Source organism: Mycobacterium sp., assembly GCF_052144515.1.
GTDB lineage: Bacteria > Actinomycetota > Actinomycetes > Mycobacteriales > Mycobacteriaceae > Mycobacterium.
In genome coordinates, this window is record NZ_JBKQQD010000417.1 from 1 (window position 1) to 55,616 (window position 55,616).

General features: G+C 65.7%; 54 protein-coding genes, 1 tRNA gene and 4 pseudogenes (1 of these 59 running past the window's edge). 29 read left to right on the top strand and 30 right to left on the bottom strand.

Annotated features, from left to right (window positions below; translation table 11 throughout):
- Positions 1-972: 972 nt before the first annotated feature.
- Positions 973-1,044 (bottom strand) — tRNA-Thr (locus ACLP9N_RS27580).
- A gap of 28 nt (positions 1,045-1,072) precedes the next feature.
- On the bottom strand, positions 1,073-1,795 hold the full coding sequence (locus ACLP9N_RS27585; protein WP_442410348.1) for a hypothetical protein: 723 nt from the start codon (positions 1,793-1,795) through the stop codon (positions 1,073-1,075).
- Positions 1,796-1,956: 161 nt separating this feature from the next.
- Here ACLP9N_RS27585 and phoP point away from each other — a divergent pair, with 161 nt between their 5' ends.
- Entirely contained in the window at positions 1,957-2,676 is a 720-nt protein-coding gene (phoP, locus tag ACLP9N_RS27590) for a two-component system response regulator PhoP (protein WP_442410349.1), read from the top strand.
- Positions 2,677-2,707: 31 nt separating this feature from the next.
- Positions 2,708-4,166: pseudogene (locus tag ACLP9N_RS27595) on the top strand (sensor histidine kinase).
- Here the strand turns inward: ACLP9N_RS27595 and ACLP9N_RS27600 are convergent.
- The gene (locus tag ACLP9N_RS27600) at positions 4,138-4,542 is read right to left on the bottom strand and encodes an HIT family protein (RefSeq protein ID WP_442410350.1); all 405 of its coding nucleotides are present in this window, start codon (positions 4,540-4,542) and stop codon (positions 4,138-4,140) included. The pseudogene ACLP9N_RS27595 and the gene ACLP9N_RS27600 overlap by 29 nt on opposite strands.
- A 125-nt stretch (positions 4,543-4,667) precedes the next feature.
- Between ACLP9N_RS27600 and ACLP9N_RS27605 the strand changes: the two genes are divergently transcribed.
- Positions 4,668-6,128: a hypothetical protein gene (locus ACLP9N_RS27605; protein ID WP_442410351.1), complete on the top strand. Its 1,461-nt coding sequence runs from the start codon at positions 4,668-4,670 to the stop codon at positions 6,126-6,128.
- Positions 6,129-6,157: 29 nt separating this feature from the next.
- On the opposite strand, the gene ACLP9N_RS27610 is transcribed toward ACLP9N_RS27605, so the two are convergent.
- The 9 genes from ACLP9N_RS27610 to ACLP9N_RS27650 all read right to left on the bottom strand — a co-directional run bounded on the left by ACLP9N_RS27610 (position 6,158) and on the right by ACLP9N_RS27650 (position 14,743).
- Complete coding sequence (locus ACLP9N_RS27610; RefSeq protein ID WP_442410352.1) at positions 6,158-6,577, bottom strand: ketosteroid isomerase family protein; 420 nt, start codon at positions 6,575-6,577, stop codon at positions 6,158-6,160.
- A gap of 15 nt (positions 6,578-6,592) precedes the next feature.
- Positions 6,593-8,647, bottom strand: coding sequence for an oxidoreductase (locus ACLP9N_RS27615; RefSeq protein ID WP_442410353.1), 2,055 nt, complete (start codon positions 8,645-8,647; stop codon positions 6,593-6,595).
- A gap of 14 nt (positions 8,648-8,661) precedes the next feature.
- Positions 8,662-9,789 carry an NDMA-dependent alcohol dehydrogenase gene (locus ACLP9N_RS27620; protein WP_442410354.1) on the bottom strand — a complete coding sequence of 376 codons (1,128 nt, stop codon included), beginning with the start codon at positions 9,787-9,789 and terminating at the stop codon, positions 8,662-8,664.
- Positions 9,790-9,920: 131 nt separating this feature from the next.
- Positions 9,921-10,475, bottom strand: a complete 555-nt coding sequence (locus ACLP9N_RS27625) for a nuclear transport factor 2 family protein (protein ID WP_442410355.1) — start codon at positions 10,473-10,475, stop codon at positions 9,921-9,923.
- Between the two features lie 4 nt (positions 10,476-10,479).
- The gene (locus ACLP9N_RS27630) at positions 10,480-10,689 is read right to left on the bottom strand and encodes a ferredoxin (protein ID WP_442410356.1); all 210 of its coding nucleotides are present in this window, start codon (positions 10,687-10,689) and stop codon (positions 10,480-10,482) included.
- A gap of 12 nt (positions 10,690-10,701) precedes the next feature.
- A complete protein-coding gene (locus ACLP9N_RS27635) occupies positions 10,702-12,054 on the bottom strand; it encodes a cytochrome P450 (RefSeq protein WP_442410357.1) in 1,353 nt (450 codons plus the stop codon).
- Positions 12,051-12,875 carry an SDR family oxidoreductase gene (locus ACLP9N_RS27640; RefSeq protein WP_442410358.1) on the bottom strand — a complete coding sequence of 275 codons (825 nt, stop codon included), beginning with the start codon at positions 12,873-12,875 and terminating at the stop codon, positions 12,051-12,053. Before ACLP9N_RS27640 ends, ACLP9N_RS27635 begins: the two co-directional genes overlap by 4 nt.
- A complete protein-coding gene (locus tag ACLP9N_RS27645) occupies positions 12,876-14,093 on the bottom strand; it encodes a cytochrome P450 (protein WP_442410359.1) in 1,218 nt (405 codons plus the stop codon).
- A complete protein-coding gene (locus ACLP9N_RS27650) occupies positions 14,090-14,743 on the bottom strand; it encodes a TetR/AcrR family transcriptional regulator (protein ID WP_442410360.1) in 654 nt (217 codons plus the stop codon). Before ACLP9N_RS27650 ends, ACLP9N_RS27645 begins: the two co-directional genes overlap by 4 nt.
- Positions 14,744-14,926: 183 nt before the next feature.
- Here ACLP9N_RS27650 and ACLP9N_RS27655 point away from each other — a divergent pair, with 183 nt between their 5' ends.
- The 7 genes from ACLP9N_RS27655 (at position 14,927) to ACLP9N_RS27685 (ending at position 22,037) form a co-directional block, all read left to right on the top strand.
- Complete coding sequence (locus ACLP9N_RS27655) at positions 14,927-16,396, top strand: aldehyde dehydrogenase (protein WP_442410361.1); 1,470 nt, start codon at positions 14,927-14,929, stop codon at positions 16,394-16,396.
- A 24-nt stretch (positions 16,397-16,420) separates the two neighbouring features.
- The gene (locus tag ACLP9N_RS27660) at positions 16,421-17,170 is read left to right on the top strand and encodes an SDR family oxidoreductase (RefSeq protein ID WP_442410362.1); all 750 of its coding nucleotides are present in this window, start codon (positions 16,421-16,423) and stop codon (positions 17,168-17,170) included.
- The gene (locus tag ACLP9N_RS27665; RefSeq protein WP_442410363.1) at positions 17,167-18,066 is read left to right on the top strand and encodes an NAD(P)-dependent oxidoreductase; all 900 of its coding nucleotides are present in this window, start codon (positions 17,167-17,169) and stop codon (positions 18,064-18,066) included. The genes ACLP9N_RS27660 and ACLP9N_RS27665 overlap by 4 nt, the downstream gene beginning before the upstream one ends.
- 2 nt (positions 18,067-18,068) lie before the next feature.
- Positions 18,069-18,506 carry a carboxymuconolactone decarboxylase family protein gene (locus ACLP9N_RS27670; protein ID WP_442410364.1) on the top strand — a complete coding sequence of 146 codons (438 nt, stop codon included), beginning with the start codon at positions 18,069-18,071 and terminating at the stop codon, positions 18,504-18,506.
- A 73-nt stretch (positions 18,507-18,579) separates the two neighbouring features.
- Positions 18,580-19,848 carry a phosphoribosylamine--glycine ligase gene (gene purD / locus ACLP9N_RS27675; RefSeq protein WP_442410365.1) on the top strand — a complete coding sequence of 423 codons (1,269 nt, stop codon included), beginning with the start codon at positions 18,580-18,582 and terminating at the stop codon, positions 19,846-19,848.
- Between the two features lie 136 nt (positions 19,849-19,984).
- Positions 19,985-20,701, top strand: a complete 717-nt coding sequence (locus tag ACLP9N_RS27680) for a TetR/AcrR family transcriptional regulator (protein ID WP_442410366.1) — start codon at positions 19,985-19,987, stop codon at positions 20,699-20,701.
- A gap of 13 nt (positions 20,702-20,714) precedes the next feature.
- Positions 20,715-22,037, top strand: a complete 1,323-nt coding sequence (locus ACLP9N_RS27685) for an alpha/beta hydrolase family protein (protein WP_442410367.1) — start codon at positions 20,715-20,717, stop codon at positions 22,035-22,037.
- Between the two features lie 87 nt (positions 22,038-22,124).
- On the opposite strand, the gene ACLP9N_RS27690 is transcribed toward ACLP9N_RS27685, so the two are convergent.
- Together ACLP9N_RS27690 and ACLP9N_RS27695 are read right to left on the bottom strand one after the other, a co-directional pair.
- Positions 22,125-23,717, bottom strand: coding sequence for a gamma-glutamyltransferase family protein (locus ACLP9N_RS27690; RefSeq protein WP_442410368.1), 1,593 nt, complete (start codon positions 23,715-23,717; stop codon positions 22,125-22,127).
- A 110-nt stretch (positions 23,718-23,827) separates the two neighbouring features.
- On the bottom strand, positions 23,828-24,718 hold the full coding sequence (locus ACLP9N_RS27695) for an alpha/beta hydrolase-fold protein (protein ID WP_442410369.1): 891 nt from the start codon (positions 24,716-24,718) through the stop codon (positions 23,828-23,830).
- 72 nt (positions 24,719-24,790) lie between these two features.
- Between ACLP9N_RS27695 and ACLP9N_RS27700 the strand changes: the two genes are divergently transcribed.
- Complete coding sequence (locus ACLP9N_RS27700; protein WP_442410370.1) at positions 24,791-25,408, top strand: TetR/AcrR family transcriptional regulator; 618 nt, start codon at positions 24,791-24,793, stop codon at positions 25,406-25,408.
- Here ACLP9N_RS27700 and ACLP9N_RS27705 read toward each other — a convergent pair.
- A pseudogene (locus tag ACLP9N_RS27705) lies at positions 25,332-26,160 on the bottom strand (DUF429 domain-containing protein). The gene ACLP9N_RS27700 and the pseudogene ACLP9N_RS27705 sit on opposite strands and share 77 nt — an antisense overlap.
- 219 nt (positions 26,161-26,379) lie before the next feature.
- On the opposite strand from ACLP9N_RS27705, the gene purB reads away from it, so the two are divergent.
- The 3 genes from purB to ACLP9N_RS27720 are packed head-to-tail and all read left to right on the top strand — an operon-like array spanning position 26,380 to position 29,863.
- Entirely contained in the window at positions 26,380-27,798 is a 1,419-nt protein-coding gene (gene purB, locus ACLP9N_RS27710) for an adenylosuccinate lyase (protein WP_442410371.1), read from the top strand.
- A complete protein-coding gene (locus ACLP9N_RS27715) occupies positions 27,795-29,033 on the top strand; it encodes a cytochrome P450 (protein ID WP_442410372.1) in 1,239 nt (412 codons plus the stop codon). Before purB ends, ACLP9N_RS27715 begins: the two co-directional genes overlap by 4 nt.
- A gap of 59 nt (positions 29,034-29,092) precedes the next feature.
- Positions 29,093-29,863 carry a class I SAM-dependent methyltransferase gene (locus ACLP9N_RS27720; protein WP_442410373.1) on the top strand — a complete coding sequence of 257 codons (771 nt, stop codon included), beginning with the start codon at positions 29,093-29,095 and terminating at the stop codon, positions 29,861-29,863.
- Positions 29,864-29,868: 5 nt separating this feature from the next.
- Here the strand turns inward: ACLP9N_RS27720 and ACLP9N_RS27725 are convergent, their stop codons facing one another.
- A complete protein-coding gene (locus tag ACLP9N_RS27725; RefSeq protein ID WP_442410374.1) occupies positions 29,869-30,483 on the bottom strand; it encodes a hypothetical protein in 615 nt (204 codons plus the stop codon).
- A 51-nt stretch (positions 30,484-30,534) separates the two neighbouring features.
- On the opposite strand from ACLP9N_RS27725, the gene ACLP9N_RS27730 reads away from it, so the two are divergent.
- Both ACLP9N_RS27730 and ACLP9N_RS27735 read left to right on the top strand, forming a co-directional pair.
- The gene (locus tag ACLP9N_RS27730) at positions 30,535-31,428 is read left to right on the top strand and encodes a phosphoribosylaminoimidazolesuccinocarboxamide synthase (protein ID WP_442410375.1); all 894 of its coding nucleotides are present in this window, start codon (positions 30,535-30,537) and stop codon (positions 31,426-31,428) included.
- Positions 31,425-33,572 carry a S9 family peptidase gene (locus ACLP9N_RS27735; protein ID WP_442410376.1) on the top strand — a complete coding sequence of 716 codons (2,148 nt, stop codon included), beginning with the start codon at positions 31,425-31,427 and terminating at the stop codon, positions 33,570-33,572. Before ACLP9N_RS27730 ends, ACLP9N_RS27735 begins: the two co-directional genes overlap by 4 nt.
- Here the strand turns inward: ACLP9N_RS27735 and ACLP9N_RS27740 are convergent.
- On the bottom strand, positions 33,501-33,947 hold the full coding sequence (locus tag ACLP9N_RS27740) for a DoxX family protein (protein WP_442410377.1): 447 nt from the start codon (positions 33,945-33,947) through the stop codon (positions 33,501-33,503). The genes ACLP9N_RS27735 and ACLP9N_RS27740 overlap by 72 nt on opposite strands.
- Positions 33,948-34,033: 86 nt before the next feature.
- Between ACLP9N_RS27740 and ACLP9N_RS27745 the strand changes: the two genes are divergently transcribed.
- The gene (locus ACLP9N_RS27745) at positions 34,034-34,597 is read left to right on the top strand and encodes a TetR/AcrR family transcriptional regulator (RefSeq protein ID WP_442410378.1); all 564 of its coding nucleotides are present in this window, start codon (positions 34,034-34,036) and stop codon (positions 34,595-34,597) included.
- A gap of 5 nt (positions 34,598-34,602) precedes the next feature.
- On the opposite strand, the gene ACLP9N_RS27750 is transcribed toward ACLP9N_RS27745, so the two are convergent.
- Complete coding sequence (locus tag ACLP9N_RS27750; RefSeq protein ID WP_442410379.1) at positions 34,603-36,231, bottom strand: DHA2 family efflux MFS transporter permease subunit; 1,629 nt, start codon at positions 36,229-36,231, stop codon at positions 34,603-34,605.
- Positions 36,232-36,425: 194 nt separating this feature from the next.
- On the opposite strand from ACLP9N_RS27750, the gene ACLP9N_RS27755 reads away from it, so the two are divergent.
- Entirely contained in the window at positions 36,426-37,130 is a 705-nt protein-coding gene (locus ACLP9N_RS27755; RefSeq protein WP_442410380.1) for a DUF2334 domain-containing protein, read from the top strand.
- A gap of 32 nt (positions 37,131-37,162) precedes the next feature.
- Here ACLP9N_RS27755 and ACLP9N_RS27760 read toward each other — a convergent pair whose 3' ends face one another.
- Entirely contained in the window at positions 37,163-37,801 is a 639-nt protein-coding gene (locus tag ACLP9N_RS27760; RefSeq protein WP_442410381.1) for an MBL fold metallo-hydrolase, read from the bottom strand.
- A 139-nt stretch (positions 37,802-37,940) separates the two neighbouring features.
- Here ACLP9N_RS27760 and purS point away from each other — a divergent pair, with 139 nt between their 5' ends.
- Positions 37,941-38,180, top strand: a complete 240-nt coding sequence (gene purS / locus ACLP9N_RS27765) for a phosphoribosylformylglycinamidine synthase subunit PurS (RefSeq protein WP_442410382.1) — start codon at positions 37,941-37,943, stop codon at positions 38,178-38,180.
- Complete coding sequence (gene purQ, locus ACLP9N_RS27770) at positions 38,177-38,851, top strand: phosphoribosylformylglycinamidine synthase subunit PurQ (RefSeq protein WP_442410383.1); 675 nt, start codon at positions 38,177-38,179, stop codon at positions 38,849-38,851. Before purS ends, purQ begins: the two co-directional genes overlap by 4 nt.
- Here purQ and ACLP9N_RS27775 read toward each other — a convergent pair.
- The 3 genes from ACLP9N_RS27775 to ACLP9N_RS27785 form a co-directional block, all read right to left on the bottom strand.
- Positions 38,818-38,997: a WS/DGAT domain-containing protein gene (locus ACLP9N_RS27775; RefSeq protein ID WP_442410384.1), complete on the bottom strand. Its 180-nt coding sequence runs from the start codon at positions 38,995-38,997 to the stop codon at positions 38,818-38,820. The genes purQ and ACLP9N_RS27775 overlap by 34 nt on opposite strands.
- A complete protein-coding gene (locus tag ACLP9N_RS27780) occupies positions 38,994-39,629 on the bottom strand; it encodes a WS/DGAT domain-containing protein (protein ID WP_442410385.1) in 636 nt (211 codons plus the stop codon). The genes ACLP9N_RS27775 and ACLP9N_RS27780 overlap by 4 nt, the downstream gene beginning before the upstream one ends.
- 127 nt (positions 39,630-39,756) lie before the next feature.
- Positions 39,757-40,233: a hypothetical protein gene (locus ACLP9N_RS27785; protein WP_442410386.1), complete on the bottom strand. Its 477-nt coding sequence runs from the start codon at positions 40,231-40,233 to the stop codon at positions 39,757-39,759.
- Positions 40,234-40,338: 105 nt separating this feature from the next.
- On the opposite strand from ACLP9N_RS27785, the gene ACLP9N_RS27790 reads away from it, so the two are divergent.
- Positions 40,339-40,737, top strand: coding sequence for a VOC family protein (locus ACLP9N_RS27790; protein WP_442410387.1), 399 nt, complete (start codon positions 40,339-40,341; stop codon positions 40,735-40,737).
- 9 nt (positions 40,738-40,746) lie between these two features.
- Here the strand turns inward: ACLP9N_RS27790 and ACLP9N_RS27795 are convergent, their stop codons facing one another.
- From ACLP9N_RS27795 to ACLP9N_RS27810, 4 genes are all read right to left on the bottom strand, one after another.
- Entirely contained in the window at positions 40,747-41,202 is a 456-nt protein-coding gene (locus tag ACLP9N_RS27795; protein WP_442410388.1) for a cupin domain-containing protein, read from the bottom strand.
- A 128-nt stretch (positions 41,203-41,330) separates the two neighbouring features.
- Entirely contained in the window at positions 41,331-41,993 is a 663-nt protein-coding gene (locus tag ACLP9N_RS27800; RefSeq protein ID WP_442410389.1) for a TetR/AcrR family transcriptional regulator, read from the bottom strand.
- Complete coding sequence (locus ACLP9N_RS27805) at positions 41,993-42,691, bottom strand: TetR/AcrR family transcriptional regulator (RefSeq protein WP_442410390.1); 699 nt, start codon at positions 42,689-42,691, stop codon at positions 41,993-41,995. Before ACLP9N_RS27805 ends, ACLP9N_RS27800 begins: the two co-directional genes overlap by 1 nt.
- Before the next feature lie 90 nt (positions 42,692-42,781).
- Entirely contained in the window at positions 42,782-43,654 is an 873-nt protein-coding gene (locus ACLP9N_RS27810; protein WP_442410391.1) for an alpha/beta fold hydrolase, read from the bottom strand.
- Between the two features lie 199 nt (positions 43,655-43,853).
- On the opposite strand from ACLP9N_RS27810, the gene ACLP9N_RS27815 reads away from it, so the two are divergent.
- Both ACLP9N_RS27815 and ACLP9N_RS27820 read left to right on the top strand, forming a co-directional pair.
- Complete coding sequence (locus ACLP9N_RS27815; protein WP_442410392.1) at positions 43,854-44,570, top strand: SDR family oxidoreductase; 717 nt, start codon at positions 43,854-43,856, stop codon at positions 44,568-44,570.
- 15 nt (positions 44,571-44,585) lie between these two features.
- Positions 44,586-46,298, top strand: a complete 1,713-nt coding sequence (locus tag ACLP9N_RS27820; RefSeq protein ID WP_442404743.1) for an MOSC domain-containing protein — start codon at positions 44,586-44,588, stop codon at positions 46,296-46,298.
- Here the strand turns inward: ACLP9N_RS27820 and ACLP9N_RS27825 are convergent.
- From ACLP9N_RS27825 to ACLP9N_RS27835, 3 genes are all read right to left on the bottom strand, one after another.
- Complete coding sequence (locus ACLP9N_RS27825; RefSeq protein WP_442404742.1) at positions 46,218-47,054, bottom strand: SDR family NAD(P)-dependent oxidoreductase; 837 nt, start codon at positions 47,052-47,054, stop codon at positions 46,218-46,220. The two genes, ACLP9N_RS27820 and ACLP9N_RS27825, sit on opposite strands and share 81 nt — an antisense overlap.
- 64 nt (positions 47,055-47,118) lie before the next feature.
- Positions 47,119-47,919: a family 1 encapsulin nanocompartment shell protein gene (locus ACLP9N_RS27830; RefSeq protein ID WP_442410393.1), complete on the bottom strand. Its 801-nt coding sequence runs from the start codon at positions 47,917-47,919 to the stop codon at positions 47,119-47,121.
- Positions 47,916-48,935: a Dyp-type peroxidase gene (locus ACLP9N_RS27835; RefSeq protein WP_442410394.1), complete on the bottom strand. Its 1,020-nt coding sequence runs from the start codon at positions 48,933-48,935 to the stop codon at positions 47,916-47,918. The genes ACLP9N_RS27830 and ACLP9N_RS27835 overlap by 4 nt, the downstream gene beginning before the upstream one ends.
- 52 nt (positions 48,936-48,987) lie before the next feature.
- Between ACLP9N_RS27835 and ACLP9N_RS27840 the strand changes: the two genes are divergently transcribed.
- Both ACLP9N_RS27840 and ACLP9N_RS27845 read left to right on the top strand, forming a co-directional pair.
- Entirely contained in the window at positions 48,988-50,244 is a 1,257-nt protein-coding gene (locus ACLP9N_RS27840) for a M18 family aminopeptidase (protein ID WP_442410395.1), read from the top strand.
- A 37-nt stretch (positions 50,245-50,281) separates the two neighbouring features.
- A pseudogene (locus ACLP9N_RS27845) lies at positions 50,282-50,446 on the top strand (aminoglycoside phosphotransferase); the annotation flags it as partial.
- A 63-nt stretch (positions 50,447-50,509) separates the two neighbouring features.
- Here the strand turns inward: ACLP9N_RS27845 and ACLP9N_RS27850 are convergent.
- Positions 50,510-51,630 (bottom strand): annotated as a pseudogene (locus tag ACLP9N_RS27850) (PE family protein); the annotation flags it as partial.
- Between the two features lie 134 nt (positions 51,631-51,764).
- Here ACLP9N_RS27850 and ACLP9N_RS27855 point away from each other — a divergent pair.
- The 4 genes in view from ACLP9N_RS27855 to purL are tightly spaced (at most 59 nt apart) and all read left to right on the top strand, a layout consistent with a single transcriptional unit that may run on beyond the window.
- Positions 51,765-52,112 carry a VOC family protein gene (locus ACLP9N_RS27855; RefSeq protein WP_442410396.1) on the top strand — a complete coding sequence of 116 codons (348 nt, stop codon included), beginning with the start codon at positions 51,765-51,767 and terminating at the stop codon, positions 52,110-52,112.
- Between the two features lie 16 nt (positions 52,113-52,128).
- Positions 52,129-52,395, top strand: a complete 267-nt coding sequence (locus ACLP9N_RS27860) for an SDR family oxidoreductase (protein ID WP_442410397.1) — start codon at positions 52,129-52,131, stop codon at positions 52,393-52,395.
- The gene (locus ACLP9N_RS27865; protein WP_442410398.1) at positions 52,376-53,491 is read left to right on the top strand and encodes a hypothetical protein; all 1,116 of its coding nucleotides are present in this window, start codon (positions 52,376-52,378) and stop codon (positions 53,489-53,491) included. The genes ACLP9N_RS27860 and ACLP9N_RS27865 overlap by 20 nt, the downstream gene beginning before the upstream one ends.
- A 59-nt stretch (positions 53,492-53,550) precedes the next feature.
- Positions 53,551-55,616, top strand: the 5' portion of a protein-coding gene (gene purL, locus ACLP9N_RS27870) for a phosphoribosylformylglycinamidine synthase subunit PurL (protein WP_442410428.1). It continues 199 nt past the right edge of the window; the window shows 2,066 of its 2,265 coding nt (coding positions 1-2,066); it begins with the start codon at positions 53,551-53,553; the stop codon falls past the right edge of the window.

Sequence of the window (55,616 nt, forward strand, 5' to 3'; positions counted from 1 at the left end):
CGCCGCGCACAACAACGACCCCAAACCATTCGTATGGACCGCCACCGCCGAAGACATCCTCGCCAAAGTCGCCCGCGGGCGCGTCGCGCTCCAAGCGGTCAACCAATGACGAGACAGACCACTAGATGCCATGGCGTGAGGTTGTTGCTGGTGATCAGCCAGGTCACAGCCTCTACCGGGTTGGCGTCCGGCTCCACCGGCAGCGCCCGTCCCGACGAGCTTGACTGCGACACATTCACGATGGGTCGTCCGCGTTCACGGTGATTCCGACACAGAGTTTTGAGAGCCTCGTATTTCGCCTCTTTCGAGACGGAGTGAATGCAAATTCACCGCTGTCTGACGATCTCTGTTTTCTATATAAGGTGCGGTCGAGCAATGATCAGAACCTGTGGATGGCCCTCGGCCTCGCGACGTCAATGGGCGCACCTCCCCGAGAATGATCTGAAAGTCCAATTACGTCTGATCAAGAGCCGGCGCCAGGTTCGATAAGGGCACGCGCGTCGAATGACCCGACGAATCAGGAGGTAATCAGCAAGTCGCGTGACACGCCAATCCACAGATCTTGACTATTCCGTCGGGGACAAAGAAACACGACGAAAGATATGTTCAGCTGACGATTGGGTCAGCGAGTGCTTCCTGCACGCCGTGCGCGGCGAACACTTTCATAGATTCGGCGACGACTTGGGAGTCTTCGAGTTGGCGTCGATGTCGACGACTTTGCCCCAGCGCAGATGGCGCCCCACGGTGTGGGCGGTCCGAGCCGGATTCCCGGGCGGCAACCGCTGACCAGCAGGACCGATAGCAAGTTTTCCTGGCCCTAGTCGCTGCTGCGGGCGGACTGCTGGGCGGTTTGTTGAGTCAGGCTCAGAAGCGTGCTGTCGGTTGGGCAGAAATGTTGGCACGGCGGACGTAAGCACGTGGATATGCGACGTAAAAACGGCGTCTACCAGCGGATATTCCGCAGTGAGAGGGAGCCCCCTGTCAGGATTGAACTGACGACCTTTCGCTTACAAGGCGAGTGCTCTACCACTGAGCTAAGGAGGCGTGGTTAACCGGGTGCAAGCCTAACGGCTCACCCGTCGGCGTCGATGACGCGTTGCGGGCGCACCGGCCGCGACGACGAGCGGCGCGGAGAACGGAACCCGGGAAACGGAATGCGCGAAGCGATGTCGCTCAACGGGTTGACCACCAGGGTGAGCGCCGTGACGGCGTCTTGCAGGGTGGCGATGGCCGGTTCCAGCGCCTCCATCCCGGGCGCCAGCCGAGCCAGGGTGTCGGCGAGGTCGGTGAGTTGCTCGAGTGGTCCGTCCTTGGCCGTGATTTTGTCGACCAGTCCACCCTCGGCGAGCAGCCGCTCGGCTACCCCGTCTTCGGACAGCAGCCGTTCGATCATCCCGTCCTCTGCCAGCAGTCGATCGGCCAGCCCGCCGGGCTGCAGCGCGCGCTGCAACCCGCCGCCGTCGGCGGTCAGGCGGTCGAGCAAACCGCCGGGCGCTGTCACCAGATCGACCAACCCGCCCGGGCGCAGCAGCCGGTCCAGCGGCCCCTCCGGCGCGATCGCGCGTCCCAGCGGGGCATCATCATCCAGCAGCCTGGCTAGCCGGTTGGCGCGTGCGAGTGCATCATCGATCCCCAACATGTTGGCCATCGCGTTCGAGCCGCTGCCGCCCTCGCTCAACGTCTGCTTCGCCAGGCCAAGGCCCGCGGTTGCGAGGTTCAAGCTCACCTCCGTGGCGGCGAGTCCGATGCGCGCCGGGGCGGTCGCCAGGGCCACGATGCTTTTGCCGAGGTTCATACCGCGAGTCTATTCACGACGCGCACCCAAGACGCCTGAAGCGTCCTGGGCCAAAGCAACGATTGCTGGCAGACTATTATCAGACTGTTGGCAACCGGCTCTCAGGAACTACACAATGCTTGCGAAGCTAACGTACAACCAAGTGCGAGGGAACTGACCTCATGACAGCGGCAACCCCAACCGAAACGACACCCGAAGCGCGTGTCCTGGTCGTCGACGACGAGGCCAACATCGTCGAACTGCTCTCTGTGAGTCTCAAGTTCCAGGGCTTCGAGGTCCATACCGCGACCAACGGAGCCGCGGCGCTGGACCGGGCACGTGAAGCCCGACCGGACGCGGTGATCCTCGACGTGATGATGCCCGGTATGGACGGCTTCGGGGTGCTGCGCCGGCTGCGTGCCGACGGCATCGACGCCCCGGCGCTGTTTTTGACCGCCCGTGACTCGCTACAGGACAAGATCGCCGGCCTGACCCTGGGCGGCGACGACTATGTGACGAAGCCCTTCAGCCTGGAGGAGGTCGTCGCCCGGCTGCGGGTCATCCTGCGCCGCGCCGGCAAGGGTGGCGCGGAACCTCGCAGTGCCCGACTGACGTTCGCCGATATCGAACTCGACGAGGAGACCCACGAGGTGTGGAAGGCCGGCGAGCCGGTGTCGCTGTCACCCACCGAGTTCACCCTGCTGCGCTACTTCGTGATCAACGCGGGCACGGTGCTGAGCAAACCGAAGATCCTCGACCACGTCTGGCGCTACGACTTCGGCGGTGACGTGAATGTCGTGGAATCCTATGTGTCATATCTGCGCCGCAAGATCGACACCGGCGACAAGCGGCTGCTGCACACGTTGCGCGGCGTGGGCTATGTATTGCGGGAGCCGCGCTAAGCGTTAGTCGGCGAGAGCGAAGAGTACGGGTATGGCCAAACAATCTCGACGCGGATTGCCGCTGCGGATTGGCCTAGTGGCCGCCACCCTGTTGCTGGTGGCTTGCGGTCTGGTGACCTCGGGGGTCGCGGTTACCTCGATCCTGCGTCACAGCCTGATCAGCCGCATCGACTCGAACCTACTCGAGGCGTCGCGCAGCTGGGCGCAGGCGCCGCGTAGGCAATCAGCGCCCCCCTACGAGGGCCCAGACCCGGGTCGGCCGCCGTCGAAGTTCTACGTGCGGGGCATCGGTTCCGACGGCACCACCTTCACGGCCATCAACGACCGGAACGCCGAGCCGGCGCTACCGCCCGACAACGACGTCGGTCTCAATCCGGTGACGCTGCCCTCGGTCAACGGCTCGGACATTCTGTGGCGAGCTGTGTCGGTGCGCGGGCCGCACGGCCTGACCACGGTTGCGGTCGACCTGTCCGATGTCCAGCACACGGTCCGTTCGCTGGTCTGGCTGCAGTTCGGCATCGGGGTGGCGGTGCTGGTTGTGGTCGGAATCGTCAGCTTTGCCGTGGTGCAGCGCAGCCTGCGACCGCTGTCGGAGGTCGAGCAAACCGCTGCGGCGATCGCGTCGGGCCAGTTGGATCGCCGGGTGCCGGAACGCGACCCCCGTACCGAGGTGGGCCGACTTTCGTTGGCGCTCAACGGGATGCTCACCCAGATCCAGCAAGCGGTGGCGTCTTCGGAGTCTTCGGCGGAGACGGCCCGCGGTTCAGAGGACCGGATGCGACGGTTCATCACCGACGCCAGCCACGAACTGCGCACACCGCTGACCACCATTCGTGGGTTCGCCGAGTTGTATCGGCAGGGCGCTGCCCGCGACGTCGCGATGCTGCTGTCGCGGATCGAAAGTGAAGCAAGCCGGATGGGCTTGCTGGTGGACGATTTGCTGTTGCTGGCCCGGCTGGACGTGCAACGGCCGCTCGAACACAATCGGCTGGACTTGCTGGCGCTGGCCAGCGACGCCGTGCACGACGCGCAGGCGATCGACCCCCAGCGCACCATCACCATGGAGGTCCTCGACGGTCCGGGCACCCCGGAGGTGGTCGGTGATGAGCCGCGGATTCGCCAGGTGCTGAGCAACCTCGTCGTGAATGCTTTGCAGCACACCCCGACCAGTGCCGACGTCATCGTGCGGGTCGGCACCGACGGCGACGACGCGGTGCTCGAAGTGGCTGACAAAGGTCCGGGCATGAGTCAGGAGGATGCGTCCCGGGTGTTCGAGCGGTTCTATCGCACCGACTCGTCCCGGGCGCGGGCCAGCGGCGGTACCGGGCTCGGGCTGTCGATCGTCGACTCCTTGGTGCACGCCCACGGCGGTCTGGTCACGGTGACAACCGCGCCGGGGGAGGGCTGCTGCTTCCGCGTCACCCTGCCGCGCGTCAGCGACATGTCGGCACCCGAGCCGGTTCACGCCAGTTGAGCCAGCGCCGCCTTGATCTTGGCTTGGGCCTGGTCCAGCGATTCCGGTGAGGGGTTGCGGTCGACGTTGGCAAAGCCGAAGTCGCTCAGGCTGCGGGTGGGGAACACGTGCACGTGTAGGTGGGGCACTTCCAGCCCGGCGATGATCAGCCCCGCACGCTCGGCTCTGAAAGCTTTGCACACCGCCTTGCCGATCAGTTGGCTCACCCTCATGATGCGGTTGAATACCGCGGGTTCCACGCCCTGCCACTGATCGATCTCGGCGCGCGGCACCACCAGCGTGTGGCCTTGTGTCATCGGCTCAATCGTCAGGAACGCGACGTCGTCGTCGTCCTCATAGACGAAGCGGCCAGGTAGTTCACGGTTGATGATCTTGGTGAAGATCGACGCCATGCTCTCAAGCATAGGTTCAGCGCAACAGCAGGCGAATCGTTAACGAGTCGTTGCGTCGTCGTTCTGTGGTCGTTCTGCACGATCGCCAAAATCCACTGTGACCCAATCCTGGGAGGAGACCATTCGTGCGGTTTCCTGCCGCAGTGCTGGCCATTCCGGTGGCAGTACTGACCGCTTGCGCCCCAGCACTGATACCGATGGTCATTCCCGCGACCGCCCGGGCGGCCGCCGCGTGGGGGCCGCTGGCGCCACCCAACCCGTTCATGGCGCCGCAGGGCCTCGCGTCCTTGCACAATGACGCCGAATCGTCGGATGCGGGACCGCTGCCCGGGCCGGGCTCCAACCTGCCGACGGCGATCTTCGCGTACCCGCTGCTGGCGGCGTGTCCGACGATCATGCAGGGCACCGATGGCCTGGTGCTGGCGTTGTGCACCGCCGATGTCAACCAGGTGCCGACCATCTTCCTGATCGATCCCGGCGGTGTCGCCCCGCGCGTCGTCCCGCTGGCAAGCCTGCAGGTAGCCAAGGGCACCCTGCTTGGCGGTGTGTATGCCTACCTGGACAACGAGAACCGGGTGGTGATGATCGACGGAAGCAACCACCTACTGCGCGTCAGTCATGCCAGGGACGGTGCGCTGGGCCGCTGGAAGCTGACCGTCACCGAGTCCACCGACGTGTCCAGCGTGATACCGTCCGGCGACGGCTCGGTCGGCCTGGTTCCCGACTATGCGGGCAACGTCTGGTTCGCCACCGGTAACGGCGTGGTGGGAGTGGCCAAGCTGGGCGGCGGCGTTACCAGCCTGCAGCTGCCCGCCGGCGAGCAAGTGGCCAACAGCATCTCGTCGGCACCGAGCGGTCGCGTCGCCGTCGCGACCACCTTTGCCCTCTACGAGCTGAACCTCGACGGCGCCGGGAACCCGCAAATCCTCTGGCGCGCAGCGTATGATCGCGGCCCCGGCCGCAAGCCCGGACAACTCAGCTGGGGGACCGGCTCCACCCCCGTGTATTTCGGCCCCACCACCGGGGCCGATTACCTGACCATCGTCGACAACGCCAGCCCCCAGGTGCACGCGCTGATCTACCAGTCCGGGACGGGCCAACTGGCATGCGAGCAAACGGTTTTGACCCAGGGCGGCCCAGGCAGTGAGAACGCGCCGATCGGCATCGGACGATCGGTGTTCGTAACCAGCACCTACGGGTATCCGTACCCGACCGTCCCGGCGGGCGCTCCACCGGCGATGCCGCCGACGGCGCCGTTCGTCGGCGGGATGACCAGGGTCGACCTGGACAGCCCCGGCTGTCACACCGTGTGGGAGAACAAGGTTCGCAGTGCGGCGCTACCGCACCTGTCCATTCCGGACAGCCTGATCTACACCATCACCCGGATCGGGCCGGACAAAACCACACCGCTTGACCTCTTCGCCTACGCCGTCGTCGACCCCAACTCAGGGGGACTCATAATCCAGCAACCGAAATCGGCCAGCATCCTCAGCGACCCGATCGAAACCCCCACTATGGTCCTGATGGACAACAAGATCATGCAGGGCAACATCACCGGAATCGGACGTATCGGCCTGGGCCTATGACTAGGCCTTTGATGGGTCTTTGCCTCGGCTCATTCTTCCTTGCCGAATTTCATCATGTCCAGGTTCCAGTACCCGCGCATGTTTACGATCAGGCCGGCGTCGTTGACGCGGTAGGTGAACACCCCGCGCACCTCACTGGTGACGCCGCCCTCAAACTTGCTGTGCAGCACCAGGATATGGGCGATCTCGTCGGGCGAGCTGGACGGGAACGTCTCCTCGCACGTGATCGTCAGCTGGTTGGCCGCGATGTTGGTGTCATAAAAAACACCGACGGCCTCTTTGCCCCGCACCCCATTGCCATCCGGGTTGGTGACGGATTTGCCGATGGGGTCTTCGACGACGACGTCGTCGGCCATCAACGCCAGCCAGCCTTCGCGATCGTGGGCTTGCACGCAGCGCCACGACGCCTGCGAGGCGGCCAATGCGGGGGTTTGGACTGTTTGGGTCATTGCTGTTTCCCTTCTCTAGATGGCGCACGCGGCGCGGGCACCCTCTTCGGTGGCTTTACGGATAAGGCCAAGCCCGCTGCAGTCGCCGGCCGCGTGCACGGCGGCGTCGGGCAAGGCGGCGACCAGCGCATCGAACAATCCGGTGTCTGGTTCGACCGTTCCGGCCAGGATGACGCTATCGGTGGGCAGCTCCCGGCTGGTCCCGCCGGTGGGTGTGAAAACCACGCTGGCGGTGGTGATTCGCTCGACGGCGGCGCGGACGTGGACGGTGACACCGAGGCGGTCGAGCCGATCCATGTGTTCGGTCTTGCGCTTGTTGCCCACTTCCGGAGCGATGTCCTTGCCGGACTCGAGTATTGACACCAGCCGGCCGCGGCTCGCGAGAAACTCGGCGAGCTCGAGGGTCACCAGGTCACCGCCGATGATCGCGACTCGCCGGCCGAGCGGCATCCAGGCGCGGGTGGTCAACCGGATCGCGGCGGGGCGCATCAGCCGCTGCCGCCAGCCGCCCAGTACCTGAGCACCCAGGCGCTGCCAGGCCGGGAAGGCGGAATCAGCTTGTCCGCCAAGCAATTCGCGCAAACCTGGCCCCGTGAGCACGTGCGGCAGGTCGGCGCCCGGAATTGCTGGCACCGCCACATGACCTCCAGTGGCCACCACCACCGCGTCGGGCGCGGTGCGAACCACATCGTGGGCCGAAACATCCTGATGCAGAACCACGTTCACGGTGCTGGCCCGGATTTCGTCGCGCAGATAGCGCAGGAACGGCTGGTTTTCCGGGTGCAGAACGCACGCCCAACGCAGGGCGCCGCCCAGCTGGCCGCTGCGCTCGAAAAGCGTGACCCGGTGCCCGCGTTCGGCGGCGACGCGGGCTGCCTCCAGCCCAGCCGGGCCGCCGCCGATCACCGCCACACGCTTGGTGCGAATCGTGCGGGGTGCCGCCAGCTCGCGTTCCTTACCGGTGCGGGGATTGACGGCGCAGTCGACGGAGAAGCGTTGTTCCATTGCGTCGATGCAGTTTTCGCAGGAGATGCACTTGCGAACCCGGTGCGACTGCCCCGACTGCAGCTTGTGCGCCAGGTTGGGGTCCGCCAGCAGCGGCCGTCCCATGGCGATGAAATCTGCGCGCCCGTCGGCCAGGATCTTCTCGGCCCGTACGGGGTCGTGAATTCGGCCGACGGCGATCACCGGCACGTCGACCACCTGCTTGACCGCGGCCGCGGCGCCAACGTTGAGTTCATCGCCGTCGTCGGCGGCATTGACCATCCCGGTGACGAGCCGATCGATCACGCCTCCGCTGACGTGGAACGCGTCCACGCCGACGGCCACGAGTTCGGGTGCTAGCCGGGCGGTTTCGTAGATCGGCCGGCCTCCGGCGACCCGTTCGTACCCGGAGATGCGCAGCGTGATGGGCAGGGCGTCGCCGATCTCGGACCGAATTGCGGCCAGCGCCTCCAGTACCACCCGGACCCGACCGGGCGCCGAATCGCCTCGATAGTCGTCGATGCGCCGATTGCGTTGTGGGGCAAGGAAAGAGCCCAGCAACAGGTAGCCATGTGCGGCGTGTAGCTCGATGCCGTCGTATCCGGCCTGCACGGCGCGTCGCGCCGCGGCCTTGAACAAGTCGAACACCTCGGTCAGCTGCTCCTGCGTGATTTCGTGCGACGGCCGGCCGGTGAGGTAGGACGGAATCGCCGAGGGCCCCAACGAGTCAACGCCGAACATCTCCGGTCCCAGGCCGTCGGGCCCAGCGTGCACGATCTGCGGCTGGATCTTGGCGCCGTGTTCGTGTACCACCTCTACCAGTGCGCGGTGCGCGTCGACCGCGGCGTCGGTGCCCAGATGCAGGCCGCCGGGAGTCTCGGGGTGCTGATGGTCGATTCCGGTGGCACCCAACGTGATCAGGCCGACCCCGCCCTTGGCGCGTGCGGCGAAATAGTCACGCGTGTGCTCCGACGGCAGGCCATCGGGCGTGCCGTACATCGTCTCCATCGGAGACATGACCAGCCGGTTGCGCAGCGCCATGGCGCCGATTCGCCCCGGCGCCAACAGGTGCGGAAAGGCGGCCACTCAGGACCGGTCGGTTACCGGTCCGCGTCCGTGTAGCGGATGACGCCGCGAATGTTCTTGCCGTTCAGCATGTCCTGGTAGCCCTCGTTGATCTGCTCGAGGCGGTACTGGGTGGTGACCATGTCGTCCAGGTTCAGCTTGCCGGCCTTGTACATCGACAGTAGTTGCGGGATGTCGAACTGCGGGTTGCCGCCGCCGAAGATCGTGCCCTGCAGGTTCTTCTGCATCAGGGTCAACATCGCGAGGTTCAGGTTCACGTTGGTGTCCAGCAGGCTGCCGATGGCGGTCAGCACGCAGGTGCCGCCCTTTTGGGTGATGTTGAGGTAGTTGTCGATGTCGGCGCCGTGCAGCTCGCCGACGGTGACCACGACCTTGTGGGCCATCAATCCGTAGGTGACCTCGGCCATGCCCATCAGCGCAGCGTTGATGTCGGGGTAGACATGGGTGGCGCCGAACTTGAGGGCCTGATCGCGCTTCCACTCCACCGGGTCGATCGCGAAGATGTAGCGCGCGCCGGCGTTCGCGGCACCCTGCAGCGCGGCCATGCCGACGCCGCCGACGCCGACGATGGCGACGTCCTGACCCGGCCGGATGTCGGCGGTGCGGACCGCCGAGCCGTAGCCGGTGGTCACGCCGCAGCCGACCAGCGCGGCGACCTCGAACGGGATCGACGGGTCGATCTTCACCACGGAGGCGCGGTGCACGACCATGTACGGCGAGAACGTGCCCAGCAGCGTCATCGGGAAGACGTTCTGGCCGCGGGCCTGGATGCGGAACGTGCCGTCGGAGACCGCTTGGCCGCCCAGCAGCCCGGCACCCAGGTCGCACAGGTTACGCATGCCCGCCTGACATGTCGGACACGTCCCGCAGGACGGGATGAACGACAGCACCACGTGGTCGCCCGGGGCGAGGTCTTCCACGCCGGGGCCGACCTCGGTGACGATGCCCGCACCCTCGTGGCCGCCGAGAACCGGGAAGCCTGCCATCGGGATGCCACCGGTGACTAGATGGTGATCCGAATGGCACATCCCGGCCGCTTCCATCTGGATCTTGACTTCATCCTTGACCGGGTCACCGATCTCGATTTCCTCGATGGACCACGGCTGGTTGAATTCCCAGATCAGCGCGCCTTTTGTCTTCATGAAGGACCTCCACTAGCATCCCCTGACCCGAGTGTCGGTGAAAGGGGCCGGCCGGGGCCGGACGGCAATTAGAACGTGTTCTTATTCGCAGACCATTATGACGTGCGTCACCGCACAGTAAACAATGGGGATCACCAGATCGGAACCGGGGTCTGGCCCAGCGGGTAGTAGCCCGGGAGCTTTTCGCCGGCCATGCTGCGCTCGATCCTCTTCTGCATGCCGGCCGACAACTTCCCTTCCTTGATCAGCTGCATATAGAGCGCCGAGACGTGACCGAAGTCGAAGAAGTCGCGCTGCCACTCGATGAGCTTGTCGGCGTTGAGCCGGAACCAGCTGCCGCCGATGCCGTAGATCTCCTGCTGACCGCCTTCTCCGTCGAGCACGACCTGTTTCCAGAAACCGACGATCTCGCCCTGCTTGTCGTCGACGAGGACCTTCTGGTAGGGGTACTGCCAGTTTTCCAGCCCCTCCATCTCGAGGCCGAGCGCGATATCGCGGATCTCGTCGATACCGACGCACATCACGTCTTCTTTGGGGCCGATGTTCCAGCCGTAGGTGGCCTCGGGGGCGTAAAAGTCGGCCAACGGCTTCCAATCGCCCGCCTTTTCGCAGTCCTTGTTGGCCTGCAGCCAGTTCTGCACCCACTCGTCGAGTTCTGCGCGCGTGAATGACGCCTTGGATGACATGTCCTCAGTCTTCTTTCTCTTTGATGAATAGTGCTCGGGTAGGGCATGTTTCGACGGCCCGCTCGACCTCGTCGCGGGCGTCCTCTGGCGGTTCGGAGTCGATGATCTCGACCTTGCCCCGCTTGGGCACACGGAAGTAGTCCGGTGCCTCCAGTTCGCACATGGCGTGGCCCTGGCACAAATCTAGATCCGCTTCGATCCTGAATGAGCCCATGACCCGTACTCCTTACGCGTTGCGCTTGCGGTAGCGCACCTTGGCCGGCCGGGCCAGCTGCACGACCATCTTGGAGTGGTCGTTGTGGTAGCTGTCGGCGGGCTGCGCCATCTCGAACTCGTACTCGCGCAACAGAACCGAGAAGATCGCCTTGATCTGCATCTGCGCGAACGCGGCTCCGACGCAGCGGTGCCTGCCGGCGCCGAACGGTATCCAGGTCCAGCGGTTGACCAGATCCTCCTGCCGCGGCTTCTCGTAGCGGTCCGGATCGAAGGAATTCGGACTCGGGAAGTCTTCGGGAATCCGGTTGGAGATCGCCGGGGACGCCGCGACGAAGTCGCCTTTGTGGATCGGGTAGCCTCCGACCTCGAATTCGCCCTGGGCCACCCGCATCAGGATGATCAGCGGCGGATGCAGGCGCAGGGTCTCCTTGAGAACGTTGTCCAGTTTCGGAATCTGTCGCAGCGCATGGAAACTCACCGCCTGGCCATCGGCGTAGAGGTCGTCGAGCTCCTTGACCACTTCGGCGTAGACGTCGGGATGGCGGATCATTTCGATCAACGTCCACGACGAGGTGCCCGAACTGGTGTGGTGGCCGGCGAACATCAGCGAGATGAACATCCCGGTGATCTCGTCGGCGGAGAAGCGGGGATTTCCCTGCTCGTCCTTAATCGAAACGAGCACGTCGAGCATGTCGCGGTCGCTCTTGTCCTCGGGTGGGTTGGCGATGCGCTGGTTCATCACACCCTGTACCAATTCGACCAGGCCGATGCGGGCTTGATCCCGGACCCGGAAGCTCTCGATGTCCATGTATGGATCGACGTAGCACAGCGGATCGGTGCCGCGCTCCAACAGGTGGTAGTACTCAGCGAAGCGATGGTCGAGCTGATTGCGGAACTTCACCCCGATCAGACACGCCGTCGAGGTGTAGATGGTCAACTCGGCGAAGAAGTCGAGCAGTTCGATCTCGCCTTCGTCGCCCCAGTTGGCGATCATTCTTCGCACTTCGTTCTCGATGGTGACCGCATGACCCTTCATGTGCTCGCCACGCAGCGCGGTGTTGTGCAGCATCTCGCTCCGCCGCTCGGGGCTGGCGTCGAAGACCACACCCTTGCCGAAAATCGGCGTCATGAAGGGGTAGGCCTCGGCCTGGTCGAGATCCTCGTCGGCGGAACGGAAGAAGAACTCGTTGGCCTCGGCACCGGAGAGCAGGGTGACGTGCTTGTCGGCCAGCTGGAACCAGCCGATGTCACCACACTCGTCGCGGACCCGTTGCATCAGCCCGATCGGGTCGGTGCGGAACTCCTCGAGATGGCCGTGTTCTTCTTCTCCGCCGGAGACGCGCGGCACGATCGCTGTTGTCATGAGTCCAAGGCTTTCTCGTCCACTTTCAGGTGCTGACGTTCTTTTGTCGCGGCCAACGGCGCCTCGGGCTGAAGCTCCATGTTGACCACGAAGCCGCCCCTGGGCGTCTCCGCGACGAAGGCGATTGCTCGGGCCAGGTCGGCCGCCCGCAGGAAATAGTCGTGGCGCGCCTGACCCCACTTGGCCCAGTCCGCGAGCGCCGGGCCGATCAGCTCGACCGGCAGGCTCCAGCCCATGCCGGTCTTGGTTGGGCCCGGGTGCACGATCGACGCGCGTACGCCGGTGCCTTCGAGCTCCATCTGCAGGTTGGTCACCATCGCCACCAGCCCGGCCTTAGCGGCACCGTAGGCGCCCATGTGCGGACGCTGCCGCAGCGCGACATCGGAACCGACGAAGATCAGGTCGCCGCGCTGACGCTCGACCATGCCCGGCAGCACAGCGGTGGTCAGTCGATTGGCCCCGATCAGGTGGATCTGGATCTGCGATTCGAAGGCTGCCGTGTCGATTTCGTGCAGCTTGCCGAAATAGGTATCGCCCGCCCCGGTGACCAATACCTCGATGTCGCCGAGCTGCTCGGTGGCCTGGTGCACGAAACCCTTGACGGACTCGGGATCGGTGACGTCGAGGGGGAGGGCAACAGCCTCGCCCCCGTCGGCGCGGATCTTCTGGACGATCTCCTCGCACTTCTCGACGCGCCGTGCGCCGAGCGCCACCGGAAAGCCATGCGCGGCAAGCTCAACGGCGGTGGCCGCGCCGATGCCTGACGACGCTCCGGCGACGATCGCGGGCCGGCGGGCCGGATGGGGCTCGAAGCGGGGCATTTACCTGGCCTCCAAGGTGATTGGTAGGTGGGCGAACCCGCGGACATTACTAGAGTGGACGCGGACGGCGTTGGCCTCGTCGACCTGGTAGCCGCGGATTCGCTTGAACAGTTCGGTGAGCGCGACCCGGGCTTCCATCCGGGCCAGATGGGCACCCAGGCAGAAGTGCGCGCCACTACCGAAACTCAGCAGCTTGGGCCCGATTTCGCGCCCAATCAGATAATCGTCGGGGTTGTCGAATGCCCGCTCGTCGCGGTGGGCCGAACCGGGCAGTAGCAACAGGATGTCCCCTTCGGGGATGGTGGTGTCGTAGAGGTTGAGCTCGCCGGAGACGGTGCGGGCCAGAATCTGGCTGGATGTGTCGTAGCGCAAAGTCTCCTCGACCCACAGCGGCACCTGGGACAGGTCGGCGTACACCGGCGTCAGTTGGTCCGGGTTCTTGTGGCCCCAGAACGCGGCGTTGGCAAGGAGCTTGGTGGTGGTTTCGTTGCCGGCGATCACCATCAGGAACATGAACCCGAGGACTTCCTCGTCGGTGAGCCGGTCCCCGTCGATCTCCGCTTCCAGCAGCGCAGTGGTGAGGTCGTCGGTGGGCTTCTTGCGGCGCTCGGCGATCATGCCCTGGTAGTGGACGATCAGGTTGATCGACGCCTCGATCGCCGAAGGCGGTACGTCGGTGACGCCATCCTCGCGGTGCATGACGCTGTCCGCCCAGGCGCGCACCTGGGCGCGGTCCGGCTCGGGTACTCCCATCAGCTCGGAGATGACGTCCATGGGCAGCTTGCCGGCGAACTCGTCGATGTAGTCGACGGTTTTACCGCTGGCCTTTTCCAACATGGTGTCGAGGTGCTGTTCCGCGATCTCGGTGACGCGCGGCTCGAGCTCGCGAATCCGCCTGGGTGTGAATCCTTTTGATACCAGGGTGCGCAGCCGTAAGTGGTCGGGATCGTCCATCGCCAAAAATGACATGGTCTTGGAGGCGTGCGGTCCGCGCGATGCCGGGTCCAGTGAGACGCCGTCGCGGTTGGACAGTGTGGTGCTGTTGCGGAAGCCCTGGTGCACGTCGCGGTGCCGCGACAGCGCCCAGAAGCCGAGTTCCTCGTTGTGATACAGCGGAGCTTCGTCGCGCAGCCGCTTGTAGTACGGATACGGATCTTCGTGGAAGTCGTAGTCATAGGGATCGAGCACCAATTCGGGCCCGCCAACGTGAACTGTCATCCCTTACTCCCGGGCTCGTTCCCGCTTGAATTTTCGGCTCCGGCCAGGATGAGCCGCACCACGTCATCCAACCGGTCCGCGATCTTGCGATAGGTGAATTCCCCGCTGCCCGCCTGCACTAGTGCGCCGAAGAAGGCCATCTCGAGCGCCGACACTGTGCTGGGTTCCGCGCCGGGGCCGATGGCAGACGTGATGCGGCGGTGGATCTCCGCGCCGATCCGGTCGCGTGCGGCGCGTACCGCAGGGTCGGCGCCGCCGCCCAGCAGCGCCGTCGTACAGGCGGCGGCAACTTCGGGTTCGTCGGCGACCACCAGCGCCAGGTGGTGCAACACCCTCTTCACCCGGGTGGGCATGGGGTCGTTGACGTCGGTGAAGTAGGGAACCCGCAGGACCAGGTCGAGGTAGACCTCGGCGATCAGGTGGTTCTTCGACGAGAAGTAGGTGTAGGCGGTCGCCGGGGCCACTTTGGCTCGCGCCGCCACCATGCGCACCGTCAGGTCGGCGTACGAATTCTCTCGCAACGTCTCCAGGCCGGCCGCCAGCACCTTGCGGAAGGTTTCCTCCTGGCGGCGGTTGCGTGGCGGCGCGGTCTGAGGGGTGACCTCGGAGGCGGCCTCGGAGGTGGACACAGCCAGTGCATCGCTGGACACATGTCCAAGCTAGAGGATAGTCACGACGTGAAGCAAGCGTGTTCGGATAATTAGCAGGTAAAGACGCCATCTTCGACCGGTTAATGCGGCCTGGCGATATCGGGTCTTGCACCGCTGAGAACCCGGAGGCTATGGTTCGGGGAGGCAATATCGGACAAGTGTCCATTCGATTGGAGCGGCAAGATGGCGTTGATCGCCGACGGCGTGAGTGCACTGTTCATCGACGGCAAGCCGTGCCCCGGCAGCGCGGGCACCTTTCCGACCGTCAACCCGGCCACCGAGGAAGTGCTGGGCGTCGCCGCCGACGCCGACGCCGACGACATGGGCCGCGCCATCGACGCCGCGCGGCGTGCCTTCGACGAGACCGACTGGTCGCGCAACACCGAACTGCGCGTCCGGTGTGTTCGCCAACTGCGCGATGCGATGAAAGAGCATCTCGAAGAGCTGCGCGAGATCACCATCGCCGAGGTAGGCGCGCCGCGGATGCTTACCGCCATCGCCCAGCTGGAGTCCCCCGTCAATGACCTGGCGTTCGCGGCCGACACGGCCGAGTCCTACGTGTGGAATCAGGATCTCGGTGACGCGTCGCCGATGGGGATCCCCACCCGGCGCACGATCGCACGGGAAGCCGTCGGGGTTGTCGGCGCCATCACCCCGTGGAACTTCCCACATCAGATCAACCTCGCCAAGATCGGTCCCGCGCTGGCCGCCGGTAACACCGTCGTCCTGAAGCCCGCGCCCGACACGCCATGGTGTGCGGCGGTGCTCGGGGAACTCATCGCCGAACACACCGACTTTCCGCCCGGCGTAATCAACATCGTCACCTCCAGTGACCACGGCGTCGGCGCCATGCTGGCCAAAGACCCTCGGGTGGATATGGTTTCGTTCACCGGCTCAACGGCCACCGGTCGCAGCGTGATGGCTGACGGTGCCGCCACCATCAAGAAGGTGTTTCTGGAGTTGGGCGGCAAGTCGGCCTTCATTGTGCTCGATGACGCCGACTTAGGCGGTGCCGCCGGGGTGGCGGGGTTCTCGGTGTGCATGCATGCCGGGCAGGGGTGCGCGATCACCACCCGGCTGCTGGTGCCGCGGACCCGCTACGATGAAGCGGTCTCCATCGCGGCCGCCACCATGGGCGGGATCAAGCCGGGAGACCCCAACGACGCGAAAACCATTTGCGGGCCTTTGATTTCGGCGCGCCAGCGGGATCGGGTGCAGGGCTACCTCGACTCGGCGGTCGCCGAGGGCGGGACGTTCGCGTGCGGCGGCGGTCGCCCGGCGGACCGCGAGGTCGGTTTCTTCATCGAGCCCACCGTGATCGCCGGTCTGGGCAACGATGCCCGCGTAGCACAGGAGGAGATCTTCGGGCCGGTGCTCACGGTGATCCCCTACGACGGCGACGACGACGCGGTGCGCATCGCCAACGACTCGCCATACGGCTTGTCGGGCACCGTCTTTGGCGCTGACCCGGACCGGGCCGCCGGTATTGCCGCCCGGATCCGAGCGGGCACCATCAACGTCAACGGTGGCGTCTGGTACTCGGCCGACGCGCCGTTCGGCGGCTACAAGCAGTCCGGCAATGGCCGCGAGATGGGTCTGGCCGGCTTCGAGGAGTACTTGGAAACCAAAACTATTGCGACTTCAGCCAGCTAAAGGTCAACTAGAGGAGCTCGGAGAATGCGGTTCGAAAACAAAGTGGCCATTGTCACCGGATCAGGTGGCGGCATCGGCCAGGCCTACGCCGAGGCGCTGGCCCGTGAAGGCGCGGCCGTCGTCGTCGCCGACATCAACCTGCAGGGCGCCGAGAAGGTGGCCGACGGGATCAAGGGCGAGGGCGGTACGGCGCTGGCTCTGCCCGTCGACGTGTCGGATCCGGTCTCGGCCAAGGAGATGGCCGACCGCACGCTGGCCGAGTTCGGCGGCATCGACTACCTGGTGAACAACGCGGCGATCTTCGGCGGCATGAAGCTGGACTTCCTGGTCACCGTCGACCCCGAGTATTACAAGAGGTTCATGAGCGTGAACCTCGACGGCGCGCTGTGGTGCACCCGCGCGGTGTACAAGAAGATGGCCAAGCGGGGCGGCGGGGCGATCGTCAACCAGTCCTCCACAGCAGCATGGCTTTACGCGAACTTCTACGCGCTAGCCAAGGTCGGGATCAACGGCCTGACCCAGCAGTTGTCGCGTGAACTCGGCGGGCAGAACATTCGGATCAACGCCATAGCGCCGGGCCCCATCGATACCGAGGCCAACCGCACCACCACGCCGCAGGAAATGGTTGCCGACATCGTCAAGGGAATTCCGTTGTCGCGCATGGGACAGCCCGAGGACGTCGTCGGCATGTGCCTATTCCTGCTGTCCGATGAGGCCCGGTGGGTCACCGGGCAGATCTTCAACGTCGACGGCGGACAGATAATCCGGTCATGACCGCCGGCGACGATGCAGAGCGAAGCGATGAGGAGGAGCGGCGCATCGTGTCAGAGGACTTGAAGCTGGGGTATATCGGGCTTGGTAACCAGGGCGCGCCGATGGCCAAGCGCTACCTCGACTGGCCCGGCGGCCTGACGGTCTTCGACATCAGAGACGAGGCGATGACGCCGTTCGTCGAGGCCGGAGCCGCCGCGGCGGCGAGCGTGGCCGAGGTCGCCGATGCCGACATCATCAGCGTCACCGTGCTCAACGACGAGCAGGTGCGCGATGTGGTGGGGCAGTTGGCGGAGCGCGCCAAGCCGGGCACCGTCATCGCGATCCATTCGACCATCAGCGACACGACCGCGGTCGAACTGGCCGTTGCACTCAAGCCGCAGGGCATTCACATCGCCGACGCGCCGGTCAGCGGCGGGGCCGCGGTCGCGGCGAAGGGCGAACTCGCCACCATGGTGGGCGCCGAGCGTGAGGTGTACGAGCAGGTCAAGCCGGTGTTCAAGCAGTGGGCGTCGCTGATCATCCACGCCGGCGAGCCCGGCGCGGGGACGCGAATGAAGCTGGCGCGCAACATGTTGACGTTCACCTACTACGCCGCGGCCTGCGAGGCCCTGAGATTGGCCGAGGGGGCCGGGCTGGATCTGCAGGCCCTCGGTCGGGTGGTGCGGCACACCGAGGCCTCGACGGGTGGGGGCATGATCATGATCCGCGAGAACATGGCCCCGCTGGAGCCGGACCACTTCCTCTACCAGCCCTTCCTGCACACCCGGGGCCTCGGTGAGAAGGATCTGAACCTGGCGCTCGCACTGGGTGAAGCGGTCGGCGTCGAGCTACCGCTTGCCAAGCTGGCATTGCAGAACCTGGCCGATGGGCTCGGGGTTCCACACACGAAGGAGTGACGATGGACGAACTGCGCCGCAAAGGCCTCGAAAAGATGAACGAGGTCTACGGCTGGGAGATGCCCAACATCGAGGGCGATGCGTACTTCGACCTCACCGTCGATCACTTGTTCGGCACCATCTGGAGCCGGCCGGGATTGTCGATGCGCGACAAGCGCATCATGACGCTGACGGCAGTGACCGCGGTCGGAAATCGCGACCTGGCCGAGATCCAGATCAACGCGGCGCTGCTCAATGGGGAGCTCACCGAGAGCGAACTGAAGGAGATGGCCGTCTTCCTCACCCACTACCTCGGATTCCCGCTGGGTTCCGCGCTCAACGGCGCGGTCGGCGCCGTCGTGGCAAAGCGCAAGAAGGCCGCGGCCAAGGGCGCCGGAGAGGACAAGAAGGCCAACGTCGACGCCGCGTTGAAGATGAACGCCGGAGAGGCCCGCGGCTAGGGCCTGACCGGCGCACCGATGGGCCGAAACCTCACCCGGTCGGATGGTGCGGCGGCCCGCTAAAGTGGCCGTCGTGCGCGTCCTGGTGATCGGTTCCGGTGCCCGTGAACATGCTCTACTGCTGGCGCTCCGCAGAGACCCGCAGGTCACGGGGCTGATCGTCGCTCCGGGCAACGCCGGCACCGCCCGGCTGGCCGAGCAACACGACGTCGAGATCACCTCCGGCGATGACGTCGTCGCCCTTGCTCGTGGTGTCCGTGCCGACATGGTGGTCATCGGACCCGAGGTGCCGCTGGTGCTCGGAGTGGCCGACGCGGTGCGCGCTGCCGGCATCGTCTGCTTCGGGCCGAGCAAGGACGCCGCCCAGATCGAAGGTTCCAAGGCGTTCGCCAAGGAGGTCATGCTGGCCGCCGGTGTGCGCACCGCCAAAAGCGAAATCATCGACAACCCAGCGAATTTGGATGCTGCCCTGGACCGGTTCGGGCCGCCCGCCGGCGACCCCGCATGGGTGGTGAAAGACGATCAACTTGCCGCCGGCAAAGGCGTGGTGGTGACGGCGGACCGTGATGTCGCGCGCGCACACGCCGCCGGGCTGCTCGAGTCCGGGCACCCGGTGCTGCTGGAATCCTTCCTGGACGGCCCGGAGGTATCGCTGTTCTGCGTCGTCGACGGTGAAACCGTGCTGCCGTTGCTGCCGGCTCAGGACTTCAAGCGGGCCGGCGAGGGGGACACCGGACCCAACACCGGCGGCATGGGCGCTTATGCGCCGCTGCCGTGGCTTCCCGACGATGTCTGCCGAGAAATGGTGACCCAGATCGCCGAACCCGTTGCAGCCGAGATGGTTCGGCGTGGTAGTCGGTTCTGCGGGTTACTGTATGTCGGGCTCGCGATCACCGCCAACGGGCCGGCGGTTGTCGAATTTAATTGCCGCTTCGGCGATCCGGAAACGCAGGCCGTCCTAGCCCTGCTGGATTCGCCACTTGGACAGCTCCTGTACGCGGCAGGCACCGGTACGCTGTCCGACTTCGGCGAGTTGCGCTGGCGTGAAGGTACCGCGGTGACGGTGGTGCTGGCGGCTGAAAACTATCCAGGACGTCCTCGGGTCGGAGACGTCATCGTCGGCTCCGAAGCCGAGGGGGTGCTACACGCCGGGACGGCCCGCCGCGACGACGGCACGATCGTCTCGTCGGGCGGTCGGGTGCTGTCGGTGGTGGGCACCGGGGCCGACCTGGCCGCGGCACGCACGCACGCATACGATATCCTCGGTTCAATTCGGTTGCCTGGCAGTCATTTCCGACGCGATATCGGTTTGCAGGCAGCCGAGGGCAAGATTCGCGTCTAGCCGGCGACACCTTCCGTAGGAGCGGGGCCCGCTTGCCGCTGGTGGTCGCTGCAACCTGCGACGCCTTGACCACGGTGGTGAGATGAGCCAGAATCAATTAATAAACCAACCGTCGGTCTAAGTATTGGTGGAGTCGATGGCTCGGACCGTTAACGTTGCAGAACGCGCCGCGCGGCGCGACGCCATCCTGGATGCCGCGCAGCGGCTCGTCCTTTCAGAGGGCTACGAGCGGCTGACGGTTCAGGATCTTCTTGATGACCTGCAGATCTCCAAGGGCGCCTTCTACCATTATTTCGATTCCAAGCCGGCGGTGATCGAGGCCCTGACTGAGCGGCTTGTGAGCGAATCGGTGGAGGTGCTTGCTCCGATTGTTGCTAACCCCAAGCTGGGGGCCAGCAGCAAGTTGAAACGATTCTTCGCCGAGATCATCCGCTGGAAGTCCTTGCGCCAGGACCTGTTTGTGGCGATGCTGCCCGTTTGGTACGGGCCCGACAATATTGTCTTTCGACTGCAGGTTGACCGGGCCGTAGCGAAACGACTGGCGCCGCTGTTGACGGAGATCGTACGTCAGGGTGTCAATGAGCACCGATTCGTCACCGCCTATCCCGAGCAGGCTGGTGCGATCATCGTCGTCCTCGTTCAGGCGCTGCAGGACGCGCTTGCCCACCAGCTGATGGCCGTGGCATTTGGTTCACCGGGCGCCCCGCACGCGAAGGAGATAGCGGCCACCTATGGGGCGCACATCGAAGTGATTGAGCGCTACTTGGGCGTACCGTCTGGCACGCTGTATCGTGCCGACTCCCGTGTCGTGAACAGCTGGATCGATGCACTACGACGAGCCTTACAACGGTGACAGGAGAGGCGCGATGAAGGTCGATTTCGCCAACAAGACCGTGGGCGGGTTCAATTTCGAGTTCGTTCGCGGACTCTCGCTTCAGGCTGTTGGCGCCGCCGAATACGGCGAGTGTATGGACACCATGAGCCGCGTCAAAGACAACAGCTTCGACAGCTGGATCACCCAGTGGGCTGTCACCGCTGACCGGGTTGCGGGCTTCGCAGAGGGTGAAGATCGGATCGGCAACCGCGTCAGCGCTCGCGATGCCTTCCTTCGTGCCGCCAACTACTACCGGATGGCGGTGTTCTACGTCGCCCACACCGATGCGCGGCATACCGAACTGTGGCGGCGCAGCAAGGACTGCTTTCAGCGGATGATCGCTCTGATGGACGCTCCCCTCGAATGTATAGACATCGATTTCGAAGGGGCACGGCTGCCAGCCTATTTCGTCTCCGGAGGCGACGGTCAGCGTCCCACTCTCATCGCGCTGGGAGGCTTTGACTCCACTATGGAGGAGCTCTACTGCTGGATCGGCGCCGCAGCCCCGGCCTATGGCTGGAACTGCCTGATGTTCGAGGGCCCAGGGCAGTGGGCTGCTCTGAAGACCAACCCGGGCCTGACGTTTCGCCCCGACTACGAGAAGCCTGTGGGGGCCGCGGTGGACTACTTGCTCAGCCGCAGCGACGTCGATCCCGGCGCGGTGGCCATCATCGGGTACTCGATGGGTGGCTACCTTGCGACTCGTGGGGCGCTCGACCAACGAATCCGCGCCTGCATCCCCAACTCGTTGGTCGTCGACTGCGGCGCGGCCGCGCGAGCCGGGATGAACGGGCTACTGAAGAACACGACGTTTATGGATGCGGCGTTCAAGCTGGTGATGAAGGTCAATGGCCCGGTCCGGTGGGGATTCCAACATTCCGCTTGGAGTCTCGGCATCCGAAACGCCCATGAATGGGTGCAGGTGTACCAGCCCTACAGCATCAAGGATTTCGCCGATCGGTACCACAACCCGATGTTGTTCCTGTTCAGCGAGGATGATATCCGCGACGCCGCTGCGCCCTCGGCCGACATCATCGTCGACACGCTCGACTTTATGCTCGCCCTCAAATGCGAGCGCTACATCCGCCTGTTCACCCGAGCCGAAGGCGCGTCAAGCCATTGCCAGATGGGTGGATTGAGCTACGCCCAGGCGGCGATCTTCGACTGGCTTAACCATGTCTTCCTCGGCGGTCCGCCGCCAGCGCCGGCGAGCCCAGCCGCTGCCGATCTGTTCATCAGCCAATTCGCCAAATACGGAAAAGTGCAAGGCGAAGCCAAAGCCAAAGAGCTGCTCGACGTCGCTCAGCTCATATAAATCCTCTTCGCCCGTTGGGCACCCGCGATTGGGCTAAAGGCGTGCCCCGTTTCGGGGGCTCCGCGGTTCGGAACCGGCTGAGCCCAACTAGAACGCTGCGGCTTGGCCGTCGCGGCGTGGGTCGCTCGCCGCCAAATAGCCGTCATCGAGGCGCCAAATCGCCTGGCAGCTGCCGAACTGGTTGTAGTCGTCCACGGCGACCAGGTCGTGCCCGCGCTGTCGGAGCTCGTCGAGCGTTGAGTGCGGGAAACCCATCTCGCAGCTCACCTCCATGCCTTGGACCCACCGGAACCGGGGCCCGTCACACGCCGTCTGCGGATTCTGGCCGTGATCGGCGATGCGCACCAGCACCTGGACATGACCCTGGGGCTGCATGGTGCCGCCCATCACCCCGAAGCTCATCACCGGTGCGCCTTCTTTGCTGACAAAGCCCGGAATGATCGTGTGGTAAGGACGCTTGTTCGGCCCGACCTGGTTCGGATGCCCTTGAGCCACAACGAAATCCGCGCCGCGATTCTGCAGCGAAATTCCGGTGTCGCCCACCACCACACCGGAGCCGAATCCCATGTAGTTCGACTGGATCATCGACACCATCACCCCTGACGAGTCGGCGGCGGTGAGATACACGGTGCCCCCCTTCGGGGTGCCGGCGTCGGCCGGCGTTGCCCGCTTCCAGTCGATCAATCTGGCGCGATGCTTCAGGTATTCGTTGTTCAGCAGGTGTTCCGGGCGTAGCGGCATGTGGTCGATGTCGGCCACATAGGCCTGTGCGTCGGCGAAAGCGAGCTTCAGCGCTTCGATCTGCAGATGCACGCTATCGGCGGAATCGGCGGGCAGCGATGACATGTCGAACTGCTCCAGGATTCCCAGGGTGATCAGCGCCACGATCCCCTGGCCGTTGGGCGGTATCTCGTGGATGGTGTATCCGCGGTAGGTTCGGCTGATCGTTTCGACCCAGTCGGCGCGATGAGCCGCCAGGTCGCCGGCTTGCATGACTCCGCCGTTGGCCGTCGCATGCGCTTCGAGTTTGGCCGCCAGTTCTCCTCGGTAAAACGCTTCGCCGTTGGTTGTGGCGATCTGTTCGAGAGTGGCCGCGTGGTCGGGAAACCTGAACTGTTCCCCGGGTCTCGGCGCTCGCCCGCCGGGCATGAACGCTTCGGCGAACCCGGGCTGGGTTTTGAACAGCGGCACCTGCGCCGCCCACTGCTGCGCGACGGTCGGTGAGACCAGAAAGCCGTTGCGGCCATAGGAAATCGCAGACTCGAAGAGTCTTTCGAACGGTAGCCTGCCGAACTTGGCGTGCAATTCGACCCACGCCGACACCGCTCCGGGCACGGTCACCGAATTCCAGCCGCGTGCTGGAACACCCTTGCCGCCGAAGTACTCTGGCGTCCACGCCGCGGGCGAGCGACCGGACGCGTTCAGGCCGTGCAATTCCCGGCCGTCCCAGACGATGGCGAAGGCGTCCGAGCCGATTCCGTTGGACACCGGTTCCACCAACGTGAGGGTGATGGCGGTGGCGATGGCCGCGTCGACGGCGCCCCCGCCCTCGGCGAGCATCTGAAGGCCTGCTTGGGCGGCAAGCGGTTGGGATGTGCACACGACGTTTGCCGCCAGGATGGGCTTTCGCGGCCACGGGTACGGGAAGTCCCAACCGAAAGGCCCATAAGGCTTCGTCACTGTCGGATCGTCGCACGGGTGTCGCCGCGTGCTCAACGTTAGGTACCGCGAGCAGACGCAAAGGCCCCGAAGATCGGCTCGCATTAAGGGCTTTTGCGTCTGCTCGGCACTCAGGCCGTCAGCAATGGCGCCATCCAGGTCAGCTCGGCCGGCAGCTGCGAGCTCCAGAACCCCGGGTTGTGGCCGCCGGGCGAGAAACCGCCCGCGGGCGGATTGGGCAATTGAGCGACGAATTGCCTTGTCGCATCGTAGAACGGGTCGCTGTCGCCGCAGTCCACCCGGATCGGGATGGACGCCAGCGCCGGCATTCCGAATACGGAGTTAGCCGCAAAATCGTCGGGCCCGTCGAATGCGCCGGGTGCGGCCGCCCCGGAAGACAGCCACAGCGCCGGGCTCACCGCGCAGATCGCCGCGGTGCGTGCCGGCCCCAACCGGCCGCCGAGCAGCAGTGCGCCGTAGCCGCCCATCGACCAGCCCAAAAACGCTACCCGCGAGGTGTCGAGGTTTTGCTTGTCCAGCATCGGGATCAGCTCGTTGAGCACCATGGCACCGGCGTCCTCGCCCGAAGCCCTCTTATGCCAGTAAGTGCCGCCACCGTCGACGGCGACCACCGCAAACGGCGGCAATCCGGCGTTGACGGCCTGCGCCAGACCCTGCTCGACGCCGCCGGCCATGACGGTCGCCGCGTCACTGCCCTTTCCGTGCAGCGCGATCACAGGTCGCAGCGGCTTGGTTTGGCCCGGCGGACGCGCGATCGCCCAGTTGGTTGATATCCCGCCGCGTGCCGCGGACGCGAAGGAGCCCGTCGTCATGGTTGGCGCCGGGGCCGCCGGTTCGAGCGGGGGGGCCGGCGCCAACGGAACCTGAGTTCCGCCCGCAGATAGTGGCACGGCCTGCGACGGTCGCGGCTGAAGCAGCATGTCGAGCGCGTATCCGCCGGCCGCGCCGAGGGCCACGCCGGCGCCCAGGCGAAGCACCGCGCGACGGCTAAAGTCGGGCATCGAGCAATTATCCCATGGCCGTTTGGCCAAAATGGCATCGCAGTACCACTTTGGCTGGCACCATAGTCAACCGTGACTGCAGCAGTTACTCCCAAGGGAGAACGTCGACGGTATGCGTTGGTGAGTGCTGCCGCCGAGCTGCTCGGCGAGGGCGGATTCGAAGCGGTGCGTCACCGGGCGGTCGCCCGGCGCGCCGGCCTGCCATTGGCGTCAACCACGTACTACTTCTCATCGCTGGACGATTTGATCGCCCGGGCGGTCGAGCACATCGGGATGATCGAGATTGCCCAGCTACGCGCGCGGGTCACCGCGCTGTCTCGGCGGCGGCGGGGCCCCGAGACCACCGCTGAAATGCTGGTCGACCTGCTTGTGGGGGACATGTCGGGTCCGGGACTTGCCGAGCAGCTGATATCGCGATACGAGCGTCACATCGCCTGTACCCGCCTGCCCGCGCTGCGCGAAACAATGCGACGCAGCCTGCGGCAGCGCGCCGAGGCCGTTGCCGAAGCCATCGAAAAATCGGGCCGATCCGTGCATATCGAGCTGGTGTGCACGCTGATCTGTGCGGTCGACGGTTCGGTGGTCTCTGCGCTGGTCGAAGGGCGAGATCCCCTCACGGCTGCGCTCGGGACGGTCGTCGACCTGATCGACGTGCTCGCACCGATCGACCAGCGTCCGGTGCGGATCTGACCGCCCCCGTCAAGTCACGCCAAATCCGCGGGCAGCGTCGGCGTCACGATGCAGCCGGTGGCGAAGTCTCCGTAGATCGTCACGCCGTCCGGGCAGCGCACGGCATAGAGCGCCACATAGGCGCAGACGACGGCGTCGATCGGATCCTCGGCGCGGCGCAGGTCGCTCTTGCGCTGCGCGGTCAGCACCTGCCGGCGCAGCCCGGCCCATTCGGGACCGGCAACCTGTAGCGGCACCGGGGCGTGCGCAAGCCCCTCGATGCCGTCCATCATCAGCAGCAGCTCGGATTTGAGCTGGTCGAGACCGCGGCCGGGTTTGGCCTTGTACTTCAGCGTGCGTGGCAGCCGGAACAGCGCCACCGTCGCCGAATGGGGGTAGACCTCGATGGCGCGGCGCGCAGCGGATGACTGTGGATCCATGTCGAGCCCCAGCGTCTGAGCCAACCGCGCCCCGCGAGGACCGTTGGCGAACTCGGGTTTTCCGGTGTTGACCGGGTGCGCGCCGGCTTCGAACCTGCGGAAGTCGCGGTTGAACGCCGTCTCGGCGGGACGCTGGCCAGTCCGGTTGGTCACCACCAACGGCGCGTCGAAAGCGACCAGGCAGTCGTCTTGTACGTATGGGCGCACGGCGGCCAACACGTCGACGTCGTCGCGGACCGCGCCGACATGCACCAAACGGCCGTGTGAGTCGATCACCGCGACACCGGTCGGATTGCGTACGCCCCAGGCAAGGTCGACGCCGACGAAGTACATCCGATTTAGATTAGGCGGGGTTTCCCGGGGGGTACGTCACATTGCGCCACACCGGCCTCTCTGGGGAGCGGTGTTCGTTTTGCCCGCCTCCGAGCGACAACGCGAGTCGCTGCGAGGCGGGCAAATTGTGTGCCTGCCGGAGCAGAGACGCATGTGGCGAATGTGACCTGCGCGAGAACCCCGGCAACCTCGGCGCCGGGATCCGTAAGCTGTGTGTCTGTGAGCATCCCGAACGTGTTGGCCAATCGCTACGCCAGCGCGGACATGGTCGGGATTTGGGCGCCGGAGGCCAAGGTCATCGCGGAGCGACGGCTGTGGCTCGCCGTGCTGCGGGCACAGGCGGAATTGGGTGTGCCCGTTCCCCAAGGAGTGATTGCCGACTACGAGCGGGTGCTCGGCGATGTCGACCTGGCCTCCATCGCGGCCCGCGAACGGAAGCTCCGCCACGACGTCAAGGCCCGCATCGAGGAATTCAACGCGCTGGCCGGTCACCAGCACGTGCACAAGGGGATGACCAGTCGCGACCTGACCGAGAACGTGGAGCAGTTGCAGATCCGGCGATCGCTGGAATTGGTGCTTCTCCACGGGGTTGCGGTGGTGGCGCGCCTCGCCGAGCGGGCGGTGGCCTATCGCGACCTGGTGATGGCCGGACGCAGCCACAATGTCGCCGCGCAGGCCACCACGTTGGGCAAGCGGTTCGCGTCGGCGGCGGAGGAGACGCTGATCGCGCTGACCCGGCTGCGGGAATTGCTCGATCGCTACCCGCTGCGCGGCATCAAGGGACCGATGGGCACCGCGCAGGACATGCTCGACCTGCTTGGCGGTGATACGGGCAAGCTGGCCGAACTCGAACGTCGCATCGCCGAATTCCTGGGTTTTGCAACGGTTTTCACCAGCGTCGGGCAGGTGTATCCCCGTTCGCTGGACCACGACGTGACCTCCGCGCTGGTACAGCTTGGCGCCGGGCCTTCCTCGATGGCGCACACCATCCGGTTGATGGCCGGGCACGAGCTCGTCACCGAGGGCTTCGCGCCGGGACAGGTTGGGTCGTCGGCGATGCCGCACAAGATGAACACCCGCAGTTGCGAACGGGTCAACGGGCTGCAGGTGGTCCTGCGAGGCTACGCCTCGATGGCGTCCGAGCTGGCCGGCACCCAGTGGAACGAGGGGGACGTCTTCTGCTCAGTGGTGCGCCGGGTCGCGTTGCCGGACAGCTTCTTTGCTATCGACGGGCTGATCGAGACGTTCCTGACGGTGCTCGAGGAGTTCGGCGCCTACCCGGCCATCATCGGCCGCGAGCTGGACCGCTACTTGCCGTTCCTGGCCACCACCAAGGTGCTGATCGCGGCGGTGCGCGCGGGCATGGGCCGGGAGGCCGCGCATCACGTGATCTCCGAACATGCGGTGGCGACGGCGCTGGACATGCGGGAACGCGGCGCCGAGCCCGACCTGCTGGACCGGTTGGCCGCAGACGAGCGGCTGCCGCTGGACCGGGCGGCGCTGAATGCCGCACTGGCCGACAAGAAGTCGTTCACCGGTGCCGCCGGCGACCAGGTCGACGAGGTGGTTGCGCAGGTGGACGAACTGGTGGGCCGCTATCCGGACGCGGCCAAGTACACCCCGGGTGCGATCCTGTGACCCTTGCCGGCGCGCTCTCGGGCATCGACTTCACCGATCTGGACAATTTCGCCAACGGATTCCCGCACGAGTTGTTCGCCGTGCATCGGCGGGAGGCGCCGGTGTACTGGCACCAGCCGACCGACAACACTCCCGACGGCGAAGGCTTCTGGTCGGTCGCCACGCACGCGGAAACGCTTGAGGTACTGCGCGATCCGGTGACGTACTCGTCGGTCACCGGTGGTTCGCGGGCGTTCGGCGGCACGCTGTTGCAGGACCTGGCCATCGCGGGCCAGGTGCTCAACATGATGGACGACCCACGGCATTCGCAGATTCGTCGGCTCGTCAGTTCCGGGCTGACGCCGCGCATGATCCGTCGCGTCGAGGACAATCTGCGGGCCCGGGCACGCCGGCTGCAGGATGCGGTGGTGCCCGGCGAACCGTTCGACTTCCTCGTCGACATCGCCGCCGAACTGCCGATGCAGATGATCTGCACCCTGCTGGGAGTGCCTGAGGCCGAACGACATTGGCTCTTCGAGGCCATCGAGCCGCAGTTCGACTTCGGTGGCTCACGCAAGGCGTCCCTTTCGCAGCTGTCGGTTGAGGAAGCCGGGTCGCGGATGTACGCCTACGGCCAGGAGTTGATCGCGTCGAAGCGTGCGGAGCCGACCGACGACATGTTGTCGGTGGTCGCGAACGCCATGCTGGAAGACACCGAAGCGCCGGCCATGTCGGATCTCGAGCTCTACCTGTTCTTCAGCCTGCTGTTCAGCGCCGGCGCCGAGACAACGCGCAACGCGGTCGCCGGCGGCCTGCTGGCGCTGGCCGAGCACCCTGAGCAATTGCAGGCGCTGCGTACCGATCTCGACCTGTTGCCGACGGCGATCGAGGAGATGATCCGCTGGACGTCGCCGTCCCCGTCCAAGCGCCGTACCGCCACCCGCGACGTCGCGCTCGGCGGACACTCGATCGAGGCGGGGCAGAAGGTCCAGATCTGGGAGGGCTCGGCCAACCGCGACGCGGACGTGTTCGACCACCCCGACGAGTTCGATATCACACGTAAGCCCAACCCGCACTTGGGCTTCGGTCAGGGTGTGCACTATTGCCTGGGCGCCAACCTGGCCCGGCTGGAATTGCGGGTGCTATACGAGGAACTACTCTCGCGGTTCGGCGGTGTACGTGTTGTGCAGCCCGTCGAATGGACCCGCAGCAACCGGCACACCGGCATCCGGCACCTGGTCGTGGAACTGCGCTGATCCTTAACGGCACAGCCGGCACAGCCAACACATAGCTTGTCGGCCTACCGTTGGGTGTCGTGACGAACCGACAAGAGCGCGCCATGTCCTTCGGATCAATCGCTGAAAACTACGACGAACTGCGCCCGCAGGCCCCGCAGCAGGCGGTGGACTGGCTGGTACCGACCGGTTGCGAGGTGGCCGTCGACGTGGGTGCGGGCACCGGGCTGTTCACCCGCACGCTGGTGGGCAGGGCGGGACAGGTCATCGCTGTCGAACCCGACGCACGGATGCGCACGGTGCTGACGGCACGGTCCCCGGGAGTTCGTGTTGTCGAGGGCCGTGGCGAGTCGATTGCGCTTGCGGACGCTGCCGCGGACGCGGTGTTCGTCTCGTCGGCGTGGCACTGGATGGATCCCGAACGGGCCGTTCCAGAGATCGGTCGGGTGCTGCGCGACGGCGGTCGGTTCGGTCTGATCTGGACGAGCCGAGACCGTGAGGTGGATTGGGTGCGCAACCTGGACCGGCTGCCTGGCGGGGACAGGGTCGACGCGCAATTGGCAGACCGGTTCCGGCAGCGCCTGTACTTCGACCTCCCGGAACCGCAGATCTTCCACAACATCGCGCGTGAAGTGTTCCGATTCGTGCGGACCATGACAGTCGGGGACGCCGTTGCGATGCTCGGCACCTACAGCCGGGCGATCGTCGCGTCTGCGGATGACCGCGCGCGGGCGCTCGCCGAAGCACGCACTGCCTTGGAGGAGCGTTTCCCGGGGGCCGACACGATCGAGATCCCCATGCGGGCGTGGTGCTGGCGCGCCGATCGAATCGTCCGCGCCGGCGTGGATTAGGTGGCCTAGCGCGCGGGAATCGCGATCCCGGCCGCCCGCAGTTCGAGGGCGGCCAGCGCCCGAATGGTGACGGGATCTTCGCGGCGCCACGCGCCAACCGGATCCGGGCTGATCGCCACCAGTTTGCGCGGCGGCCGGTTCGTCAATGCCCGCAACGCCAGCAGCTGTTCGCCGGCCGGGGTGGCGGCCAAGGCGGTCACCACCCATTTGCGCCTGAAGAATCGGAGCCGCAGGAACAGCCACGGCACGACCGCTACGAGGATCGGCAGCGCGACGACCGCCATCGCCAGCAACACCGCGAGCCAGCTCGCCGTGGTGTCCAGGTCATGACCGGCGCCCGCGATGTCCAGCGCGGCCTCGCTGGCCGCGGTCAGTGGCTTGCTGACCGCATCGCCCAGCAACGGAATATGCTGTGCGCTATGGCCTGCCGATGCCAGGTTGTCGGCAACCCCCTTCGAGCCGCTTTCCACTTGCCGGCCGGCGCCGGCGATCGTCGAGATGGCGCTGTAGACAGCGAGACCGACGAACACCCATATCGTCGTCCACACCGAGACGGTGATATCGCTCATCAATTGGGCGAACAGTCGCAGCGGTTTGGTGGAGTACGGCATGAACCTCATAGCACTGATACCAGCACACTTTGCGATGTGCTTGCCGGATAGGCTGACCCGATGCGCCCCGCATTGTCCGACTACCAGCACCTGGCCAGCGGCAAGGTCCGCGAGATTTACCGCGTCGACGACGAGCACCTGTTGCTGGTGGCGTCCGACCGCATCTCGGCATACGACTATGTCTTGGACAGCACCATCCCGGACAAGGGCCGCATCCTGACCGCGATGAGCGTCTTCTTCTTCGGCCTCGTCGACCCCCCCAACCACCTGGCCGGGCCGCCGGATGACCCGCGAATTCCCGACGAGGTCCTGGGCCGCGCGCTGGTGGTTCGGCGGCTGGAGATGTTCCCGGTGGAGTGTGTGGCCCGCGGTTATCTGACCGGCTCGGGGCTGCTGGACTACCAGGCCACCGGAAAGGTTTGCGGCATCCCGTTGCCCCCGGGACTAGTCGAGGCCAGCAAGTTCGCCACACCGTTGTTCACGCCGGCGACCAAAGCCGCACTGGGAGACCACGACGAGAACATTTCGTTCGCGCGGGTGATCGAGCTGGTGGGCGCGGTGCACGCCAACCAGCTGCGCGACCGCACGCTACAGACTTACGTGCAGGCCGCCGATCATGCGCTGAGGAAGGGAATCATCATCGCCGACACCAAGTTCGAATTCGGTATCGACCCCGACGGCAATGTGCTGCTGGCCGACGAGATCTTCACGCCGGATTCGTCGCGTTACTGGCCGGCCGATGAATACCGGCCCGGCGTGGTGCAGACCAGCTTTGACAAACAGTTCGTCCGTAACTGGCTCACCAGTCCCGCCTCCGGCTGGGACCGCGGCGGCACCGCGCCGCCGCCACCGCTCCCCGACGACATCATCGACGCCACCCGAGGTCGTTATGTCAATGCCTACGAACGCATTTCCGGTCTCAGTTTCAGCGACTGGATCGGCCCGGACGCATGACTGGCGCACTACCGCCGGTGGCCAAACGCATCGACACCAGACGCGAGTATCACGGTGACGTCTTCGTCGACCCCTACGAATGGCTGCGCGACAAGGAGAACCCCGAAGTCATCGCCTACCTCGAGGCCGAGAACGAGTACGCCGACCAAACGACTGCTCATCTTGAACCGTTGCGGCAGAGCATCTTCGACGAGATCAAGGCGCGCACCAAGGAAACCGACCTGTCGGTGCCGGTTCGGCAAGGTGACTGGTGGTACTACGGCCGCACCTTCGAGGGAAAGCAGTACCGCGTCCAGTGCCGTTGCCCGGTAAAAGATTCCGGCGACTGGAGTCCGCCGGTTCTCGACGAGGACACCGAAATACCCGGTGAACAGATCCTGCTCGACTCGAACATCGAGGCCGAAGGCCATGACTTCTTTGCGCTGGGCGCCTGCCTGGTCAGCCTGGACGGTCACCTGCTGGCGTACTCCGTCGACGTCCTCGGCGACGAGCGATACACTTTGCGGTTCAAAGATTTACGCACCGGCGAGCTGTTCCCCGACGAGATCACACCGGTTGCTGCCGGAGTCACCTGGGCCGCCGACAACCGCACCGTGTACTACACCACCCTGGACGAGGCCCGGCGTCCCGACAAGGTGTGGCGCTACCGGCTCGGCTCCGGCGAGCCGTCCGAGCAGGTGTACCACGAGGCCGACGAACGCTACTGGCTCGGGGTGGGGCTCACCCGAAGCGAGGCCTACGTCGTCATTGCGGCGGGATCGGCCATCACCTCCGAGGTCCGCTACGCCGATTCGGCCGACCCCGACGCACAATTCGCGGTGGTGCTGCCACGGCGCGAGGGCGTCGAGTACTCGGTGGAGCACGCGCTCGTCGGGGGCGAAGACCGGTTCTTGATCCTGCACAACGACGGTGCGGTGAACTTCACGCTCGTCGAGGCGCCAGTGAGTGATCCGACCCAGCAACGTACCCTGATCGCGCATCGCGATGACGTGCGCCTGGACTTCGTGGATGCCTTCGCCCGTCATCTGGTGGTCAGCTACCGGCGTGAGGCGCTGCCCCGGATCCAGCTGTGGCCGATCGGCTCTGACGGCAACTACGGTGAGCCCGAGGAGATCTTGTTTGATTCCGAGTTGGTGTCGTCGGGACTGAGCGCCAACCCGAATTGGGACTCGCCCAAACTGCGGATCAGGGCCGGATCTTTCGTCATCCCGGCGCGGGTCTACGACCTCGACCTGGCCACCGGCGAGCGCACCCTGCTGCGCGAGCAACCCGTACTCGGCGACTACCGGCCCGAAGACTACGTCGAGCGGCGCGACTGGGCGCGCGCGGACGACGGCACCCTCGTTCCGCTGTCCTTCGTGCACCGCGCGGGTATCGAATTCCCGGCTCCGGCATTACTTTACGGCTACGGCGCCTATGAGATCTGCACGGATCCAGGCTTTTCCATCGCACGCTTGTCGCTGCTGGATCGCGGCATGGTGTTCGTCATCGCCCATGTCCGTGGTGGCGGTGAGATGGGCCGGTTGTGGTACGAGCAAGGCAAGTTGCTGGAGAAAAAGAATACCTTCACCGACTTCGTCGCGGTGGCAAGGCATCTGGTGGACACGGGGCTGACGCGGGCGCGGGAACTGGTGGCCTACGGCGGTAGCGCCGGTGGTTTGTTGGTGGGTGCGGTGGCCAACATGGCGCCCGACCTTTTCGCCGGGGTCCTCGCGCAGGTGCCCTTCGTCGACCCGCTGACCACCATCCTGGATCCCTCGTTGCCGCTGACCGTCACCGAGTGGGACGAATGGGGAAACCCGTTGATCGACAGCGATGTCTACTCCTACATGAAGTCCTACTCGCCCTACGAGAATGTCGAGGCCAAACACTATCCGGCCATTCTGGCCATGACGTCACTGAACGACACCAGGGTCTACTATGTGGAGCCGGCCAAGTGGGTTGCGGCGCTGCGTCACACCAAGACTGACGGAAATCCGGTGCTGCTCAAGACTCAGATGGCGGCGGGCCATGGGGGCGTCAGCGGTCGCTACAAAGCCTGGAAGGAAACCGCATACCAGTATGCCTGGCTGCTAGCTGCCGCCGATGGCGACCGCTACGGCGGCGCCAAGGAAGACGGCCTCGGTGGCGGTGCGCAGGGATAGCCTTGTCGTCATCGACTTGGGCGGATTGGCCATCCGGGAGGCGTAGACGTTGGCCGGGAACATGGCCAGCATCAGCGCCAGCAGGCACACCGCCGCCGCCACCCGGGTGACAGGCAGCAACAGGCCCGCGGCGCCCAGCAGCTCCAGCACGCCGGTGGCGGTGACGAGCAGACCGGGCGCGGGCAACCGCGGCGGCACGATCGCGATGAGGTCGCGACGCATCGGCGGCGCGAAGTGCGCTACCCCGGTCAGCACGAACATTGCCGCCAGCCCGACGGCGATCGCCGCGGTCCAGCTGTCGACATAGCCGACACCGAGCCAACCGGCGATCCGGGCGACGATGCTGCCCACCAGCAAGGCAATCAGCGGAGCCATTTCAACCTCCCTAATCTAGACAACGACAAGATAAACACTAAGCACTGAACTAGTCACTGTCAAGTTGGTGCTGATATGCTGCCGCTATGAGTCGTCCGACCTATCACCACGGCGACCTGCGGGCCGTCATTCTGACCGAGGCCGCGCGCCTGGTGGCCGAGCGGGGCGCCGACCGGGTGTCGCTTCGCGAGCTGGCCCGGGACGCGGGTGTGTCGCATGCCGCGCCCGCCCACCACTTCACCGATCGGCGGGGTCTGTTCACCGCCCTGGCCACACAGGGGTTTCAGCTGTTGGCCCAGGCGCTCATCGACGCCCGACCGCACTTCGCCGATGCGGCCCTGGCCTATGTGCGTTTTGCCATCGAGCACCCCGGCCACTACCAAGTGATGTTCAACAAGTCGCTACTCGACGCGTCAGACAGCGAATTGGTCGCCGCCGAGGCCGCTTCCGGCGCCGAACTGGCCCGCGGCGTGGCGACGCTGCGGGATCCCAACGCGCACGCCGACCCCGCTGGTGCCCAGCTGGCGGCATGGTCACTGGTGCACGGGTTTTCGATGCTGTGGCTCAATGGCGCGGTGAACGATCAAGTGCGGCAGACGGATCCGACGGATACCGTAATGCGGATAGCGACGATGCTGTTCGAGGGCTGAGCGCGCTATTCGCCGACTGTTTGGCTGGCCGGCTTCTTGGGCAGGAACGACGCCGGGATGACGGTGAACACGACCAACACGACGGCGACCGCGAACACTGCGGTGTAGGCGCGCGAAAGATCGTGCAGCAGATGGTCGGCGAAGTCAGGGGCAAGGGTCTGCCGCGGTATCGCCGCAGGGTTAACCGGCACACCTCTGCTGGCGGCGTTCTGTTGCAGTGTTGCGAGTGTCTTTGCCGCGGTGATGTTTCCACTTCGGTTGAACTGGTTGGTCAGGATCATCGACATCAGCGCGGTTCCCATCGAGCCGCCCACCTGGTGGCTGACGCTCATCAGCGTCGTGCCTCGGGCGATCTGGTGCAGCGCCAGCGCCTGCACCGAGGCGACCGAGAGCGGCATCATGGTGCAGCCCATGCCCAGCCCCATGATCGATAGCGCGATCAACAGCGTGGGCAGGTAGTGTGCCTGCCTGGCCACGCCGAAGGCGAAGGTGCCCAGGCCTGCGGTCATCAGGGCGATGCCGACCAGCACGATTTTGCCCGGTCCCTGCCTGTCCACCAGCGGTCCGGTCAGCCGCATGGTCAGCATCGCACCGAGCCCTTGGGGGATCATGTGTACCCCGGCCTGCATCGGCGTGTGGTGCAGTACCTGCTGGAAGTAGCTCGGCAGCAGCAGCCCGGCGCCGAAAAAGGCCGTGGCGAACACCAGCATCGTCACATTGGCCTGAGTGATCACCCTGTTCTGGAACAGCCGCAGATCGATGAGCGGGTGATTCGCGTGGTGCCACGCGTGCACGACGAAGGCAGCGATCAGCGTCAGCCCGATGGCCGCCGGTATCAACACGCGACGGTCGGCCACGGTCCCGAAGCGCGGGATGGACGACACCGCGAGCAGAAACGTGGCCAGGCCGGGCGAGAGCAGCAGCCCGCCAATCACGTCGAAGGTCTCCGACCGGGCCGGGTGATCCCGTGGGAAGACGATCGCCGCGAGGATTGCGGTGACGATCCCGATCGGCAAGTTGATCAGGAATATCCACCGCCAACTGGAGGTGGCGATCAGCCAGCCGCCCAGGATCGGCCCAGCGATCGGGGCGAGCAACATGGGGATGCTCATGATCGACATGAGGCGGCCGAGCCGCCCGGGGCCCGCCTCGCGGGTCATGATCATGAATCCCAGGGGCAACAGCATTCCGCCGCCGATGCCTTGGATGACCCGAAATACGATGAGCTGCAATATGCTTGATGCCACAGCGCACAACACCGAGCTCAGCGCGAACGCCACGACCGTACCCATGAACAGCCGTTTGGTGCCGAACCGGTCGGCTGCCCAGCCCGTCAGTGGGATCACGGTCGCCAGGGCGAGCGTGTAGCCGGTCATCGTCCAGGCGACGACGGCCTGGCTAGACCCGAATTCGGCGATGAAGGTGCGCTGCGCGACGCTGACGACGGTGACATCGATGATCAACATCACCGTGGCCAGGATGCAAACGCCGGAGATGCGTAAGAGGTGGGCGTCCAGTTTGTCGGGATAGACCCGCTCTTGGGCGCCAGGGGCGCCAACCTGCCCGGCGGGGGCGGTGGGCAGCGGGGTGTCGGCCGCTGCGGAACGGGCCTTCTCCATGGCGTTGCTTAGCATATCGAATCGATTGCCGGCTCCGACGCTGGTCCGCGTTTGCTGGCCGACAGTGAATTCGGTTGTCCGCTCGACCGACTAGCCCGCTCCGCAAGGCCTGGTCACGGCGCCTTGCCCGGTGCTGAGAGGATTGGATATACGCCTGCCGTCTGCGTGTCCTTCACCGTCCCGACATCTCGAATCGTCAAACTGCGAGTGTGTCTGGAAAACTGATCGTCTCGGTCTCGGGGATAGGGGAGCGGACCCTGGCCGACGTCGATGCGTTCTGCGCGCAGATGGATGCCCGCTCGGTACCGGTTTCGTTGCTGGTGGCTCCTCGGCTCAGTGGTGACTATCGGCTCGACCGCGATCCGCGCACCGTCGAGTGGCTGACCAATCGGCGGGCCGCCGGAGACGCCATCGTCCTGCATGGCTACGACGACGCGGCCACCAAGAAGCGGCGCAGCGAATTCGCGATGCTGCGCGCCCATGAGGCCAACCTGCGGCTGACTGCCGCGGACCGGGTGCTCGAGCACCTCGGGCTACGCACCCGGCTGTTCGCGGCTCCGGGCTGGGTGGTGTCACCCGGTGTTGTCAAGGCATTGCCGCGCAACGGCTTTCGACTGCTGGCCGATCTTCACGGGGTTACCGATCTTGTCCGGCACACCACCGTGCGTACCCGCGTGCTGGGCATCGGCGAAGGCTTCCTGACCGAGCCGTGGTGGTGCCGGATGGTGGTGCTGTCCGCGGAGCGAATCGCCCGCCGCGGTGGCGTAGTGCGCGTCGCGGTCGCCGCCCGCCAGTTGCGCAAGCCTGGGCCGTTGCAGGCGATGCTGGATGCCCTCGATCTGGCGGCGCTGCACGGTTGCACGCCTACGGTGTACAAGTGGCTGTCCGACAAGGCCGTTGTCGACGCCGCCTGACTGAATTCGCGCAAAGAAGATGACTGTCCGTCCTAGAAGGTGACCGCGCTCTCTTCGGGCAACACCTGGAAGTCGGTGCTGGTCATCTCGGTCAGCCGGCCGTAGTAGATGCCTCGCGCATCGGGAGCGATGATGCCTTGATGGATGGGTACCGCGCGTGCCGGCGCCACCGCCCGCAAGTAGTCGACGGCCTCGGAGATTCGCATCCAAGGCGCCGAGGCCGGAGCGGCCAGCACGTCCACCGGTTCGTCGGGCACGAACAGCGCGTCGCCGGGGTGCATCAACCGGGCCCGATGACCGCCGTCGTCCACCAGATACGAAAGGTTCTCTATCACAGGGATTTCCGGGTGTATCACCGCGTGGCGGCCGCCGAGTGCCCGGATCGTGAGTTCCCCGACTGACAGCTCGTCGCCGACGTGCACCACCTGGAAGGGTGCGTCCAGTTGCGCCGCGGTTTGCGAGTCGGTGTACAGGGCTGCGTCCGGGTTGGCCTCGATGAGCGCCGGCAAGCGCGCGGGGTCGACGTGATCGGGGTGCTGGTGGGTAACCAGGATGGCGGACAAGCCGGTGATTCCTTCGAAACCGTGCGCGAACGTACCGGGATCAAAGAGCACGCTCGTGTGGCCGAACTCGGCAAGTAGGCAGGAATGGCCGAAATGCGTCAGTTGCATGTCTACGATTGTGCCCCGACCCGGGTGGTTGCACCGCTATGCGAGGCCTACATAGCGTCGTGTCCGTGAGCCGGTGACACCTGTCGCCGGTAGAGTTGGCGCGCGAATAGATCTGAGCCAGATCTGAGGAGGAATGCCGGTGGCCCGGGTGGTCGTACACGTGATGCCCAAAGCGGAGATTCTCGATCCGCAGGGCCAGGCGATTGTCGGTGCTCTGGGGCGGCTCGGACACCTTGGCATCTCAGATGTCCGTCAGGGCAAGAGGTTTGAACTCGAAGTGGACGACACTGTCGACGACAGCGCGCTCGCCGAGATCGCGGAGTCGCTGTTGGCGAACACCGTGATCGAGGACTGGACGATAAGCCGGGAGTCGCGATGACGTCGCGGATCGGCGTCATCACCTTTCCCGGGACACTCGACGACGTGGACGCCGCGCGCGCGGCGCGGCGGGTCGGCGCCGAGGCCGTCAGCCTGTGGCATGCCGACGCCGACCTCAAGGGCGTCGACGCCGTGATAGTCCCCGGCGGGTTTTCCTACGGCGACTACCTGCGGGCCGGTGCGATCGCCAGGTTCGCCCCGGTGATGTCCGAAGTGGTCTCCGCCGCGGGCCGGGGCATGCCGGTATTGGGGATTTGCAATGGTTTTCAGGTGCTGTGCGAGACCAGGCTGCTGCCCGGCGCGCTGACCCGCAACGTGGGCTTGCACTTTGTCTGCCGCGACGTGTGGCTGCGGGTGGCGTCGAACTCGACGGCGTGGACGTCGCGCTTCGAGCCCGACGCCGACGTGCTGGTGCCTCTTAAATCTGGCGAGGGCCGCTACGTGGCCTCCAAGGATGTGCTCGACGAGCTAGAGGGCGAGGGACGGGTGGTGTTTCGCTACCACGAGAACCCCAACGGCTCGCTGCGTGACATCGCGGGAGTCAGCTCAGCCAACGGCCGCGTCGTCGGACTGATGCCGCACCCCGAGCATGCCACCGAAGCGTTAACCGGACCCTCCGACGACGGGCTGGGCCTGTTCTATTCGGCGCTCGACGCCGTCCTTGCCGCATGAACCGGTAAAACCCCTGCAGCACTGCGTAATTCGGCGAATGCGGAACTGAGCGCGTCGGTGGCGTCGTGCGCGTCCTTGAACGTCTGGTCGTCGGTGAGCACCGCGACGCCGAGCTGGTCGACGTAGCTCCACACGGTGATGTTCACCGGAGCACCCGGCGAGAGGACCCGGTCGAGTAGATCTCGCTGACCGATGCGCCTCCGAACCGGCCACGTTCACGCGGTCCGGCGACACTGGACACGGCCACGTTCATCATCTTGTTCGGCGCCTCGCGCCGCGCCAGCCAGCGAAACGCGGCCGGCGCGATCGCGGTCGGCAGATAGGTCATCATCCGCCCATACAGGTGCGGGCCCAGGATTTCGTGGTCCTCTTTGGCGATCCGGGTCGCCACCGCGACCAGCCGAGCCCGCTCGGCGGGGTCGGCGATGTGAACGGGCAACGACACGGACAAACCGCTGATTTCGTTCCCGGTGACGCGGTCCGACTTGTCGGTGGCGGTCGGAACCGACGCAATGATCGGTCGGTCGGCCGTGCCGTCGTAATCCAACAAGAGCTTCCGTAATCCGCCGGCCGCTGTCGCCAGCACCACGTCGTTGATGGTGATGCCCAGCTGGGCTGCGGTCGCTTTTATGTCGGTCAGCGGCAGCGTCGCGCTGGCGAACCGCCGCTGGGGTGACACCACATGGTTGAGGAAGGTCGGCGGTGCATCGAATGCGTCGGCCAGATCCGGGTGGGCGCCGCGTTGTTTGGACCGCCGTCGTACCCGCGTCAACCCCACGGCGGCATCCCGGTCAACCCCGGCAACTTCACGACTTGCCGGGCATGGTCGCGCGCTGCCGGACCGAGATGGGCGAGCCCCTTTCCGACATCAGCGACTGCGTGCCGGTGTCGTAAGGGACTGACTCTCAGCCGGCGTCCCGCAGCAACGGCTGCTCCCCTTGAAACCGGCAGGGCAGCTCCACAACCGGGGTCAACTCAGCGAAGAGATCGATCGCGGCTGTGACGCTGCGGTCGACGAAGGAAGCGAAGTCCTCGAGAGAAATGCCTTCGCGGATCCACTGGGATCTGCGGGCCACAACACCGATGCGCTGTGGGTCAGAGGAGCCGTGCACGATCGCGGTGACTTCGCGGTTCTGATGGTTCCACATGTCGGCGAAGCGCGTCAGCCAGGGGCGGTCGGCGACGGGGTAAAAGGACGCGGGAGTGACCCGGATGATCACGACGTCGCCGAACGAGGGGGACACCTCGAGATGGACGTGCAGCCGCGGATAGGCGTTGGCGACGAAGAAGTATTCGCCATCGTGCTGTCCCCGGAAGAACCGCAGCCCGCAGGTGGACATGTAGCGTTCGACGAGGGTCGCGCAAGGCGAGGCACTGTTCATGGGTTTGATCTTGAGGCCAGCGGCTTTGGGGATCCTTTGAGCCGAGCCTTCAAGGACCGAAGAATCTGTTGAGAATTTGCTGAGGAAGCCGGCCCCGGGGGTGAAATGGGATTAACGGTCGAGCGGTTCGACCATATCGTTGTGAATTGCCGCGATGTCGAGTCCACCGCAGCGTGGTACGAGCGGGTGCTGGGCATGAAGCGCGAGACGTTCGGGCCGTCGAATAGGACTGCTCTTTGCTTCGGAAATCAGAAAATCAACCTACGACCCGTCGGTGCGCAGGCCGATGATCCTGACTGGGTCACCGGGTCCGTCGAAGCGGCCGGTTCTGAAGACTTGTGCTTCGTCACGCGTTGCACCCCTGGCGAGGTACGCGCCCATCTCGTCGACTGCGGAGTTGAAATCGTTTCCGGACCGGTCACCAAGGCAGGCGCATTGGGTCCGATGACGTCACACTACTGCCGCGACATCGACGGCAATCTCATCGAGATCGCCGTCTACTGAACCCGTTGCTCAGAGCGGATACAAGGCCGGAAGGTTGACCACGATGGCCTCTTGAGTGCTGCGCGCGATCACGACTTCCGCGGGTGTGTTCGGATCGGGGTTTTCTTCCCGGTGCGGTAGATATGGCGGGACGAAGATGTAGTCGCCGGGCCGCGTTGAAATGCGCACCTCTTGGACGCCGTCGTGAAATACGAAGTCCGGGTTGCCGCTTCGCACATAGATTGCCGTCTCGGCTTCGCCGTGATGATGGTTGGCCGACGCGGTTGCGGGAGACACATGTGTCTCTCCCATCCACAGCTTCTCGGCACCCACCGATCGTCCACTCAGCGCAGCGAAGCGCCGCATCCCCTCTGACTGTGCGGTGTCCGAAGTGATGTCCGAGGCCCTAACGTGGTGCACCCTATTCCGCGTGACTTCTGTTGTCCTCGAGTCGAAGTCGGGGTGAAATCCGTCCGAAGTTGCCATGAGCGCTCCGTGTCACCTTCCCGTGTCGTCCTGAGACCCATCCCGATAGGCCTCGAGAAGTCTCAGCCACAATTTACTGATCGTCGGGAAGCGCGATGGTCGCCGCCAGGCAAGCCGCATCGGCGCGCTCAGGATTTGGGTCTGCGCCGGGACCGGCTGCCGCGGCCCTTGGGCTGCGGCGCAAAGGAGCGCACATAGTCGACTGCGGCGTTAACAGCGACCCGCAGCGGTTCCGCGTCGCCGGTGGCGTGGGTGATCATCGCGCCGCCCTGGTGTGCGATGACCAGCGCCACGGCGAGGTGTCGCGGGTCGGCGTCGTCGCGCAGATCGCCTCGTCTGCGCATCGCCGTGAGGCCGGTCTGGAACAAGTCAAGCCACTCGTCATACCCGTCGGCGAGATCGTCGCGGATTTCGTCGTCGGCGTCGATCAGCTCGCCCGCCAGCGAACCGTAGACGCATCCGCCCAGGCGGTAGACGGTGTCGATGTCGGCCACACAGGCGTCGGCCCACGCTTGCAGGGCATCGAGGGTGTCGAGCGCGCCGAGCTGTGGCTGAGTGTGGAACGCCACGACGTCGTTGCGGCGTGCGGCGATGACCTGGCGGGTCAGATCGCGCTTGTCGCGAAAGTAATGCGAGATCTGGGATCCGCCCACTCCGGCGGTGCTGCGCACCTCGTCGATGCTGGTGTTGGCGACGCCTCGTTCGAACATGAGCTTTGCCGCAGCGCCGATGATGCGCGCCCGGGTCGCCAAGCCTTTGCGGGTGAACCGAGATGCGCTGTCGTCGTTCATCAGGTGGCGTTGGCCGTGGCACGCCGGCCGCGGGGACGGCGCGGCGGGCGCGGAGCCCGTTCGCCGGGGTCGGTAGCGAACATGCGCAGATAGTTGACCGCGAATCGAATGGCGTCGGCGTGCGGCCATTCCGCCCGATAGGTAAAGGCCAACGTACCGCCGCCCTGGTGGGCGCTGACGATGGTCAATGCCAACCGTCGCGGGTCGGCGTCGGCGACCAGAACGCCGCGGTCTTTCATCCGCTCGATCGCCGCCTCAAGCAGCTCGATCCACTGCCGGTAGCCCGCGGCCAACGTGGCGCGGGTGGCGTCGTCGGACTTTGCCAGCTGCGCGGTCAGGGCGTGGAAGGTCGGTGTGCGGCCCGAGGTTCCGATCCGCCTGAGGTAGCGCATATTGAGGTCGATCCATCGTTCGAAGTCGTCGAACGAGTCCAAGTCCCGAAGCTTGGGCTGCCGATGAAAGTCCAGCACCACCCCGGTCTGGCGCCGGACGACCGCGCGGATGAGTGCGCTCTTATCGGTGAAATAGTGCGCCAGTTGAGAGCCGCTGACCGACGCGGCCTTTCGCACACGTTCCAAGTTCGACGCCGCCAGACCCTCGGTGACGATCAGCTCGGCGGCCGCCTGCACGATCCGGTCCCGGGTGGCGCGCCCCTTGGGGGTCAACCGTTGTTCGTCCTGAACGTCGGGATGGGCCATCGCGTCAGGCTAACCCGGGGCCGCCTCCGAATATGGGATATCCAGCCCATTAGAAGGTGGGTCGGAGAGAGTGCTGCCCGCGGGTCCGCGTCAGGCGGGCACGTGCACCTTGGCGAGGAAGTTTCGGATCAACGCCGCGACCTCCTCCAGCGCGGACTCCAGCAGAAAGTGCCCGCCGTCGAGAAGGTGGATCTCGGCATCGGGCAGGTCGTCGGCAAACGCCTCGGCGCCGGCCGGACCGAATATCTCGTCACCGCGACCCCATACCGCCAGCAGCGGCACCCGGGTGGCGCGGAAGTATTCGTGCACGCGCGGGTACATCGGTGCGTTGGTGGCGTAGTCGCGCAACAGCTTTAGCTGCACCTTGTCGTTTCCGGGCCGCGATATCAGCGCGTAGTCGTGGTACCAGGACTCGGGGTTCACCAGCGTCTCGTCGGGCACGCCGGTGAGGTATTGCCACCGGGTGGCGTCCAACGTGAGGAATTGGCGCACTGCGGCCTCGTTGTCGGGGGTCTGTTCCGATTGATAGGCCCGGACGACCTTCCAGAAGCTCTCGACGAACCCGGCGTCGTAGCCGTTGCCGCTTTGACTGACGATCGCCGTGATAGCGGCCGGGTCGCGCAGCGCCAGCCGCCAACCGATGGGGGCGCCGTAGTCCTGCACGTACATCGCGTACCTGTCGATTCCGAGCGTGCGGAGCAGGCCTGCGGTGAGGTCGGTCAACGCGTCGAAGGTGTAGTCGAACTCCTCGACGGGTGGCGCGTCGGAGAGTCCGAAGCCGAGATGATCCGGCGCGATCACGTGGTAGCGGTTGGCGAGTGCGGGAACCAGATCCCGGAACATGTGGGAGCTGGTCGGAAATCCGTGCAGGAGGATTACTGCGGGCGCATCGGCGTCGCCCGCGTCGCGGTAGAACAGCCGATGACCGTCGATTGTGGCATAGCGGTGATGAACAGCCGGCATGGCGCGCCCCTCTGCAGTTCTGGGTTGTATGACCCAGTATGCACCAAACGGTCGGTGCGCAACAGTGTTTGGGCCAGGTATTGCCCCTTGTGCCAGGTTGGAATATTCTGGGCCACACATCCCAATTTAGGCCCGAGCTGAGCGGTAGCTGCGGGCGCGCAGGCGGTTGCCCGCCTGCGGAGCAAGGAGCAAGTGCGCGATGGGTAACGCGTTGCGGGACAAGACAGTCGTGGTGGTCGGGCGGGGCAGCGGGATAGCGCGGGCGGTCGCTTTGCTGGCGCAGTCGGAAGGCGCGCGGGTGATCGTGGCCGGACGCGATCAAGCAAAACTCGCCAGTGCCTACACCGGCAGTGATATCACCGCCGAGTTCGTTGACATCACCGACGATGAATCGATCGCCGCTCTCGCTGACCGGATTGGCGCCGTCGATCACGTGGTGTCGACCGCCTCGGCCCGCGCCCGTGGAAAACTGGTCGACCTACAGCGCCATAACCTGCAGCAATCATTCGACACCAAGGTCATTGGTCCCACCATGCTGGCCAAATACTTTGCCCCTCAAATCAATACGGGCGGTTCGTTCGTGCTGTTCTCAGGGGTGCATGCCTTCAAGCACAATATCGGCTACCTCGGGGTCGGTATCACCAATGGCGCTGTGGACTTCCTCACCCGCTGGCTGGCCGTCGAACTCGCTCCGATAAGGGTCAACGCGATTTCGCCCGGGGTCATCGATACGGGCGCCTGGGACGCGATGGGCGAGGACGGCAAGCAGGACTACTTCAAGCGCATCGCCGAGAACAACCCGGCGCGGCGAATCGGGACGCCCGAGGACGTGGCCAGCGGCGTATTGTTCGCGATGACCAACACGTTCATGACCGGCATGACGTTGAAGATCGACGGTGGCGAACCACTTGTCTGAGGCCGAGGAGGCGCCATGGGCAGGCTCGTTTCGGTCAACGTGGGTATGCCGAAGAACGTCCCATGGCGGGGCAAGACCGTGTACACGGGGATATGGAAGGCCCCGGTCGAGGGACCAGTCATGGTGCGGCGCATCAATCTCGACGGCGACGGCCAGGGTGACCTGGCCGGCCACGGCGGCGAGCAGCGCGCGGTCATGGTGTATCAAACCGAATCGTACGACTTCTGGAAGACCTACCTGAATCGCGACGACCTCGCGCCCGGTCATTTCGGGGAAAACTTCACCGTCACCGGGCTGGCGGACGCCGAAGTCTGCATCGGTGACCGCTACCGCATCGGGGACGCCGAATTCGAGGTCACCCAACCACGGGTCACCTGCTTCCGCGTCGGCCTTCGCCTGAACGAGCCGGAAATGCCCTACCTGCTTGTTGCCCAGCACCGTCCGGGCTTCTACTTCCGCGTCATCACCGAGGGGCACGTCCGGGCCGGGGACGACATCGTGCGGACCCGGCGTGGCCGCCACGAGCTCAGCGTTGCCGATGTCGACGCGCTGCTTTATCTGCCCGACCGCGACATCACACAACTCCGCAAGATCGTCGACGTTCCGGCGCTGAGCCCGGGCTGGCAGCAGTCGTTCAATGAGATGCTGGCAGCGCACGAGAGTTCCGCTACGCCGACGGCGCCGCCCATCGGAGTCGAGCCGGGCTGGAACGGATTTCGCGCGCTGCGCGTCAGCGCGGTGCATCGCGAAAGCGATAACGTGCTGTCGATCTGCCTAGCGGCGGAAGACGATACCCCGCTTCCGCGGGCGCTTCCGGGTCAATACCTCACCGTGCGGATTCCCGGGGCCGGCAACCCGACGGCGCTGCGCAGCTATTCGCTCTCCGGCGATCCCGACGCCGGCAGCTACCGCATCAGCGTCAAACGCGAAGAGCACGGCCTGGTGAGCCAGTGGCTGCATGCTCACATCCAACCGGGGTCGGTCATCGAAGCCGCCGCCCCCCGTGGGGATTTCTGTCTGACCGATGACAGCACCGCGGTGGTTCTGATCTCGGCAGGAATCGGTGTCACCCCCGTGCTTGCCATGTTGCACGCGCTGTCGGCTGCGGGCAGCAGCCGCGACATCTGGTGGCTGCACACCAGCCGAAATCCTGAGACCCAAGCGTTTGCAACCGAAGTCACGACGCTGATCGAGTCGTTGTCCCACGCGCGGCAGCGGGTGTTCTACACACAAACCGACGGGCGCATGGATCAACGGTCCATCACGGGGCTGGACTTGCCGACGGGCGCCGCGGCTTATCTCTGCGGCCCAACGCAATTCATGACCGACATGCGTGATGCGCTCACGTCCATCGGATTCGACCCCGCACGCATCCACAGCGAACTATTCGGCGCGCTGCCGCCCATCAACCCGGGCATCGTCGACACGGGACAGCACCAGCCGCCGCACCCGCCGCCCGGGAAGCCGGGAACTGGGCCATCGATCACCTTTTCGCGCAGCGGGCTTACGGTCAACTGGTCGCAAGACTACGGCAGCATTCTCGACCTGGCCGAAGCATGCTACGTGCCAACACGATTCGCCTGCCGAAGCGGCGTCTGTCACGTCTGTGTCACCGGGGTGGTGGCCGGAGCGACAACCTATGTCCAGTCACCGCTGGAGCTCCCTGAGCAGGGGACTGTGCTGATCTGCTCGGCGGCTCCGGAAACGGACCTCGTCTTGGATCTGTAGCGAAAGCCCCTGTGCTAAGCGGCAATCGCACGCTGACCGCCGGTCGCGTGCAAGACCGCGCCGTTGATATAGCTGGCTTCCGCGGAGCTGAGGAAGACTACCGCGCCGGCGATTTCGCTCGGTTCTGCAGGGCCGGCCCAACGTAGTGGTCGCCGCTACGGCTTCCAGCACGCCCGGCATGACCGCGACCCCCGGAGTGTCAGTCGGGCCGACCGCGATCGCGTTGACCCGCACTCCCGTCCGGCCGAATTCATCTGCCCACACCCGCGTCAGCTGTTCCAGCCCGGCTTTGGTGGCTCCATAGATTCCTGCACCGCTGGTGGGTACCGAGGCGGCGAGAGTGCTCACATTCACCACGACGCCGCCACCACGGCCGACCATCGTCGGAACCAATTGCTGCACCAAGATGTACGGCGCACGCAGGTTCACGTTCACATGCCCTTCGAAAGTCGCGCCATCGACGTCTAGGGTCCCGCCAAACTTGTAGATGCCGGCGTTGTTGATCAAGATGTCCACCGGTCCCGCCTCGGCGGCCAGCCGTCGGACGTCGTCGGCGTTGTTGAGATCCGCGGCGACGAAACATGCTTTGCCACCGGCATTCTGGATATCACGAACCGTCTTGGCGCCGCGCTCGGCGCTGCGTCCGTGTACCACGACCTGCGCACCACGCTCAGCGAGTTGAAGAGCTATTTCGCGGCCAATCCCAGATGTGGCGCCCGTGACCAGTGCGGTGGAGCCGTCCAGCGTTATTGCCATCGAAACCTGCCTTGAGAGAAGTTCAGTTGCTCCTGCCCAAGCACAGGCACGCCGGCATTTATTCCTACGGGCTGAGCGCGACTGACGCCTCGGCGGTGTAGCACAGGAATGTCAGCGTCTCCTGCAGGTAGAGCTGCACGGTGCCGGCGTCGTGGCTGGTGTAACCGATCGAGACGTCGGTGCCCAGCTGGAGATCGAAGTCGCCCCCGCGGGTGGTCAGCACGAAGGCGCCGTCAATGGCGGGAGCCCAGATGATTTCGCCGGTTACCAGTCGGTTGATGTGTTCGAGGATCGGATATCCGTGTTCGGTGGTCTCGCTGACCTTGGTGTAGACGTCAGCGGCCAGCAGCACCGAATAGGGGCCGTCGACGCCGGCGAGTCGCAGTTCGGAGAGTGCCTGCGTGATGACGTCGGGAATTTCGCGAGGGTCCGCGGGCAACGTCAGCGGCTTGTTGGAGCTGGCGGAGCGGATGCCCTCGATAGAGGCGGCGGCGTAGCCCTCGAAGATGGCGCGGTCCTCGACGAACGCGAGCTGCTTGGCCGCGGCCTTAACCGGGTCCCAGTCGGAGTCCCGCGCGCCGCGCTCGACGTCGTCGATCTCGTCACGGGATAGCGTGAATGGAACCCGCAGCCGGACAAGGGGCTTGCTTGCCCTCAGGTGGGCGACCACGCCGTCGGTCGGGGCGTCGACGTCGATGAGCCGTCCGGTGCTGACGGCCGCGGTGACTGGCCCGCCGGGCTCGCTGACGTCGACGACCCGGCGCCCGGCGATATGGCGCTTGAACGTTCGCGTTGCCTCCAATTCGATTTCGGTCCAAGCGACGTCGGTGACCGGTGCCAGATTGCGGTACAGGTTGTTCGTCATTGAGAGGTTCCTTTCAGGCTGCCGATCGAAAGTGAGCCGTTGTCCGAAGCGGGTGCCGCCGGGCGCTCCGTCACCAGCGGGGCGGGCAGGGGCGGGGGATCTTCGAGGAAGTCGACAGTGGGCGAGAAGAACAGCCCCCCGGTGACCGCGGTGGAGAAATCCAGCACCCGATCGGTGTTCCCGGGCGGGTCACCGAGGAACATGTTGCGCAGCATCTGCTCGGTCACCTCAGGGGTGCGCGAATAGCCGATGAAGTAGGTGCCGTACTCAACTTTGCCGAGTTGGCCGAACGGCATGTTGTGGCGCACGATCTTGAGCTCGTTGCCGTCGTCGTCTTCGATCACGTTGAGTGCGATATGCGAGTTGGACGGTTTCACGTCGTCGTCGAACTCGATGTCGTCCAGCTTGGTGCGGCCGAACACGCGTTCCTGCTCGGTGACCGACAGCGATTCCCACGCCTGCATGTCGTGCAGGTATTTCTGCACGTGGACGTAGCACGAGCCGGCGAACTCAGGATCCTCGTCACCGATCGCAGTCGCGCTGACAGCGGTTGGGCCGTCCGGGTTTTCGGTGCCGTCGACAAAACCCAGCAGATCACGGTTGTCGAAGAACTTGAAGCCGTGCACTTCGTCGACAACGGTCACCGCGCCGGCCATCGATTTGAGGATGCGGCCGGCCAACTCGAAGCACACGTCCAACGACTCGGCCCGGATGTGGAATAACAGGTCTCCGGGCGTTGCCGGCGCTGTGTGCCGTGGTCCGTTCAGCTCGATGAAGGGGTGAAGCTCGGCGGGCCGCGGCCCGCCGAACAATCGTTCCCAGGCATCGGAGCCGATCGAGGTGATCACCGAGAGATGCTTGGTCGGGTCGCGGAAGCCGATAGCACGCACTAGCCCGGACAGGTCCGGCAGCGCGTCGTGCACAGTCGCCTCGCCGCCATCGGAGATGGTGACCACGAGGAAAATCGCGGCAGGCGTCAACGGCGCGAGTATGGGTTGCGGCTGAACCGGAGACACTCTGCAGACCCTAGCGTGAACTCCGCTGTCCCGGACAGCCATGATGTTGGACATGTCGGCCAGTGCTACAGGCCTCTGCGAATTCATCGACGCATCGCCGTCGCCGTTTCATGTCTGCGCCACGGTGGCCGCACGGCTGCTCGAGGCCGGCTACACCGAACTCTGCGAAGCCGACCGCTGGCCGGAGCAACCGGGCCGATACTTCACCGTCCGCGCCGGTTCGCTGGTCGCCTGGAATGCGGACGAGCGAGCGGACGCATTCCGGATCGTCGGCGCGCACACCGACAGCCCCAACCTGCGCGTCAAACAGCATCCGGACCGGCTGGTCGCGGGCTGGCGGGTAGTGGCGCTCGAGCCGTACGGGGGAGCGTGGCTCAACTCCTGGCTGGACCGCGATCTGGGTGTCAGTGGACGCTTGTCGGTTCGTGACGGCTCCGGGCTCAGCCACCGGCTGGTCCGGATAGACGATCCGATTTTGCGGGTGCCGCAACTGGCCATCCATCTGGCCGAGGATCGTAGGTCGGTGACGCTCGACCCCCAGCGACATGTCAACGCGGTGTGGGGCGTTGGCGAGCACGCGGTGTCATTTGTGGGCTACGTCGCCGAGCGGGCCGGGGTAGCGCCGACCGACGTGCTGGCCGCCGACTTGATGACGCACGATCTGACGCCGTCGTCGGTGATCGGTGTTGACGGCAGTCTGCTGAGCGCGCCCCGGTTGGACAACCAGGCCAGTTGTTACGCCGGGATGGAGGCGCTGCTGCGCGCCGAGCCGCGCGGCTTCCTGCCCGTGCTGGCGCTTTTCGACCACGAGGAGGTCGGCTCGACCTCCGACCACGGCGCACAGTCCAACCTGCTGACCACCGTCCTGGAACGCATCGTGCTCGCCGCCGGCGGCGGACGGGACGACTACCTGCGCCGGTTGCCCGTTTCGCTGCTGGCCTCGGCCGACATGGCGCACGCCACCCACCCCAACTATCCGGAGCGCCACGAGCCCGGCCATCTGATCGAGGTCAACGCCGGGCCGGTGCTCAAGGTGCACCCGAATCTGCGGTACGCCACCGATTCACGCACGGCGGCGGCGTTCGAGCTGGCCTGCCGGCAGGCGGGGGTCGGATTGCAGCGGTACGAGCACCGGGCAGATTTGCCGTGCGGTTCGACGATCGGGCCGCTGGCCGCGGCCCGGACCGGCATTCCCACCGTCGACGTCGGCGCTGCCCAGCTTGCCATGCACTCCGCGCGTGAGCTGATGGGTGCGCACGACGTGGCCGAGTACTCGGCGGCGCTGCGCGCGTTCCTTTCTCCCGACTGACGGTTACTGACGGTTTCGGTCGGTGATGGACGCGCCGTTGCGGTACCGGGCGTCGGTCGCGCACGGGCTGACCGTGTGGCTGGTTACCGCCAGCGCCGGCGAGTGGCAGCGTACGGACGTCTCAGTTGCACTGGCCCAGCGGTACTCGACCGCCTACGCCGACCTCGACACCCCGTCAGCGCTGGCTGAAATCGCCGGCTAGCCCGTTTTGTCGGTCGGGATGGCGAATCACTAACGGTAGCCGGGTGGACCTGGACCGTCAGAACCCGTTGCTCCCGCGCTTTCCGATCAGCACCCCGCCGGCGCCGCCGAGGCCGCCCGGCCCGGTACCAAAGCCGCTGCCGCCGACGCCACCGTTGCCGCCGTTGCCGACAATGCCGCCGGGGCCGCCGTTGCCGCCGCTGCCACCCCCGCCAGTCGCGAGATCGGCGTTGCCGCCGTCGCCGCCGGTGCCGCCGTTGCCAAACAGCCTGCTGGTGCCGCCGGTGCCGCCGGTGCCGCCGATCGCGCTGGAGGTCGAGGTCGCGTCGCCGCCGTCGCCGCCGTTGCCGCCGCTGCCGACCAGCCCCCCGAGACCGCCGGTGCCGCCGGACCCGGCAATGGTGCCCGGAGCCAGGGCAGCGCCGCCGGTGCCGCCGTCGCCGCCGTGACCGAGGAGCCCAGCGTTGCCGCCGTCGCCGCCGCTGCCGCCCATTGTCGCGCCACTGGCCGCCCCGGCCCCGCCGCTCCCCCCGTTGCCCCAAATTCTCCCGCCGGCGCCGCCGTTGCCGCCGGCCGCGCCGAAGATCCCGCCAGGCTCACCGGTTCCACCGGCCCCGCCGTGGCCGAATAGCCCGGCAGCCCCGCCGTTGCCGCCGGGGCTGCCGGGCCCGCCGTCGCCGCCCCCGCCGCCATTGCCGATTATCCCGCCGACACCGCCGTTACCACCGGGCTCGCCGACCCCGCCGGAACCCCCATTGCCGCCGTTGCCGATAAGTATCCCACCGGGACCGCCGTTCTCTCCGGTGCCCGGGAGGCCATTTGTCCCGCTGCCGATGATTGGACGCCCCACTAGTGCCTCGGTGGGCGCATTGACCACACTGAGCGCTGCTTGCATCGGTGAGGCATTGGCCGCCTCGGCGCTGGCGTAGGCGTTCGCGCTGGCGTTCATCGCCTTGAGAACTGGGCATGGAATGTCGCGGCCTGGGTGCTCAGTGCCTGATACGCCTAAGCGTGTGCCCCAAACAGCGCGGCTATGGCTGCCGATACCTCATCGCCGCCCGCGGCCAGCACTGCCGCGGTGGGGGCGACCGCCGCCGCGTTGGCCTCGCTGATCGTCGAGCCGACATTTGCCAGATCGGTTGCGGCCGCTGTGACCATCTCGGGCATCGCGATTACGAATGGCACCTCGCGCCTCCATTAGGTCTGGGTCGCCACGTGGCGGTCTGCAAAGGAAGATCCTATCGCGCTCAAAGGCGACTCACGTCGTTACTGGCATGCCGGGGTTCGGCGTTTGAGCACTGGGCATAGAGTCTGCCGATATGGCGCTCGAGGTTGCGATGGTCACGTTCGATTGCGGCGATCCGGCGAAGCTGGCCGGCTGGTGGGCCGAGCATTTCGGTGGCACGGCGCAGGAGTTGCTCCCCGGCGAATTCTTCGCGGTGACCCGGCCCGAGGGGCCTCGGCTCGGATTCCAGAAGGTGCCGGATCCCACCCCTGGAAAGAACCGCTTGCATCTCGACTTCAGCGTCGCGGATGTGGATGCCGAAGTGTCGCGGCTGAAGTCGGCTGGGGCCACCGAGGTGGGTGGGCGCACAATCAGCGACACCTTCCGCTGGGTGGTAATGGCCGACCCCGAGGGCAATGTGTTCTGCGTGGCGGGTCAGTAATGGATTGTCGACCAGCGTGAAAGTGTCAATGTGGTGCGCCCCGGCCGCATCCTCACCGACAAATGGGAAGGCGTTTCTAGGCCAGGACGGCCTGTTCTGGTCGCACTACGAGAAGGTCCAGCTGCTCAAGCGGCACGGCCGCACCCAGGACGTCGCCGCCACCGTCGCGTTCCTGGCCAGCGACGAGGCAGCGTTCATCACCGCCGCTGTCCTCGACGTCGACGGCGGCGCCGTCGTCAAGATCCGAACCCAGGAGGGGCGCAATGCTCAGCCCATTCGATGACTTCCCCATCCATGCGTCGGCGGATCCGATTGCTACGCCGGCCAGCAGCGACCCCAACCATTACGACCGCTACTGGTTCAACGGCCACCAGTGCGACGGCGACTTCTACCTGGGTGCGGCGATGGGTCACTATCCCGTCCGCGGCGTCATCGACGCCGCCTTCAGCCTGGTCAAAGACGGAGTCGAGCACTCGATCTTCGCCTCCGGCGCCATGCCGCTCGACCGGTCGACCGCGATCGGGCCGATCCGCGTGGAGGTACCCGAACCCATGCGGACCATCCGCTACATCGTCGAACCCAACGAGCACGGCATCGCCTGCGACCTCACCTTTCGGGCTACCACCGTCGCGATCGAAGAGCCCCGCCAACAACGCCGCAGCCCGGAAGGGATTCTGCTGACCGACCACACTCGGCTCACCCAGTGGGGAACGTGGGAGGGCGCCGTCGTCGTCGACGGCGAAGAGCTCCGGATCGACCCCGCCGAGGTGTCCGGCACCCGAGACCGCTCGTGGGGCATTCGGCCCGTCGGCGAACAGATCCCGGTGCTTCGCCAGCCCATGGGATTCCAGGTCTTCTGGCTCTGGGCGCCGCTCCACTTCGGGGATCGGTTCACCCACTTGGCTTTTCACGAACACGAAGACGGCCGACGATGGCTCGAGACCGCGCTCGTCCTCGACCCCCTCCCCGACGGCACGCCCGGATGGGACAACGCCGGTGCGCGCGAATGCGACGACATCGGCTATGAGATCGAATGGGAGCCTGGACGGCGCGAGATGCGGCGGGCCCGACTGTGGTTCCACGATCCGATTGAGGGCGAGACCCATATCGAGGTCGAGAAGAAGTTCACTTTCCGCATGCGCGGCATCGGCTACTGGCACCCCCACTGGTTACACGGCAGCAACCACGGGCAGCTCGAAACCGGTCGCGAATCAATACGACTCGACGACTTCGACCCCCTCGATTTCGGATCGATCCACATTCAGAACCTCGTCACCGCGAAAATGGGCGACCGCCGCGGTGTGGGCGTCGTCGAACAGATCGCACTCGGGCCGCACCAGCCGAGTGGACTCAGCGGTTTTCTCGATGGGCACCCGTGACAGTCGCTGAGGTAGGCCGGCACTCTTAGACTGTCTGCGTGACGAGCGCGCGCACCCAGGTGATTGACACCGTCGAATATGCCGCCACCAGCCCCGACCAGCCGCAACCCTTTCACGAGCTGGGCCTCAAAGACGACGAGTATCAGCGGATCCGCGAGATATTAGGCCGCAGGCCCACCGACACCGAGCTGGCGATGTACTCGGTGATGTGGAGCGAGCACTGCTCCTACAAGTCGTCCAAAGTGCACCTGCGCTACTTCGGTGAGACCACCACCGACCAGATGCGCGCCGGCATGCTGGCCGGCATCGGGGAGAACGCGGGCGTCGTCGACATCGGCGACGGCTGGGCGGTCACGTTCAAGGTGGAATCACACAACCACCCGTCCTACGTCGAGCCGTACCAGGGCGCGGCGACCGGCGTCGGCGGTATTGTGCGCGACATCATGGCCATGGGCGCGCGACCCGTCGCCGTGATGGACCAGCTCCGGTTCGGCGCCGCTGACGCCCCCGATACCCGCCGCGTGGTCGACGGTGTGGTCCGCGGCATCGGCGGCTACGGCAACTCGTTGGGCCTGCCCAACATCGGCGGTGAGACCGTGTTCGACGCGTGCTACGCCGGCAACCCGTTGGTCAACGCGCTTTGCGTCGGCGTATTGCGCCAGGAGGACCTGCATTTGGCGTTCGCCTCGGGCGCCGGCAACAAGATCATCTTGTTCGGCGCGCGAACCGGGCTGGACGGCATCGGCGGTGTGTCGGTACTGGCATCGGACACCTTCGACAGCGAAGGGTCCCGCAAGAAGCTGCCGTCGGTCCAGGTGGGCGACCCGTTCATGGAGAAGGTGCTCATCGAGTGTTGCCTCGAGCTGTACGCGGGCGGACTGGTGATCGGCATCCAGGACCTGGGTGGAGCCGGATTGTCCTGCGCTACATCGGAATTAGCGTCAGCCGGTGACGGCGGGATGGCGATCCAACTCGACACCGTCCCGCTGCGGGCCAAGGAGATGACAACCGCCGAGGTGCTGTGCAGTGAGTCCCAGGAGCGGATGTGCGCGGTCGTCGCGCCCGAGAACGTCGATGCCTTCTTGGCGGTCTGCCGCAAATGGGAGGTGCTGGCCACCGTGATCGGTGAGGTCACCGACGGCGACCGACTGCAAATTACCTGGCGCGGCGAGACGGTCGTCGACGTGCCGCCGCGCACGGTGGCCCATGAAGGCCCGGTGTACCAGCGGCCCGTCGCCCGCCCCGAATCGCAGGATGCCCTCAACGCCGACAGTTCGTCCCGGCTGCCGCGCCCGGGCACCGGTGCCGAGCTGCGCGCGACTTTGCTTGCGCTGCTTGGCAGTCCGCACCTGTGCAGCCGCGCGTTCATCACCGAACAATATGACCGCTACGTGCGCGGCAACACCGTGCTGGCCGAGCACGCTGACGGTGGCGTGCTGCGCGTCGACGAGTCCACCGGCCGCGGCATCGCGCTGTCGACCGACGCGTCGGGGCGTTACACCCTGCTGGATCCCTATGCCGGCGCCCAACTCGCGCTGGCCGAGGCGTACCGCAACGTCGCCGTCACCGGTGCCACACCGGTCGCGGTGACCAACTGCCTCAACTTCGGTTCGCCCGAGGACCCCGGGGTGATGTGGCAGTTCGCGCAGGCGGTGCGCGGCCTCGCCGATGGCTGTGTGGCCCTGGGGATTCCGGTGACGGGCGGCAACGTCAGCTTCTACAACCAAACCGGGTCGGCAGCGATCCTGCCCACGCCGGTGGTCGGGGTGCTCGGCGTCTTGGATGACGTGAGTCGACGTCTTCCGACCGGCCTGGGCAGCGAGCCGGGGGAGACCCTGATGCTGCTGGGCGACACCCGCGACGAGTTCGACGGCTCCGTCTGGGCGCAGGTGACCGCCGACCATCTGGGCGGGCGGCCGCCGGCGGTGGACCTGGCGCGCGAGAAGCTGCTCGCCGACGTGCTGAGCTCGGCATCGCGGGACGGACTGGTGTCCGCGGCGCACGACCTGTCCGAAGGCGGCCTCGCCCAGGCCGTCGTGGAATCGGCACTGGCGGGTGAAACCGGTTGCCGCATCGTGCTTCCCGAGGATGCAGACCCGTTTGTGATGCTGTTTTCCGAATCGGC

Bases quoted from the DNA above. Each gene is read 5' to 3' on its own strand.
- ACLP9N_RS27585 (WP_442410348.1), bottom strand. From the start codon at position 1,795: ATGAACCTCGGCAAAAGCATCGTGGCCCTGGCGACCGCCCCGGCGCGC.
- phoP (WP_442410349.1), top strand. From the start codon at position 1,957: ATGACAGCGGCAACCCCAACCGAAACGACACCCGAAGCGCGTGTCCTG.
- ACLP9N_RS27600 (WP_442410350.1), bottom strand. From the start codon at position 4,542: ATGGCGTCGATCTTCACCAAGATCATCAACCGTGAACTACCTGGCCGC.
- ACLP9N_RS27610 (WP_442410352.1), bottom strand. From the start codon at position 6,577: ATGACCCAAACAGTCCAAACCCCCGCATTGGCCGCCTCGCAGGCGTCG.
- ACLP9N_RS27620 (WP_442410354.1), bottom strand. From the start codon at position 9,789: ATGAAGACAAAAGGCGCGCTGATCTGGGAATTCAACCAGCCGTGGTCC.
- ACLP9N_RS27625 (WP_442410355.1), bottom strand. From the start codon at position 10,475: ATGTCATCCAAGGCGTCATTCACGCGCGCAGAACTCGACGAGTGGGTG.
- ACLP9N_RS27630 (WP_442410356.1), bottom strand. From the start codon at position 10,689: ATGGGCTCATTCAGGATCGAAGCGGATCTAGATTTGTGCCAGGGCCAC.
- ACLP9N_RS27635 (WP_442410357.1), bottom strand. From the start codon at position 12,054: ATGACAACAGCGATCGTGCCGCGCGTCTCCGGCGGAGAAGAAGAACAC.
- ACLP9N_RS27640 (WP_442410358.1), bottom strand. From the start codon at position 12,875: ATGCCCCGCTTCGAGCCCCATCCGGCCCGCCGGCCCGCGATCGTCGCC.
- ACLP9N_RS27645 (WP_442410359.1), bottom strand. From the start codon at position 14,093: ATGACAGTTCACGTTGGCGGGCCCGAATTGGTGCTCGATCCCTATGAC.
- ACLP9N_RS27655 (WP_442410361.1), top strand. From the start codon at position 14,927: ATGGCGTTGATCGCCGACGGCGTGAGTGCACTGTTCATCGACGGCAAG.
- ACLP9N_RS27660 (WP_442410362.1), top strand. From the start codon at position 16,421: ATGCGGTTCGAAAACAAAGTGGCCATTGTCACCGGATCAGGTGGCGGC.
- ACLP9N_RS27665 (WP_442410363.1), top strand. From the start codon at position 17,167: ATGACCGCCGGCGACGATGCAGAGCGAAGCGATGAGGAGGAGCGGCGC.
- ACLP9N_RS27670 (WP_442410364.1), top strand. From the start codon at position 18,069: ATGGACGAACTGCGCCGCAAAGGCCTCGAAAAGATGAACGAGGTCTAC.
- ACLP9N_RS27680 (WP_442410366.1), top strand. From the start codon at position 19,985: ATGGCTCGGACCGTTAACGTTGCAGAACGCGCCGCGCGGCGCGACGCC.
- ACLP9N_RS27685 (WP_442410367.1), top strand. From the start codon at position 20,715: ATGAAGGTCGATTTCGCCAACAAGACCGTGGGCGGGTTCAATTTCGAG.
- ACLP9N_RS27695 (WP_442410369.1), bottom strand. From the start codon at position 24,718: ATGCCCGACTTTAGCCGTCGCGCGGTGCTTCGCCTGGGCGCCGGCGTG.
- ACLP9N_RS27725 (WP_442410374.1), bottom strand. From the start codon at position 30,483: ATGAGGTTCATGCCGTACTCCACCAAACCGCTGCGACTGTTCGCCCAA.
- ACLP9N_RS27730 (WP_442410375.1), top strand. From the start codon at position 30,535: ATGCGCCCCGCATTGTCCGACTACCAGCACCTGGCCAGCGGCAAGGTC.
- ACLP9N_RS27735 (WP_442410376.1), top strand. From the start codon at position 31,425: ATGACTGGCGCACTACCGCCGGTGGCCAAACGCATCGACACCAGACGC.
- ACLP9N_RS27740 (WP_442410377.1), bottom strand. From the start codon at position 33,947: ATGGCTCCGCTGATTGCCTTGCTGGTGGGCAGCATCGTCGCCCGGATC.
- ACLP9N_RS27745 (WP_442410378.1), top strand. From the start codon at position 34,034: ATGAGTCGTCCGACCTATCACCACGGCGACCTGCGGGCCGTCATTCTG.
- ACLP9N_RS27750 (WP_442410379.1), bottom strand. From the start codon at position 36,231: ATGCTAAGCAACGCCATGGAGAAGGCCCGTTCCGCAGCGGCCGACACC.
- ACLP9N_RS27760 (WP_442410381.1), bottom strand. From the start codon at position 37,801: ATGCAACTGACGCATTTCGGCCATTCCTGCCTACTTGCCGAGTTCGGC.
- purQ (WP_442410383.1), top strand. From the start codon at position 38,177: ATGACGTCGCGGATCGGCGTCATCACCTTTCCCGGGACACTCGACGAC.
- ACLP9N_RS27785 (WP_442410386.1), bottom strand. From the start codon at position 40,233: ATGAACAGTGCCTCGCCTTGCGCGACCCTCGTCGAACGCTACATGTCC.
- ACLP9N_RS27790 (WP_442410387.1), top strand. From the start codon at position 40,339: ATGGGATTAACGGTCGAGCGGTTCGACCATATCGTTGTGAATTGCCGC.
- ACLP9N_RS27795 (WP_442410388.1), bottom strand. From the start codon at position 41,202: ATGGCAACTTCGGACGGATTTCACCCCGACTTCGACTCGAGGACAACA.
- ACLP9N_RS27800 (WP_442410389.1), bottom strand. From the start codon at position 41,993: ATGAACGACGACAGCGCATCTCGGTTCACCCGCAAAGGCTTGGCGACC.
- ACLP9N_RS27805 (WP_442410390.1), bottom strand. From the start codon at position 42,691: ATGGCCCATCCCGACGTTCAGGACGAACAACGGTTGACCCCCAAGGGG.
- ACLP9N_RS27810 (WP_442410391.1), bottom strand. From the start codon at position 43,654: ATGCCGGCTGTTCATCACCGCTATGCCACAATCGACGGTCATCGGCTG.
- ACLP9N_RS27815 (WP_442410392.1), top strand. From the start codon at position 43,854: ATGGGTAACGCGTTGCGGGACAAGACAGTCGTGGTGGTCGGGCGGGGC.
- ACLP9N_RS27820 (WP_442404743.1), top strand. From the start codon at position 44,586: ATGGGCAGGCTCGTTTCGGTCAACGTGGGTATGCCGAAGAACGTCCCA.
- ACLP9N_RS27825 (WP_442404742.1), bottom strand. From the start codon at position 47,054: ATGGCAATAACGCTGGACGGCTCCACCGCACTGGTCACGGGCGCCACA.
- ACLP9N_RS27830 (WP_442410393.1), bottom strand. From the start codon at position 47,919: ATGACGAACAACCTGTACCGCAATCTGGCACCGGTCACCGACGTCGCT.
- ACLP9N_RS27840 (WP_442410395.1), top strand. From the start codon at position 48,988: ATGTCGGCCAGTGCTACAGGCCTCTGCGAATTCATCGACGCATCGCCG.
- ACLP9N_RS27855 (WP_442410396.1), top strand. From the start codon at position 51,765: ATGGCGCTCGAGGTTGCGATGGTCACGTTCGATTGCGGCGATCCGGCG.
- ACLP9N_RS27865 (WP_442410398.1), top strand. From the start codon at position 52,376: ATGCTCAGCCCATTCGATGACTTCCCCATCCATGCGTCGGCGGATCCG.